Origin of the sequence: Calothrix sp. NIES-2098 (assembly GCF_963875125.1) — a bacterium.
In the GTDB taxonomy this organism is placed as follows: Bacteria; Cyanobacteriota; Cyanobacteriia; order Cyanobacteriales; family Nostocaceae; genus Aulosira.
The window spans coordinates 230,687-288,357 of sequence record NZ_CAWNKJ010000001.1 but is presented as its reverse complement, the minus strand read 5'-3'; the positions used below and the strand labels follow the sequence as shown (position 1 = coordinate 288,357).

General features: G+C 40.6%; 45 protein-coding genes and 1 pseudogene (2 of these 46 running past the window's edge). 27 read left to right on the top strand and 19 right to left on the bottom strand.

All coding sequences use genetic code 11. The features are described 5' to 3' along the window. Positions 1 to 629, bottom strand: the 5' portion of a protein-coding gene (locus AACU33_RS01120) for a succinate--CoA ligase subunit alpha (protein ID WP_096586656.1). It extends 253 nt beyond the left edge of the window; the window shows 629 of its 882 coding nt (coding positions 1–629); the start codon lies at positions 627 to 629; its stop codon lies beyond the left edge, outside the window. A gap of 315 nt (positions 630 to 944) precedes the next feature. Further along, entirely contained in the window at positions 945 to 2,171 is a 1,227-nt protein-coding gene (locus AACU33_RS01115) for a succinate--CoA ligase subunit beta (RefSeq protein ID WP_096586655.1), read from the bottom strand. A 761-nt stretch (positions 2,172 to 2,932) separates the two neighbouring features. On the opposite strand from AACU33_RS01115, the gene AACU33_RS01110 reads away from it, so the two are divergent. Next, on the top strand, positions 2,933 to 4,969 hold the full coding sequence (locus AACU33_RS01110) for a hypothetical protein (RefSeq protein WP_096586654.1): 2,037 nt from the start codon (positions 2,933 to 2,935) through the stop codon (positions 4,967 to 4,969). 155 nt (positions 4,970 to 5,124) lie between these two features. Next, a complete protein-coding gene (locus AACU33_RS01105) occupies positions 5,125 to 5,364 on the top strand; it encodes a hypothetical protein (protein WP_096586653.1) in 240 nt (79 codons plus the stop codon). Positions 5,365 to 5,379: 15 nt separating this feature from the next. On the opposite strand, the gene AACU33_RS01100 is transcribed toward AACU33_RS01105, so the two are convergent. From AACU33_RS01100 to AACU33_RS01090, 3 genes and pseudogenes are all read right to left on the bottom strand, one after another. Then, positions 5,380 to 7,713, bottom strand: a complete 2,334-nt coding sequence (locus AACU33_RS01100; RefSeq protein ID WP_096586652.1) for a WD40 repeat domain-containing protein — start codon at positions 7,711 to 7,713, stop codon at positions 5,380 to 5,382. Positions 7,714 to 7,957: 244 nt separating this feature from the next. Continuing rightward, a complete protein-coding gene (locus AACU33_RS01095; protein WP_096586651.1) occupies positions 7,958 to 8,347 on the bottom strand; it encodes a hypothetical protein in 390 nt (129 codons plus the stop codon). A gap of 233 nt (positions 8,348 to 8,580) precedes the next feature. Then, positions 8,581 to 8,916: pseudogene (locus tag AACU33_RS01090) on the bottom strand (response regulator transcription factor); the annotation flags it as partial. Positions 8,917 to 9,279: 363 nt separating this feature from the next. Between AACU33_RS01090 and AACU33_RS01085 the strand changes: the two are divergent. The 4 genes from AACU33_RS01085 (at position 9,280) to AACU33_RS01070 (ending at position 13,803) form a co-directional block, all read left to right on the top strand. Beyond that, a complete protein-coding gene (locus tag AACU33_RS01085) occupies positions 9,280 to 9,486 on the top strand; it encodes a hypothetical protein (RefSeq protein ID WP_096586649.1) in 207 nt (68 codons plus the stop codon). 500 nt (positions 9,487 to 9,986) lie between these two features. Then, on the top strand, positions 9,987 to 11,054 hold the full coding sequence (gene namA, locus AACU33_RS01080) for an NADPH dehydrogenase NamA (RefSeq protein WP_096586648.1): 1,068 nt from the start codon (positions 9,987 to 9,989) through the stop codon (positions 11,052 to 11,054). Between the two features lie 470 nt (positions 11,055 to 11,524). Continuing rightward, on the top strand, positions 11,525 to 11,908 hold the full coding sequence (locus AACU33_RS01075; protein ID WP_096586647.1) for a hypothetical protein: 384 nt from the start codon (positions 11,525 to 11,527) through the stop codon (positions 11,906 to 11,908). A gap of 395 nt (positions 11,909 to 12,303) precedes the next feature. Next, entirely contained in the window at positions 12,304 to 13,803 is a 1,500-nt protein-coding gene (locus AACU33_RS01070; protein WP_096586646.1) for a site-2 protease family protein, read from the top strand. 231 nt (positions 13,804 to 14,034) lie between these two features. Here the strand turns inward: AACU33_RS01070 and AACU33_RS01065 are convergent, their stop codons facing one another. Then, positions 14,035 to 15,204 carry a family 10 glycosylhydrolase gene (locus AACU33_RS01065; RefSeq protein ID WP_096586645.1) on the bottom strand — a complete coding sequence of 390 codons (1,170 nt, stop codon included), beginning with the start codon at positions 15,202 to 15,204 and terminating at the stop codon, positions 14,035 to 14,037. Between the two features lie 628 nt (positions 15,205 to 15,832). Here AACU33_RS01065 and AACU33_RS01060 point away from each other — a divergent pair. Both AACU33_RS01060 and AACU33_RS01055 read left to right on the top strand, forming a co-directional pair. Next, a complete protein-coding gene (locus tag AACU33_RS01060; protein WP_339375682.1) occupies positions 15,833 to 16,330 on the top strand; it encodes a hypothetical protein in 498 nt (165 codons plus the stop codon). Positions 16,331 to 16,723: 393 nt separating this feature from the next. Next, positions 16,724 to 18,301, top strand: coding sequence for a hypothetical protein (locus tag AACU33_RS01055; RefSeq protein WP_096586644.1), 1,578 nt, complete (start codon positions 16,724 to 16,726; stop codon positions 18,299 to 18,301). 63 nt (positions 18,302 to 18,364) lie between these two features. On the opposite strand, the gene AACU33_RS01050 is transcribed toward AACU33_RS01055, so the two are convergent. After that, positions 18,365 to 19,798, bottom strand: coding sequence for a CAP domain-containing protein (locus AACU33_RS01050; protein WP_339375681.1), 1,434 nt, complete (start codon positions 19,796 to 19,798; stop codon positions 18,365 to 18,367). A 784-nt stretch (positions 19,799 to 20,582) separates the two neighbouring features. On the opposite strand from AACU33_RS01050, the gene AACU33_RS01045 reads away from it, so the two are divergent. The 3 genes from AACU33_RS01045 to AACU33_RS01035 all read left to right on the top strand — a co-directional run bounded on the left by AACU33_RS01045 (position 20,583) and on the right by AACU33_RS01035 (position 26,266). Next, positions 20,583 to 21,335, top strand: coding sequence for a peptidylprolyl isomerase (locus tag AACU33_RS01045; RefSeq protein ID WP_096586643.1), 753 nt, complete (start codon positions 20,583 to 20,585; stop codon positions 21,333 to 21,335). After that, positions 21,332 to 24,253, top strand: a complete 2,922-nt coding sequence (locus AACU33_RS01040; protein ID WP_096586642.1) for a peptidase domain-containing ABC transporter — start codon at positions 21,332 to 21,334, stop codon at positions 24,251 to 24,253. The genes AACU33_RS01045 and AACU33_RS01040 overlap by 4 nt, the downstream gene beginning before the upstream one ends. A 102-nt stretch (positions 24,254 to 24,355) precedes the next feature. Continuing rightward, entirely contained in the window at positions 24,356 to 26,266 is a 1,911-nt protein-coding gene (locus tag AACU33_RS01035) for an HlyD family efflux transporter periplasmic adaptor subunit (RefSeq protein WP_096586641.1), read from the top strand. Positions 26,267 to 26,668: 402 nt separating this feature from the next. Here AACU33_RS01035 and AACU33_RS01030 read toward each other — a convergent pair whose 3' ends face one another. Further along, positions 26,669 to 28,090, bottom strand: a complete 1,422-nt coding sequence (locus AACU33_RS01030; RefSeq protein WP_096586640.1) for a WGR domain-containing protein — start codon at positions 28,088 to 28,090, stop codon at positions 26,669 to 26,671. 309 nt (positions 28,091 to 28,399) lie between these two features. Between AACU33_RS01030 and AACU33_RS01025 the strand changes: the two genes are divergently transcribed. From AACU33_RS01025 to AACU33_RS01015, 3 genes are all read left to right on the top strand, one after another. Next, positions 28,400 to 28,774 (top strand): transposase, encoded by a 375-nt coding sequence (locus tag AACU33_RS01025; RefSeq protein ID WP_096586639.1) that lies wholly within the window; start codon positions 28,400 to 28,402, stop codon positions 28,772 to 28,774. Positions 28,775 to 28,943: 169 nt separating this feature from the next. Next, positions 28,944 to 29,816 (top strand): hypothetical protein, encoded by an 873-nt coding sequence (locus AACU33_RS01020; RefSeq protein WP_096586638.1) that lies wholly within the window; start codon positions 28,944 to 28,946, stop codon positions 29,814 to 29,816. A 180-nt stretch (positions 29,817 to 29,996) separates the two neighbouring features. Then, positions 29,997 to 30,578 carry a hypothetical protein gene (locus tag AACU33_RS01015; protein WP_096586637.1) on the top strand — a complete coding sequence of 194 codons (582 nt, stop codon included), beginning with the start codon at positions 29,997 to 29,999 and terminating at the stop codon, positions 30,576 to 30,578. Between the two features lie 161 nt (positions 30,579 to 30,739). On the opposite strand, the gene AACU33_RS01010 is transcribed toward AACU33_RS01015, so the two are convergent. Further along, the gene (locus tag AACU33_RS01010) at positions 30,740 to 31,282 is read right to left on the bottom strand and encodes a hypothetical protein (RefSeq protein WP_096586636.1); all 543 of its coding nucleotides are present in this window, start codon (positions 31,280 to 31,282) and stop codon (positions 30,740 to 30,742) included. Positions 31,283 to 31,531: 249 nt separating this feature from the next. Continuing rightward, complete coding sequence (glsA, locus tag AACU33_RS01005; protein ID WP_096595076.1) at positions 31,532 to 32,539, bottom strand: glutaminase A; 1,008 nt, start codon at positions 32,537 to 32,539, stop codon at positions 31,532 to 31,534. An 805-nt stretch (positions 32,540 to 33,344) separates the two neighbouring features. On the opposite strand from glsA, the gene AACU33_RS01000 reads away from it, so the two are divergent. The 6 genes from AACU33_RS01000 to AACU33_RS00975 all read left to right on the top strand — a co-directional run bounded on the left by AACU33_RS01000 (position 33,345) and on the right by AACU33_RS00975 (position 40,969). Next, a complete protein-coding gene (locus tag AACU33_RS01000; protein ID WP_096586635.1) occupies positions 33,345 to 34,448 on the top strand; it encodes a septal ring lytic transglycosylase RlpA family protein in 1,104 nt (367 codons plus the stop codon). Positions 34,449 to 34,662: 214 nt separating this feature from the next. Further along, positions 34,663 to 36,267 (top strand): bifunctional pantoate--beta-alanine ligase/(d)CMP kinase, encoded by a 1,605-nt coding sequence (locus AACU33_RS00995; protein ID WP_096586634.1) that lies wholly within the window; start codon positions 34,663 to 34,665, stop codon positions 36,265 to 36,267. A 712-nt stretch (positions 36,268 to 36,979) separates the two neighbouring features. Beyond that, on the top strand, positions 36,980 to 37,582 hold the full coding sequence (locus AACU33_RS00990) for a superoxide dismutase (protein ID WP_096586633.1): 603 nt from the start codon (positions 36,980 to 36,982) through the stop codon (positions 37,580 to 37,582). 193 nt (positions 37,583 to 37,775) lie between these two features. Next, the gene (locus tag AACU33_RS00985) at positions 37,776 to 37,982 is read left to right on the top strand and encodes a hypothetical protein (protein WP_096586632.1); all 207 of its coding nucleotides are present in this window, start codon (positions 37,776 to 37,778) and stop codon (positions 37,980 to 37,982) included. 324 nt (positions 37,983 to 38,306) lie between these two features. Beyond that, a complete protein-coding gene (locus AACU33_RS00980) occupies positions 38,307 to 39,938 on the top strand; it encodes a tetratricopeptide repeat protein (protein ID WP_096586631.1) in 1,632 nt (543 codons plus the stop codon). A 272-nt stretch (positions 39,939 to 40,210) separates the two neighbouring features. Beyond that, positions 40,211 to 40,969, top strand: a complete 759-nt coding sequence (locus tag AACU33_RS00975) for a hypothetical protein (protein ID WP_096586630.1) — start codon at positions 40,211 to 40,213, stop codon at positions 40,967 to 40,969. Between the two features lie 121 nt (positions 40,970 to 41,090). On the opposite strand, the gene AACU33_RS00970 is transcribed toward AACU33_RS00975, so the two are convergent. Both AACU33_RS00970 and smc read right to left on the bottom strand, forming a co-directional pair. Further along, on the bottom strand, positions 41,091 to 42,077 hold the full coding sequence (locus tag AACU33_RS00970; RefSeq protein WP_096586629.1) for a PRC-barrel domain-containing protein: 987 nt from the start codon (positions 42,075 to 42,077) through the stop codon (positions 41,091 to 41,093). Between the two features lie 58 nt (positions 42,078 to 42,135). Further along, positions 42,136 to 45,798 carry a chromosome segregation protein SMC gene (smc, locus tag AACU33_RS00965; protein ID WP_096586628.1) on the bottom strand — a complete coding sequence of 1,221 codons (3,663 nt, stop codon included), beginning with the start codon at positions 45,796 to 45,798 and terminating at the stop codon, positions 42,136 to 42,138. A 340-nt stretch (positions 45,799 to 46,138) separates the two neighbouring features. On the opposite strand from smc, the gene AACU33_RS00960 reads away from it, so the two are divergent. Beyond that, positions 46,139 to 46,489: a DUF433 domain-containing protein gene (locus AACU33_RS00960; RefSeq protein ID WP_096586627.1), complete on the top strand. Its 351-nt coding sequence runs from the start codon at positions 46,139 to 46,141 to the stop codon at positions 46,487 to 46,489. 74 nt (positions 46,490 to 46,563) lie between these two features. On the opposite strand, the gene AACU33_RS00955 is transcribed toward AACU33_RS00960, so the two are convergent. Further along, entirely contained in the window at positions 46,564 to 47,403 is an 840-nt protein-coding gene (locus tag AACU33_RS00955; RefSeq protein ID WP_339375680.1) for a HEAT repeat domain-containing protein, read from the bottom strand. A 16-nt stretch (positions 47,404 to 47,419) separates the two neighbouring features. Between AACU33_RS00955 and AACU33_RS00950 the strand changes: the two genes are divergently transcribed. From AACU33_RS00950 to AACU33_RS00925, 6 genes are all read left to right on the top strand, one after another. Then, complete coding sequence (locus tag AACU33_RS00950) at positions 47,420 to 48,529, top strand: WD40 repeat domain-containing protein (RefSeq protein WP_096586626.1); 1,110 nt, start codon at positions 47,420 to 47,422, stop codon at positions 48,527 to 48,529. 217 nt (positions 48,530 to 48,746) lie between these two features. Beyond that, positions 48,747 to 50,921, top strand: a complete 2,175-nt coding sequence (locus AACU33_RS00945) for a glycoside hydrolase family 10 protein (protein ID WP_096586625.1) — start codon at positions 48,747 to 48,749, stop codon at positions 50,919 to 50,921. 157 nt (positions 50,922 to 51,078) lie between these two features. Continuing rightward, on the top strand, positions 51,079 to 51,579 hold the full coding sequence (locus AACU33_RS00940; RefSeq protein ID WP_096586566.1) for a helix-turn-helix domain-containing protein: 501 nt from the start codon (positions 51,079 to 51,081) through the stop codon (positions 51,577 to 51,579). Continuing rightward, positions 51,564 to 52,151 carry an IS630 family transposase gene (locus tag AACU33_RS00935; RefSeq protein WP_339376485.1) on the top strand — a complete coding sequence of 196 codons (588 nt, stop codon included), beginning with the start codon at positions 51,564 to 51,566 and terminating at the stop codon, positions 52,149 to 52,151. The genes AACU33_RS00940 and AACU33_RS00935 overlap by 16 nt, the downstream gene beginning before the upstream one ends. A 227-nt stretch (positions 52,152 to 52,378) precedes the next feature. Continuing rightward, entirely contained in the window at positions 52,379 to 52,876 is a 498-nt protein-coding gene (locus AACU33_RS00930) for a cupin domain-containing protein (protein WP_096586624.1), read from the top strand. 23 nt (positions 52,877 to 52,899) lie between these two features. Continuing rightward, positions 52,900 to 53,049 carry a hypothetical protein gene (locus tag AACU33_RS00925; protein WP_339375679.1) on the top strand — a complete coding sequence of 50 codons (150 nt, stop codon included), beginning with the start codon at positions 52,900 to 52,902 and terminating at the stop codon, positions 53,047 to 53,049. A 96-nt stretch (positions 53,050 to 53,145) separates the two neighbouring features. Here AACU33_RS00925 and AACU33_RS00920 read toward each other — a convergent pair whose 3' ends face one another. From AACU33_RS00920 to AACU33_RS00895, 6 genes are all read right to left on the bottom strand, one after another. Then, positions 53,146 to 53,844: a glutathione binding-like protein gene (locus AACU33_RS00920; protein WP_096586623.1), complete on the bottom strand. Its 699-nt coding sequence runs from the start codon at positions 53,842 to 53,844 to the stop codon at positions 53,146 to 53,148. Between the two features lie 124 nt (positions 53,845 to 53,968). Further along, positions 53,969 to 54,739, bottom strand: a complete 771-nt coding sequence (locus tag AACU33_RS00915; RefSeq protein WP_096586622.1) for a class I SAM-dependent methyltransferase — start codon at positions 54,737 to 54,739, stop codon at positions 53,969 to 53,971. A 34-nt stretch (positions 54,740 to 54,773) separates the two neighbouring features. Then, positions 54,774 to 55,463, bottom strand: coding sequence for an SDR family NAD(P)-dependent oxidoreductase (locus AACU33_RS00910; protein ID WP_096586621.1), 690 nt, complete (start codon positions 55,461 to 55,463; stop codon positions 54,774 to 54,776). Between the two features lie 22 nt (positions 55,464 to 55,485). Then, the gene (locus tag AACU33_RS00905; protein WP_096586620.1) at positions 55,486 to 56,784 is read right to left on the bottom strand and encodes an MFS transporter; all 1,299 of its coding nucleotides are present in this window, start codon (positions 56,782 to 56,784) and stop codon (positions 55,486 to 55,488) included. Positions 56,785 to 56,869: 85 nt separating this feature from the next. Continuing rightward, positions 56,870 to 57,535, bottom strand: a complete 666-nt coding sequence (locus AACU33_RS00900) for a nitroreductase family protein (RefSeq protein ID WP_096586619.1) — start codon at positions 57,533 to 57,535, stop codon at positions 56,870 to 56,872. A 105-nt stretch (positions 57,536 to 57,640) separates the two neighbouring features. Further along, on the bottom strand, positions 57,641 to 57,671 hold the 3' portion of the coding sequence (locus tag AACU33_RS00895) for an alkene reductase (RefSeq protein WP_096586618.1). It continues 1,082 nt past the right edge of the window; only the last 31 of its 1,113 coding nucleotides appear in the window; its start codon lies beyond the right edge, outside the window — the gene reads right to left on this strand; it ends in the stop codon at positions 57,641 to 57,643.

Here is a 57,671-nt window from a genome sequence, read left to right as displayed (position 1 = left end):
CCAGGTTGACCTACTAAGACGATCGCTTGTGTAGTATCGTCTTCATCGAGGATTTGTAACCATTGCAGAAATGAGGAACCAACGATCGCATCGCTACCAATACTGACACTAATTGACTGCCCTAAACCTGCTTTAGTTAATTCCCAAGCAACTTCGTAGGTGAGGGTACTGCTGCGGCTGACAATTCCTACGGGGCCAGGGGTATAAAATTCGCTGGGGTGAGTACCTAAAAGAATTTTTCCCGGTACAATGATTCCCGGACTATTGGGGCCTACTACCAGAGTTTCTACTGATTCGGCTTTACGCAGTAATTGCACCATATCTAAAGGAGGTACGCCAGCAGAGATAATGATGATCTGGTGAATATTAGAGGCGATCGCTTCCAAGGCTGCATCTAATACTTGATAAGGATTGACACAAATAATAGTCGTGTCAATTGGCCCAAATTGTCCGACGACTTCCTCAACCAGATCGAAAACTGGCAGATCGTAGAGTTTTTGTCCGCCAAATCCAGGATTTACGCCAGCAACCAAATTAGTACCATAAGCTTTCATTTGAGTAATATGAGTTGCTGAGATAAATTCACTGAACCCTTGGATTAATACTTTACTGTCTGGCGTTAAATTCATAAAAAATTACGGTAAATTTGATATCCCAGCACCAGAAGTTACAGGGAGGAGATTGACATCCACAATGGTGTCACATAATGTCATTTTGACTAAAAATTCACAACTATTGTCTTTAAATACTGATTAAATTCGACTCATTCTCAAAGGATGTTAAAAAAGTATTGAATAACACATTAACTAATAGTCTATTGCCCGTAATTACCCTATGAGTGGCGAGACTGTATATCTTTGTTTGATACAAGAGTTAATCTGTTGAGCAAAATACTTCTTCAACATCCTGATTGCAGCCCTTTTTACACAGGGGGTAAAATTTGACTACCTTTTATAACTAGTTGACTTGGCTAGACGAACTGATTCTGCTACTGCCTCATCTAAATTTTCCACTAAGATCAGGATATCGCCTTGAGTTTTCAGTGTGGCTAAATATTTTCTCGCTGCATTGAAATCAGAACCGCCAAGGCGGACAACTAAGCGGGGCAAATTGCTTTCACGGCGATGTTTGCTGCCATTAGTACGTCCCGTTGGGGATTTAACTTCACTTTTGTCTTGTTGCAAAAATTTACTAATCACTTCAGCAAATACTTCAGATTGCGGAATGCTACCTAAGAGATTGACTAGGATGACTTGAATACTTTTATCAGCTGCGAGAATTTTCAAACTTGTATCTAAGCGATCGCAGAATGTAGTTTCTGTTGTATCTGTGACAAAAGCATGACGCAGATTTAAGCACACTCCAGGTTTACCACCAGCATTCACCACCAAATCTAAGGTTGCCAATACAGAACCCGTACCATTACCGAGAATGCCGATTTTACCGTGCATTTCTATCCCATCCCACTTACTCAAATGGCCGTTAGTCTCGTTATGGTGATGAGTTTTGACTACTTTTGCTGCCATTGGGGCAATGTCGGGATGACGTCCAATTGCCCGTTCGTTAACTCTCACCTTACCATTGAGGGCCATTACTTGCCCGGAAGCATTAACTGCCAAGGGATTAATTTCTACTAAATCTAAGTCTTTTTGGATAAACAGCTGGTACATCTTCTCGATTACATGACTAATCGATTGCATCAGCGTGCCTTCTAAACCGAGTTTTAAGGCCAGTCTGCGGGCATAAAATGGCGAAAATTCTTGTTCGACAACAACATACTCCATTTTCTCCCCTGCCGATTCCCAATCAATATCTGCTTCTTTGCAACCTAAAAGTACTGGTCGGCAGACTGCGGTATCTAAAACCACAGCTAAATATAATTCTTGTCTGGCATCGTATTTTGATTCTGCCAGCAATACTTCCGGTAACTCGCCCCAAATCGGTAAATTGAAGATAGTTTGAGCAGCAGCGATCGCATCGATTGTTGTTTCCACAATCCTGACTCCACCAGCTTTCGCCCGTTCTGCTGCATGGACTTGAGATTTTAGTACAACTGGGTAGCGAATTTTTAATCGTTTTAAATCCGTAGGATGGTCAATTCTTTGGGAGGGCAATACAGGAATGCCGATTTCTCCAAACCATTCTTTAACTTGGTACTCCAATAAATCCATCGATCCGCACCTGGTAGCGACACTTGCACAGAATTTTTTTGAAAATTATCTTTAATCTTTCACCGCACTCTCAGTAGACAATTTCGCTTTAGATACTTATTAACAGTTATTCTTTCAACGATCAATTTTATCGAATTCAGTAAATTTGGTAAATTAAATTGCTTACCAAAAATTGCCAGCATTGCCACAAGACGTTATTAATCTCCTCAGTAAATTTTCTAGGATGTCAGGAAACCACCATACTCATAAATAACCCCTAAGTAATGTGGATTTATTTTTCTCCAATTCCTAGTGTAGAGTGTGAGGCGCGATCGCGCTCAATTATTGCTACGTTAGATTAGCCCTCAAGCAACTGAAAAGATTCAAGATTAAAGATTTTAATTCTATTATTAACACAATCTTATTGGCTTTACTTGGGGATAATTGCGACACTACTACAACGAAAAAGCTATACATTTCCAGTTAGATATAAAGCCGTGGAAATACCCAAAAACTTTATTATTCCCATTTTGTAGCTGTAATTTATACTTTCAGCGAGATTGTTAAATATGATTTTTACCACTAGCAAACTAGGGAGTTCGGAAAAATCTCTGCTTTTTTGATTTTTGGTGAAAACTCAGAATTTGTGTTAGAAAGTTGGTCAATCTGATTATCTGGCTCTGGTTGGTTAAACTGTGCATCTGCATTCAACAAACGAAAGTCCTACCTTTCCCAGTCTCGAAGATAAGAAAAACAATATAGAAGAACAGCGGGAACGCTCTATGACAGTAGCAGTTCAGCAGGAAGACTTACAGCTGTTAACCAAAACTTTGCAGGAAATATTCCTGGCCGAAGTTCCATCTGGCGGAGTCTTCCAAGTGAAGTGTGCCGTCAATAATGACGGACTAATGGTACTAATTCAACATCCAGTAGGTTTAACAGTTGACACACAAATAGTCTTTCAAGTAATTGAAGACACAATCCGGTCGCTGTCAACTCAAGGAGAGCAAACTGTAGAATGCTTTCTAAGAGTATTGGGTGAAAAACGTCCTTATACCAAACGTTCCCTCTATATTAGTCAGAGGGTAGAAATCGATGAAATTAATCTCTACCCGACTTTACAAGCGCCTGACTTAGAAGAATCTACCGATAAATCCTCTGGTAAAAAATTAATTTTTCCTCCCTTCTCTCTCCCTACCTCAGCAGCATCAAGCAACGAGGCTGAGTCAGCATTTGCACAAAGCATCCCAGCAACTCCATCAAGCAATGAGCTTGATTCGCCATTCGCGCGTCCTTTCTCAGAAGTATCAATCGATGAGGCTGAATCACCATTCGCATCTTCTAAATCAGCTACTTCGTTCATGGATGAGGCTGAGTCACCATTCGCATCTTCTAAATCAGCTACTTCTTTTATGGATGAAGCTGAGTCACCCTTCGCATCTTCTAAATCAGCTGCTTCATCTGATGAAACTGAGCATGAAGAACCGTTCGATCCCTTTGCTGGCTCACCAGATTTATTAACTACTAAACCAGCAAAACCAATCAAAGCAATGTTGATTGGTGCAGCTTGTGTCGGAATTGTCGTGTTAGCTGGCGGAGCTTACCTTTTGGCTACTCCTTGTGTCCTCTCAGAGTGTAAAGCAATCCAAACTGCCGAGCAATTAAAAACGGAATCTAGACAATTGATGCGCAAGGCTAAATCTGAAAAAGAATTAGTAACAGTGCAACAGCAATTAGAAGCGTCTAGCTTAGACTTAGAACAGATTCCTTCTTGGTCTCCTCAATACCAAAAAGCCGAGGAACTAAAAGCAAGTTTATCTGGGTCATCAGAAAAAATCGATCGAGTGGTAAAAGCTTTACAAGCAGCATCCTTGGCGATGAGTAAAGGTAAAACCCCTAGCAACAGCCTAGAGGAATTACAAGCTAGACAAAAACTTTGGCGACAAGCGATTACACCATTAGAAGCTATTGGTACTAATAGCGAATTATACAATTTGGCTCAAGTAAGATTACTTGGCTATCGTGCTGAGTTAAACGCTGTGAACCAGCAATTGCTAGGGGCAGAAAAATGGTTAAAAAAACTGAATGCTTCTAAAGCTGTAGCTAATGCAGCTAGCCAGCAAGAAGCCAATATAAAATCCTTGCGTGATTTACAAAAGTTGCAGGCTACTTGGCAGGTAGCGGTTAATGCATTGAATATTATTCCCCGTACCAGTTCAGCATACCAAGAAGCACAAGCTCTATTAGGAGAATATAAACCAAAATTAGCAGCAGCACGCGATCGCGCTACAAAAGAACAATTAGCTTTTAAAACTTACCAACAAGCTATTAACGCTGCCAAGCAAGCTAAGGCTTACGAGCAAAAGCAACAATGGCAACCAGCTGTACTTCAATGGGAACAAGCTGTGCAGTCTGCTAAACAAATTTCTGAAGATAGCTTTCAATATCGTTTGACTCAACCTCTAATCGAACCCTACTCTGCTGCCCTGAAACAAGCACAAGCAAAATTAGAAACTGTCAATAGTTTGCAGCAAACCCGCACCGATCTCAATAAACTTTGTACTAATGGAATGCGGATTTGTACTTTTACTATAGATAATCGCGGAATTACTGTGCAGTTAACTCGTGAATATGACCTAGCACGACAAAGTACTTCAGCTAATGCTAATCCTCCAAAATCAAATGTAATTGCTGATGGTAATCAACACCTACAAATGTTACAGCAAGCGCTGGGAGTAATTAGTGATAATGCTCAACTATCTTTGTTTGTCTACGATTCTCAAGGTAAACCAGTATATTCGCGAACGCTTGAAGGGTAAGCATCGTCAGCAGTAGGGTAGGTATTGCCTTACCCTACAAATTAATATAGATATGGATGTTTGCAATTAACTACTGAGTTTTATTTTTAGCCAAAAATTATCATATTTATGAATATTTTTCAGCCAAAACAAGAGTTATTAATTTTGCCTTGTTTATGAGTTATAGAATTTATGCGATCGCTAACATCGGTCGTTTTAAACTCTTTGTTGGCGATTTACACATTCTTAAAGTAGTATGGCCGCCAATGCTAGAAATGCTCAATGCTGGTACGTATCCTCATGCAGAATTGCAACAAGAGTGGCAACAATTACAACAGCAACGACATTTCACTTTTCACACTCGCAACGAGATTTCAGGCGATCGCGAGATTATTGGCATTGAAAATCTACAATAATATTAATTTATTGCTTCACGCAGTTATCTGCCAGATTTTAATTGTGCGATCGGCACTACCACTAGCTAGAAATTTACCATTTGCACTTAAAGCAATAGAATTGACTTCTTGTGAATGTCCGGTAAGTGTATACAGCAGTTCGCCTGTGGAAAGTCGCCACATTTTAATAGTTGTATCTGCACTACTACTCCAAAGTATTTCTCCATCAGAACTAACAGCGATGGATTTTACCTCATCGGAGTGTCCAGCCAAGGTATCTAATAATTTCCCGGTAATCAAATGCCAAATTTTGATGGTTGTATCCACACTACCGCTAAAGAGCATTGTACCATCAGGGCTGATAGCTAAAGATTTTATCCCACCACTGTGACCGATGAGCGTGCGTAATGGATCGCCAGTACGTGGATTCCATAGCCTGATTTTACTATCAGAACTGCCACTCGCAAGGATAGTACCATCAGGGCTGATAGCAGCAGCATCAACTGCGGATGAATGCCAAAGAGTACAAATGCGATCGCCTTTATGCAAATGCCAAATCTTGATTTTATGACTGCCACTAGCAAGCAGCTGGCCATCTGGGCTAATGACTACAACTTTAACAGGTTTTTGATGCCCTAAAAGCGTATGCAGTAGTTTACCTGTTTTTAAATGCCATACTTTGACATTACTTTTAGGATGTTGACAGCTACCGACAGCCAAGTAATTACCATCACAACTCACAGCTACAGAGGAAATTTCTCCTAAATTCTCTGTGAGAGTGCGAATAAGTTCGCCTTTCTGAAGATTCCATACCTTGATAGTTTTATCTGCACCACCACTGACTAACATTTCTCCATCTGGAGCGATGGCAATTGATGATATATCCCCTGTATGTCCGGTGAGGGTATGAAGAAGAGTTGCAGATTCTAGGCTAGGTTGGGAATTGAGATTAGCGATCGCTTGTAACATCTTTTCAACTTCCAGAAGACTTTGGCGATCGTCAACAGCTGTAAAATATTCTTTTAACTTGGTCAAATATTCCCGATCTTCGATTCTCAGTGCAGATTGCATTACCTCTAAGGGATGTTTTCCCTCTGGTAGTGAAACTTGGCGCAGTTGCAACCATGTCTCGATCGAATACTCAACCTGTTCCTTTGCCCAAGAGCGATCGCTTAAGTAAGATAAACTTACAGCTAATTGCAAAGCTAACTCTGGAATCCAGTAACGTCGCTCCTGCTCTAGTGCTTGGTAAACTTGTTGATAGCCTGTAGCTATTGTTGCTACCGATTGTAAATCCAAAGTATCGTCAACCAAATTCATCAGTAATCCTGGTAGTAGGGGAGGTACATCGTGATGAATTAGATGATAAATATCCGCCACCCAGCTAGCAATCAAACAATGACATTTGATTAATACTTGGCAAAGTCTTTCAAAATCCTGATGATTGATTTCATATTCCAGCGATAATTTATTAATATCAATACCTTGTTTTTGCCATTTTTCTGCTTTTTCTAAAATTGCTAAATTTCTGACGTTATCTCTACCAATATTATTGATTTCCTCTAAATCTTCTCCAAGCAATAACAATTCATCTCTAATTTTCTGCCATTCTAAAGCTCGGCTTTTCGCAGAATCTTCTAAAATTTGCTTATAAGGCAATCTTGAAATAGTTTTATAGTAATAATTGCCTTGTCCTAATCCCCAATAAGCAATCCGACAATTCAGATAATCTCCATCATGCTCTGATTCTAATATTAAAATAGGCTCTGTTTTCAACATACTAAACAGAGCCTTAATACTGGACTCACTATGAAAACGTTTACTATCCCATGCACCTGCTAAAAATTCTGTTGGTCTAACTGAATTGTGGAGCGAGTAATGCTTGGTAATAAAGTCTCTTAAACCTTCAGCTAACATTAACTCAACTTCTGGAATTACTTCATTTTTTTTAGCAAATCTGTCATATTCCAGTTGTGGAGGAGCAATAAAAATTTTTAACGGGACACGTCCATAATTACTGTAAGATTCTAAAATCTGAGAAGGATATAACCTTAAAGGCCAGCTTTCTAGAATTTTGTGAACTTCTGGTAACTTAAGTGCAGTTTCTCGCTCTTTTTGAGTTATTTCTAATAAAGTTTGATGTTGATAAACAGCTAATTGATGTTGCAGACGTTTTCCTTGCGCCAATCCTACTTCATAGTTAAAATTTGACGCGACTATATTTAAGGATGGATCTGATTCAGAAATTGTCAGGGGAATTTCGTAATTAGTAGCATTTACACTGGTCTCCATCCGCTTTTGGATGAAAGATACAATAACGGGTGCAAACTCTATGACTAACTGTATAAGTAATCGGATTCCTTGCTCCATAAGGAGTTTCCTGTTCAACCCATAATAGTAAAAGCTAATTTAATTCTTTCACTATTGCTGCCATTAATTAAGTTAAAATAAGTAGCTGGCGATTCCAGAGTGCAGCTATACAAACAGAAAGCACCTACACAAGGTTGTACAATACATCAAAATTCCAGGCTATTCAATATTTATATATACCAAATTACTTACACCAACTAGCCGTGTTGATTGTTATTCCTAAATTTGAATTGCAGAATCACAATTAAAATCTTACTCCCAGTTGCCCATTAAAGCCGCGAACAGAGTTGTAACCAGCACCTACAAAAATGTGGTCTGTAGCACCTACCTGAACGCCTCCAGAGACCGCAACACCCTTATCTTCTGAATAATATCCCAGTCCTACATAAGGTGAAATTACTGGTAGACTGAAAAATTTTAAAACATCAACTCCAGTAGATCCGTCCGGGCCTGCTCCGAGTTCAACGCCCAAATTCAAAGCTCTAGCTCCCACAGCATAGGTGACATCACCATCATTTCCACCCACCGACACCCAAGGTTGGGGTACTAGCTGCGCTGAAGCCTGATTTGGGCTAAACAAAGTTAAAAATCCCAGTGATGCTATGAGTGTTTTAGCAATTACAGATGTTTTCACGTTATTCTCCTAAAATTACTTGTCACATTTTAATTAGTTTGATAGAAAATTTAGATTTATCTATCATGTGTCATGATGACGTATTTAACTTTGCTGAAGTGCCCACTCAAATTACTTAAGATTAAGTTTATTCTGCTGATGCGTGCTTAAATCAAATATTTTAGCGTTAGATCTGTCTAGAGTAACGAAATACTCTAAATATCATCTTAACCCCAGTTATTATCATTTCTGCCCTGCAAAATCTTTGTTACTTTAGCTTCCAGTTGTCCTAAATCAAATGGCTTGGCGAGATAGTCATCAGCCTTTATACCTGCATCTAAATTTTTAGTTAGCAGAAGTACAAAGGCTTCACCGATAACTTGTATTTCTTCGCAGATATCGGAGATATTCTCGTTTGGTAAAGTTACATCTAAAATCACTAGATCTGGATGAAAATTTTGGAATATAGCTCTTGCCGTTTTTCCATCGGCGGCAGCTTCTACTTGATAATTTAGTTTAGTTAAAAACCGTTGGATTAGGTTCCTTACTGGCGGATCGTCGTCAACTACAAGAATTTTCTTACCAATCATAAATAACTATTTCTCTGAAGATATATTGCTACTGGCTTAGATGTAATAAAGTTTGCGAGAAAACCCTATAAAAGGATTGTAATTTAAATGCGATCGCTTCCTTGGTGAATTTGTATTTTTTCATACTGCAAGCATACTGATATCATTACATATCCAAATACTTATTTTTTTAATAATTTCAAACTTCCAAAAGTTTTAAGTTAATTCAAAAATTATAGCAATTATAAATAAGTTATGAACAGATTACGAATATGCAAGACTTGAATTCTTGGTATTCATCCATGTCTTGAGCTATGAAACTTGGACAAATTCTACTTACAAAACTAGTAGGAAGAAATGCTAAGACTAAGGAAGGGTCAGCAAATGATTTTTGGGAAAATTGAGAGAGAATTACTAGATATAGAACTTTGGTCGCTAGATTACAGGGCTAGATTACCAGAGAAATTACAGTTATTGGTGAATCGAGAGATGGAACAAGGCGATATTTGGGAAGAACAAAATAATTATAATTGTAGTAAAAAACCCAGCTATCGAAAAGCTAGCGATCGCTGGATTTATTCTAGTCAGTAATAGCTTATAATTTATAGTAATATTTAGAGCAATTACTATTGCCTTGCCTCTCAGGAATCACCCCTACAAAAGGTGGGTATTCCAGTTACATACTCTATTTCTCTCTGACTCTCAGCTTTTATCATACTTTGATGATATGGGACTCATTTCATGAGTTAGTAGCTGGAGTGCTGATTATTGATTTAGAGATGCATACAGCTGAACTCTGAAACTAAATCCACATTTTCAGATGGGTATCAAATGTCAAAAGCTGATTGGCTAAGTCTTGGATAACGGCTAACTTCATCTGTGGCGAACTTAACTGTTTTACTGATACTTATAGATGTGGAGTGTAGCTGTGTATTCATGTTTATGCTTTCAAATTATTCCTGGTGATTGTTGCTTTCCTGCCTAAATTAAGTGTGTTTAGGAAAACATCTACAAATGTTTCAGTAACCGAAGTCTACTGCGTAACTTTTTGACTTATTTCTTTCACCTAGCAAGAGAAGGAATCAATACCAATGGCACACCTGTTTGAACCATATAGTATTCGTGAAGTCAGCTTTCGCAACCGCATTGCCGTTTCACCAATGTGTCAATATTCCAGTACCGATGGTTATGCTAATGACTGGCACAAGGTTCATCTAGCTTCGCGTGCAGTTGGTGGTTCTGGTTTAGTGTTAACAGAAGCAGCAGCCGTAGAGCCGCGGGGACGCATTAGCCCCCAAGATTTAGGAATTTGGTTAGACGAACACGTTGAGAATTTAGCCCAGATTGTGGAATTAATTCATAACTTTGGTGCGGTTGCTGGTATTCAACTCGCTCACGCAGGAAGAAAAGCCAGCACAGCCAAACCAAGCAAGGGCGGAAAGTTCTTAGATGAATCTCAAGAAGGTTGGCGTCCTCTAGTTTCCAGTAGTGCGATCGCTTTTAGCAAAGATAGCCCCATACCAGAAGCCCTCACCATTGAAGGTATTCAACAAGTTACCGATGCTTTTGTCCAAGCTGCTCAACGTTCTTTAAAAGCTGGATTCAAAGTAATTGAAATCCATGCTGCTCACGGTTATCTGCTGCACCAGTTCCTCTCACCGCTAGCTAACACTCGTACAGATGATTATGGTGGTAGCTTTGAAAACCGTACTCGGCTGCTGAGGGAAGTCGTTCAAGGCGTGCGAGAAGTTTGGCCACAAACACATCCATTATTTGTACGCCTCTCTGCTACAGATTGGGTAGACAAGGGTTGGGATATTGAGCAAAGTATCGCTTTAAGTGACAAACTTAAGTCTTTAGGTGTAGATTTGATTGACTGCTCTTCCGGTGGCATTATCCCAGGCATTAACATACCACTCAAGCCAGGTTATCAAACTCAGTTTGCCGAACGCATCCGTCGTGAAGCGAATATTGACACAGGAGCCGTAGGCTTAATTACCTCTCCCGAACAAGCAGACCAAATTATTAGTTCAGGAAGCGCTGACATAGTATTGTTGGGACGTGAGTTGCTTCGCAATCCTTACTGGCCGCACATGGCAGCTAAACAGTTAGGATACGAGAAACTCTGGCCAGTTCAATATGACCGCGCTTGGCTGTAATATCAAATCCAACCCACCTCAACTCTTACTACCAAATAGCAAGAGATTAGGGGTGGATAATACCGATTCTCCAAAATAAGGCTACACATAGGGGGCAGGGAGCAGGGCGGAGAATTATCTGGACTCAGAATTTAGAGAAATGGGATAATTTCTCAGATTTTGAAATTTAACTTATTAAAGTCATTATTTAATGAGAACTGTATGTTTTCCCAAACCCAATAACCCTACCTGAATTCATTGTTTTAACTATGTGTCATGAGCGACACACAAATGACATACCAATTTCATATAGATAATACTTCCACAGATATATATTTGATAAATTGCTTCTGGTAAAATCCTTCTTAAATCTTTTAGGTTTAACTGCCAAGTGTTAAAAAGTCTTGGATAAAAACCTAAAAGATTTATCAAAAATGATGCTACAAACTTACTCGTTTAGTTTTACTTAATTGAAAAAGGCTCTCGATAATATGAACAAAAAATTTCTGTTGCATTTGCTCTCCACCCCAACAGTATTTACATCTATGCTGTCTATGGTGATGCTGACACAGCCTGCTCATGCATCTCTGCGCTCAACTGAAGTAATTTATACTCCAGATGGTCGTGCTTGCGTACATTCTCCACACGGCGCGTATCCCACACCTTTAGTCTGTATTCGGCGGAGCAAGAGTACTCCTATTGCTTCTAATTCAACACAAGTTGTTGCCTCAAATCAAGGCACACCCAGCGATCCTGCCAAACTAGAATTTACTGATGAAGAAAGTAATGCTGCCATCCAATTATTTGGTTGCGATTGCCCGGCTTGCGTTAGCGCTTTACGCAATTTGCGAGGACTACCAGGATTACCAGTCTAGATTTGTATAAAGAATATTTTTAGATTAACTAACACATCTATTACCTAAAAATAGAAGGCAAAATCAAAATAATATCTTTTGATTTTTGCCTTTTTTTGTATTTTAGTTTTTCTTAAATTTACATTTTTTGCTATTATTGCCACACCATTAGGGTGTGTTCCTCGTAACCCAATTTACTTAAGATCTTAGTCAGCAAAGAACGCAAAGTTTCAATAGTCGTAACGATAGGTTGCGTAAAACGTCAAGTCTGGTAGTTGATAATTTTATCCCGATTTTCTGCCACTCCAGAAATTATGACTAAAATTTGGGTAAGCTACAGGCGACGTTATAGATTAAATAATGTATCTGCAATGCCGGACTTGTACTAGCTCGGCCTCAAAAGCAAAGGTTTGGAGATGTTTACTCTATCGGAAACTTCTATCGTTGCAACAATTGTGCTGGTAGCTTTTGCCATTTTGGGCTGGGGCTTTTATCGCGCCAGACCTTTTGGTAAACTGGGAGTCTTGGCCTGGTTACAGTCGGTGGTGTTGATGGCTCCTTGGCTGTTGTTCTTTGGTTTGTTTGCAGCCGGAATTTACATCAACATAGTGGGTATATTGTTTTTAGTAGTAGCATCCGCTGGCTTATATATATTCTTAGGCAAGCAGCTACGCTCCGCTGGACAAGATGCGCTACTCAAGCAAAAAGCAACCCAAAGGCTGGCTGCTAATGCTTCAACTGAACTAAATACCGCACCAGATGCTAATGCTTCCACAGGAGTGGCAGAGCAAAAAATTGCGGTAATGTCGATTCCAGAAGATGATTTGAATGCCATTAAAGGTATTTTTGGAATTGACACATTTTTTACTACAGAAACGATACCCTACCAAGAAGGCGTAATTTTTAAAGGCAATCTGCGGGGAGAAGCGCAGGAAGTTCACACTCGTTTGAGTGCAAGTTTACAGGAACGTCTGAGCGATCGCTATCGTTTATTCTTAGTAGAGAATACAGACGGTAAACCTGTAGTAATTGTCCTACCGAGTCGCAATGACCCGCGCCCCATGTCGTTACCCCAAAAAGCATTTGCGGGTATCCTACTCATCGCCACGATTGCTACGAGTTTAGAAGCTGCGGGGTTACTGCTGAGTTTTGATTTATTTGCCCAACCACAAAGGTTGGCAGAAACTTTGCCTATCGGTTTGGGGATATTGACGATTTTGGTAGCACATGAAATCGGTCATTGGTTACTGGCTAAACGTCACCAAGTTCGTCTGAGCTGGCCTTTCTTCCTACCTGCTGTGCAAATTGGTTCTTTTGGTGCTATTACTCGCTTTGAGTCATTATTGCCTAACCGCACCGTACTATTTGATATAGCTTTGGCAGGGCCGGCGGCTGGCGGTATAGTTTCTTTATTGATGCTGATTGTGGGTTTGTTGCTTTCTCATCCAGGCAGTTTATTTCAAATCCCAAATCAGTTTTTCCAAGGATCGATTTTGGTCGGTAGCTTGGCGCGAGTTGTTCTCGGTTCCGCCTTACAGTCACCTTTAGTCAATGTTCATCCCCTAGTAGTGATTGGTTGGCTGGGGTTAGTAATTACTGCCTTGAATTTAATGCCAGCCGGACAATTAGATGGTGGTCGGATTGTGCAAGCGATTTATGGACGCAAAACCGCAGGCAGAGCAACCTTTGCCACTTTAATTTTGCTGGGTATTGTATCCCTAGCTAATCCTTTAGCTATGTACTGGGCAATTTTGATTCTGTTTTTACAACGGGACTTAGAACGCCCTAGCTTGAATGAAATTACTGAACCGGATGATGCTAGGGCTGGTTTAGGTCTTTTAGCACTCTTTTTAACGATCGCTACTCTCCTACCTTTAACTCCCGCTTTGGCTGGGCGTTTGGGAATCGGCGGGTAAGAGTAAGGGAGTGTGGGGAGTGTGGGAAGTGTGGGGAGAAAGGAGACAAGGAGGAATCATTGTTAATTTGCTCCCCTACCCTACCCTGCGGGAACCCTCTTCGAGGGAACGGGAACAACTTCGTCGAACGAGTTCGCCAGTCCCCCATCGTGACGGAGACCGCTCGCCGAAGGATGCCCGAAGGGCTGTAGACGGGGGCTGGTCTCACCTGCTCCCTGCCCCTCTGCTTCCCTAAGGTTTCCAGCCTGTTAATAAATTTGGATACGCGGTGCGTATGGGGAAGATTTGCTGAAAGCTGGTTTGACGGTCTAAGGGTTTTTCTTTGCTAAGGTTCCATAGAGTTTCGTAGAAAAAGAACGCTACTCCGGCAAAATTGCGATCGCGTACTTTTTGCACTTGTGTTTGAATTTGTTGCATGGGTATAGATTTGCCTTTTAGCCCGGATAAAATGCCAATACTTACAGGAATATGGCTCTTTGCGGCTTTCACTTCTGGGTACTCTAATTCGCTGAGAAAAACGCTCAGGTCATCGCGATAGATCTGCAAAACTAAGTCTTCTACCAGTCCCATACGTTCCCATTTTTGCCAATCTGCTAAAAAGAAATCGTAGGAAAAACGTTGAGGATTAGGTGCAACGGATACAATACAGTCTTTTTTCACAGCTTTGATAGCTGTAAATACCCGCTTCATGTAGTCAGTAATTTTATTTGCTCTCCAAGCCACCCACTCTGGATCTTTAAAGTTAGCAGAAGGTGCACGACCGCCATGTTCTTTTCTATAGAGCGCTACTGTGTAAGGATCGTAGCCTAATTCTGAGGGTAAACCAAAATGGTCATCAAATTGAATACCGTCGATATTATAGTTTTTAACAATTTCAACTATTAAATCTTGGATAAATTTTTGGACATCTGGGCGAAAGGGACTCAGCCACACTCGGTCATGTGTACCTTCTTTGACAATTCGCGTACCGTTACTACGATTAGTTAGCCATTGGGGATGACGTTTAGCTAATTGGGAATCAGCAGGAGCCATAAAGCCAAATTCAAACCAAGGAATAACTGTTAAACCTTTTTTATGCCCTTCGTCGACAACTTCTTTGAGCATATCTCGTCCTTGCAGTCCGGGTGTGGGGTCGAGCGATCGCCCAATTTCTTTGGCTGCAACTTTGCTAGGATACAGAGTATAGCCCCAATTCCAAACTGTGGGATATACAGTATTAAAGTTAAGTTCGCTCAATCGTTGTAAAGATTGTTTAAGACGATTCTGCTCAAATAGCATATCGCTATCAATATTTGTTAACCATACACCTCTTAATTCCGATACAGGCGATCGCAAAGGTGGATTTTGTGCGTTTAAAGGTAATGAAAACATCACAGTAGCTATCAAGCTCAAGGCAACCATCATTGCAAAGAATGCCCGCTTTCTGCTCTGGTAAAAATTCCATCTCAAAAAAGTCACGTCACTTCGCTCCGAATTCAAAACTCAAAATTAATCATCTCCATCAGTGATGCTGTTAGCAAATTAGCAAAGGGTGTGACCCCTCGCTGACCCGAAAGACCGACTAGCTTTTTCATCATTTGTTACAAGCATCGTTAAATATGAATCTTGACTGATATAGCCAGACAGAAGTTGCATTATCGCCTGCTGGCTAAACATTTATACCGATTTTTGTTATTAATTTACGTTGATAATGTTAATTTAGGAATATAGCCTTTCCTTATTCCCAAACTTCCCATCACTTAATAATCAGCAGCTAATCTTCTAAACCTAAATATTAGGTACACGCAACTCAACAAATTTGTAAATTTCACTTGTTTGTTATTTGGATTACACTGCCTACTATCTATATTCTCGGAAATGCGGGGTCAAACACTGCATCCTCAATTATTAAATCATGCGTAAGATTACTGTAGGTCATCAAATAAAGTGTTATCAAATTTTACCCAAAAATACTTTGGATAACGAGTTGATGAACGAATTAAACTGAAAAGGCTAAGGTACTTTTAAAGACCAAAGGCAGGACTCTATAATGATCAGCAGCTTAAACAATTCACAAGACGGTATGGGGAATACCGTTGCAGCCACCAAACGACTCGCAAGAGCGATGATGGTCTCTGCTGGTGCATTTTCATTAATTTTGGCATCTTGTAACTCTGCTAATAGGCAACAGCAGGTACTGAATCTGCTAACAGAATTCTCATCAGTGCATATCCAAGAGATTGTGCTACCCCCTGGGACTGAAACCCTGTATACAACCATCTCAACTACAGTTGGTGTTGACCAACCTGATGTTTTGATGATCAGAGGTTTAGAATCTGTAATCGATATCAACGAACTCATCATTAGTACCAATTTGATGCGCGATGAGTTCCGCAAACAGTTCCATTGCCCTTTAGTATTGTGGGTAAATGATGAAATTCTTCGCAAGCTAGTTTGGCTAGCACCCGATCTAAAAGATTGGGCAGCTAGTACTATTAGATTTGATTTGCCAAATCAGTCGATTGAACAGCAGGCTCTCAGTGCTTGAGACTATTGCCCATAGCGATATAAATGCCTTGTTTGCACCAGTTTTCAAAGGTTGGAAAACTTATACTCCTAGATTTGATGCACCAAACGATCGATAAACATTCAGTGCTTAATACTATTTTGGATTTTCTGTTTTATAGAGGCTGAGGCTAATGGTAGGGTATACCTAAAGCCACTCAGCAAAGCTAATAGGTTGAAGTATTTCATCTTGTATCAATCTAGCTGTAAAGATTCAGGAACAAATAATAAACATATAGGCGTCTATCTTCACATCTGCATCAGAAGATTGACGCTTGTTTAATTTCAAGCTGTTTAACTTTAGGATTTTATACTCTTTGGTATTTATTTGCAGAGTAGCAATTATTTGACTAGTAACTAAACTATTACTATTAATATGAAAGGCTCTTTGGGTAATTATTCTACCAGCAATCAAGGACGGATTTTCACTGCCTTAGTTTTAACTGGCATTTTATCTGTTGGTAGTGGGTTAACATTAATCAAAAGCAGTAGTGCTGCTTCTCTTAGGCCTTCGCCAGAGACAACAAACGAAGTTCTGAAACAAAATTTTAAACAAAACCAATTACCACAATCTTTGAGAAATCGGGTTTTACAAGCTGCGTCTACACGTTTGCAGCAGCCAATTTCTCGGCTAAATATTATTCAAGCTCAACAACAAAATTGGGCAGATGGCTGTTTAGAATTAGGTAATGCTAATGAAAGTTGTCTGAGAGCAATAGTACCAGGTTGGCGAATAGTTGTGGGTGCAGTTGGACAAACCTTGGTTTATCACACCGATCAAACAGGTTCCGCAATCAGATTAAATGAAAGAGCTAACCAAACTAATAGTCAGACATTGCCTCAAAACGTTAGGGATGGAGTTTTACGTCAAGCTTCCCAAGTTTCAGGATTACCAATTAGCACCCTAAATATCGTTGCATTTAAACAGAAAAAATTCGCCAGAGGTTGCGAAAGTTCCACTTTACCCAATGCTTGCGACCAAATATTAGTACAGGGTTGGGAAGTATTTGTGAGAGCGACTAATAGGATTAGTCCTTGGGTTTTTCTCAGTGATGAAAGTGGTTCTCAAATCCAGCTTGCTAATAGTGACAGACCTAATCGTAACCCTAGCAATCTTAGACCAGTTCCAATTCCTAGTAATGAATTACCGCCATCTTTAGATCGAAATGTGGTGTTTCGGCAAATATCTAGTGGTGGCTTGGCTGGGACTACTTATGAAACTGTTCTACTCAATGATGGCAGCTTGATTCGAGTTAAAGTTGGCGATGCTAACGATTCGGAAAGAAGAGTTTGGCAAGTTTCTCCCCAACAAGTCCAACAATTTCAACAATTGTTAGCCAGCACCAGATTTGCACAATTTAAGAATTTAAATTACCCAGCACCTAGGGGAGCAGCTGATTACATTACCTACACTCTCACCAGCCCAGAAGGTACAGTTAAGTACAACAATATTTCTCAAGCTCAACTACCAAGCAATTTGCGAACTGTAGTCAAAGCTTGGAACCGACTGCGTAGTAACCAAGTTTCTGATAGAAATACCACTGGTGCAGTACCCATTCCCGCAAATGAAATGCCATTACCTTTAGATAGAAATGTGGTATTTCGGCAGATTTCTAGTGGTGGCTTTATTGGCAGAACCTATGAAACTGTTTTACTTAATGATGGCACTTTGATTCGGGTGCGAGTTGGCGATGCTAATGATTCGGAACGGAGTGTTCGCCGGATTTCCCGCCAACAAGTGCAACAATTTGAGAGGTTAGTAGAGCGATCGCGATTTGGTGAATTCAAAAATTTGAGTTACCCAGCACCACAAGGCTCGGCTGATTATATTACCTACACTCTGACTAGCAAAGAGGGTACGGTGAGATATAACGATATTTCGCAAAATAAATTGCCGAAAAACTTACAGCAAGTTGTGCAAGCTTGGAATCAGATTGCCAGTACTGCTCAATAATATTTAAGAAAGGGCGCGGCGATCGCGCCCTAATGGCAAAGCGGAGATGGGAAACTCAATTAATTAGACAACAAAGTTGTTAGCGGTTAGGCTAGAGGCCTTGACATTTTCCAACAGCACAAACTTCTCAAAGCCACCAGCTTTTGCTTTTCCGTCGACATCAAGACGAACAACAGTATCGCTACCAAGTTGTTCAAACTTTAGGTAATCAGCGAATTTATTTGTGCCAGTGTAAGAAGGGCCTGCCAAAATCTTTTGCAGGTCGATTTTATCTTGATTAACGGCAAAATCAGTGATGGTATCTCCTCTATCTTGGAGTTTTTCATAAACGAAGGTATCGCTGTTACCACCACCAGTTAACTTATCTTTGCCTAACCCACCAATCAAGCGATCGTTACCATCGCCTCCATTCAGGGTATCTTTACCTCTACCACCCCACAATGTGTCATCACCTGCGCCGCCAGTGAGGATATCATTGCCATTCCTACCTTTGAGTTCTTTACCAGGGATAGGAGTAGTTGAAGGTGGAAGTTCAGAAACTGAACCCTTTACACCGGTTGGTATCTTGGTCGTGGGGTCGGTATCATTGCTGCCAAAGTCTTGAACCCAATATGGTCTATTATTCGGATTCTTGTTATCAAAACCTATACCAATTTGAGTAAATTTGGCATTGAGGATATTAGCTCTATGTCCTGGACTATTCATCCAAGCATCCACAACATCTTTTGGTGTTTTTTGACCAAAAGCGATGTTCTCTCCAATTATTTGAGCATCAAAGCCCACGGCGTTAGCTCTAGTTCTGGGAGTAGAACCATCTTTCCCTGTATGACTAAAATAGCTGTTCTGCGCCATAAATTCTGCATATCGGTCAGCAGCATAATTGAGTTCTGCATTAGCTTTGAGTGGCGCAAGTCCCTTCTCGGCGCGTTTTTGATTAGTGAGTTGCAGAACTTGCTGTTCAAATGTGCCAGTAGGCGTTGGGGTTGGTGTTGGGGTTGGGGTTGGGGTTGGGGTTGGTGTTGGGGTTGGGGTTGGGGTTGGTGTTGGGGTTGGTTGCGAACCTGAAGTGGGAATCTTAGTCGCTGGGTTGGTATCATTGCTGCCAAAGTCTTGAACCCAATACGGTCTATTATTCGGATTCTTGTTATCAAAACCTATACCAATTTGAGTATATTTGGCATTGAGGATATTAGCTCTATGTCCTGGGCTTTTCATCCAAGCATCCACAACATCTTTTGGTGTTTGTTGACCAAAAGCGATGTTCTCTCCAACTATTTGAGCATCAAAGCCCACGGCATTAACTCTAGTTCTGGGAGTAGAACCATCTTTTCCTGTATGGCTAAAATAGTTGTTCTGCGCCATAAATTCTGCATAGCTGTCAGCAGCATAATTGAGTTCTGCATTTGCTTGCAGTGGTTGAAGACCATTCTTAATTCGTTGTTGATTGGTTAAATCTAGAACCTGTTGTTCAAATGTCGGGGTAGTAGTTGTTGCCATCGATCCGTCCTCTTAAAGATTTCTTCACATGAACTCAGCAGCAAGAAAAATTCTGCTGCAACTTATTGGTAGAAGCAAACCTGGAGAGGGGTAAATAAAGAGTAGTTAGAGTAAAGCTGTCACAAGCTTATAAGTACTGTGAAGTCTTATGTTCGATACATCAAAGTTACGTATGAGAGAAATATTTCTCCTGATGATGCGACTTCCAGATTTAGGGGTTTTTATCTGCCTGAGCTTCTGGCAGTTGAATGACGACCCCGTAGATTAAAAGGAAAACGATGTAAGTAGTAATACATCAATCGCTTCCCCTCAGGATAAAAGATTCAGTAGCTTTTTTCACCCTTGCCTTGTGGCGGTCGATAAACCGTCACATAGCAGCCAAAATACAATTTATACCAAAATTATAAATTCTAATTTTCTGTATATATTGCCTCTTTATACTAATAAAAGTCTCTATTTATATGCAAAACAGAACTAATGATTTAATTTTTTAAAGTGTAAAATAATACTAAAATTTTATACAAAAATCAGTATTATCAATATTAACTAGTAACAAATTACTCTAAAAACCGGATATAATGTAAAGTTTTCGCGAAGTTGGCAAAAATTGAGGCGAAAAAATTTTACAAAGGCTTATTGAAAAAAATCCGGATACGCTAGAAAATGCCTGAACAGAAAATAGAGATAGGCTTTTTATTCCCTAGTCTCTTTCAACACTCTCACGGCGTGAGATGTACAGATTTCTGCCCAAATCTTAGAATGCCAAACGTGCTAGTCAGGAATTATGACGACACAAACATTACAAGTGGGTAACGAAATTCTTCAGGCAGAAAAATTACTGTCTTTGCTAAATCGTTATCAGTTGTTACCACAGGTATTACGTGCTAAAGCGATCGAAGAGGCGATCGCATCTTTTTCATGCACGGAAGCAGAACATCAAACAGCGATCGCCAAGTTTCGCGAACGTCACCAACTGACTTCACCAGAGTTAGAACAAGCATGGTTGCAAAAGAATCAGCTAACTCAAGAAACTATGCAGGAAATAGCCATCCGTCCTCTATTAATCCGAAAATTTCAGCTTGCAATCTGGGGCAATAAACTAGAGTCTTACTTTCTGCACCGCAAAGCAGATTTAGACCGGGTAATATATTCCATGATTCGTACCCAAGATGAAGGGTTAGCCCAAGAGCTATATTTTCGGATTGTAGAGGGAGAACATCCTTTTGCAACCATAGCGCAGCAATATTCCCAAGGTGGCGAAGCACAGACAGGTGGGGTAATTGGGCCTGTTCCTCTATCTCAACCACATCCGATAATTCAGCAAATTCTATATGTCAGTCAACCAGGTCAAATCTGGAAACCGCATTTAATAGCCGATTGGTATGTAATTATTCGCTTAGAGCAATTACTACCTGCTCAGTTAGATGAAAATATGCAGCAGTACTTGCTAGACGAACTTTTTGAAGCTTGGATACAAACACAAATTCAAACTCATTTACCATCTGCTAACCATTGTGTGGAGTATCTCTTGGCATGAAGCCAGCTATCACCCAGACCGAAATTTTAGCCTTCCTTATTGACACTCCCCCGTTTAATACACTGCCATTTAATACCTTAAAAAACATCGCCTTTAACTGCCAACTATTGCAATATCGCACCGGACAATGGATGTTGGTTAAAGAAAGAATGCCAGCACAAGTCATGGTGATTTATCAAGGACAGGCGCGGGTATTAGGTTACGACCAATGGACAAACTCACAAATTAGTTTGGCTGTAGTAGAAGAAGGAGAGTTTCTTGGTTGGTTGGGATTGTTGCGGGGATTCAGTTGCGAGGCTGTTATGGCCTCCACAGATGCGATCGCGATAACTCTAGAAGCCGCAGAATTTCTACAATTGATGGATACAGAACCAGAGTTTGCCGAAGCAGTGCGATCGCGTCCCCACATTAGCGAAGTTTTTGAACTCTTAAGTCTGGAAATTCAGCGTCATGCAGATGCAACCACCGATATTAAAGATTTAGCACGTGAAGTTTGGCAACAAACGCAGGTAGTAAATTTAGTTCCGGGGCCAGTTAATTCCCAGCAGTTTAACAAACGGCATTTGTGGCTAGTTAGTGCTGGCAGTATAGAGGGTATGACTGTTGGCTATAGATTAGCGTTGGATGGCTCTCAAGAGATTTGGGAAAATACAGCCGCAGTCCGATTAATTGGTATTCCCTGGCAGTCTCCTAATGAATATGGTGCTAGTTTAACTATTACTCCGGCTCCAGAATATCCCCCAGACCCCATTGTCGAAAATCTAGCACCAGCACAAACGATATTTGTATCGGGAAACGGAGTTATTGATGCTCCTTTAGCCTGTTTCCAGATGTTGAATCAGATATTGGGGGGTTCTTTCCGCCGCGATTTAATTCGCAAAGTCTTAACCAATCAACTAAAAACGCACAAGCAGATTTCCTTACCAGTGGCTGGTGCAGTTATCGAAATGATGGGTTTGCAAGCCCAGTTAGTTACAGTTCCGGCTCATGTAATTAATCGGTTGACTGCGCCAGCCTTGATTTATTGGCGAGACAATCTTGCTTTGCTATACAAAATTACCGAACGGGAATTGGTTGTTGCGGCTCCTGAAACAGGAGTATGCCAATATTCTCCTGCGGAATTTGCCCAAATTTGGGGAGAGTCTGGACAAGTATTGACGGTGGAAAAGGCAGAAGGCGATCGCCCCGAAAAATTTAGTCTGCGTTGGTTCCTACCTTCCATCTATAAATATCGTCTGGTGTTGGTTGAAGTCCTGGTGGCTTCCTTTTTTGTGCAGATATTTGGTTTGGCAAATCCGATCGTTACCCAAATCATCATCGACACTGTATTAATTCAGAAAAGTCTGGATACCCTCGATATTTTGGGCATTTTCTTGTTGGTAATTGGAGTGTTTGAGGCGGCTTTAACGAGCCTGCGGATTTATCTATTTGCCGACACTACCAACCGTATTGATATCCGTTTGGGTTCAGAAGTTATTGAGCATTTACTCAAATTACCTCTGAGTTATTTTGAACGTCGTCGCGTCGGAGAATTAGCAGGACGAATTAACGAACTAGAAAATATTCGTTCTTTTCTCACAGGAACAGCATTGACAGTGGTACTAGATGCTGTGTTCTCTGTGATTTATATCGGCATTATGCTGTTTTACAGCTGGATGCTCACCCTCGTTGCCTTAGCTACTGTGCCATTGTTTGCCATCTTGACAACCTTTGTGGTGCCGATTGTGCAGAGACAGTTACGCACAAAAGCCGAACGCCACGCCGATACTCAATCCTATTTAGTGGAGATTCTCACTGGCATTCAAACAGTCAAGGCACAGAATATTGAATTAAAATCTCGTTGGCAATGGCGCGATCGCTATACTCGTTACATCAGTGCTGGCTTTAAAAATGTCCTAACTTCCAGTACTGCTAATTCTATCAGTGGATTTTTAAATCAATTTTCGAGTTTTGTGTTGTTGTGGGTAGGCGCGCATTTAGTCATCTCCAATCAACTCACTTTAGGACAATTGATTGCCTTTCGGATCATTGCTGGTTATGTTACTAGTCCCTTGCTGCGGTTAATTCAACTATCACAGAATTTCCAAGAAGTAGCATTGTCTATCGAACGCCTTAGTGACATTTTAGATACAGCACCAGAAGTTCAGCCAAGCGATCGCAACAATATTGCACTACCAGAAATTGCAGGTGCAATTAAATACAATGGAGTTTCCTTTGGATTTAACCCAGAAGATAGTTTAAAACTGATCAATATCAATTTAGAAATTGCCCCAGGAACTTTTGTTGGTATTGTCGGTCAAAGCGGCTCTGGTAAAAGCACTTTGACAAAATTATTACCGCGTCTGTACGAACCTGTAGCCGGACACATCCAAATAGATGGTTATGATATAAGGAAAGTAGAGTTAAACTCCTTACGCCGCCAAATTGGGATAGTGTTACAAGATACCCTTTTATTTGAAGGGACAATTCAAGATAATATTGCTTTAATTCGTCCGGATGCCACTACCGAGGAAATCATCGCCGCCGCCAAAGTTGCAGCAGCGCACGATTTCATCATGGCCTTACCCAACGGCTACAACACCATTGTTGGGGAACGAGGTTCTGCCCTTTCTGGAGGACAACGCCAACGCATTGCGATCGCTCGTACCGTTTTGCAAAATCCTAGATTACTGATTCTTGATGAAGCTACTAGTGCTTTAGATTACGAATTAGAACAACAAGTCTGTCGCAATCTGATGGAGTTTTTTCAAGGTCGTACTGTTTTATTTATTACCCACCGACTCAACACTGTTAGAAATGCCGACACCATCATCATTATGGATCGGGGTGTAATTGCCGAGCAAGGAACCCACGCCGAACTCATGGCAATGAAAGGACGCTATTACTGTCTGTTTCAACAACAGGAATCACAGTTATGAATAACTGAGACGCAGAGACGCGGAGGACAACTGACGAAGGACAAAGGACAAATAAATGGCTGACAACTGACAACTGACAAAGGACAACGACCCAGTAGAACTATGCCAGATTTATCTTTGCTGCTAGCTTGCACACAATGTTCCAAAATCTCTCAAACACCTGCTAATTCTTGCCAAGAAATTCGTGCTGATGATAAAACTCCAGTAACATCCGATCCAAGTGCTTGTGTTAGTCAACCAGAAAGCATGGAGTTAGCACTTTCATCACCTATCGCTCGTGAAGATTCGCGAAGCGAGCGTAAAATCGACTCAACGGTGGCGCAAGCCCAATCCCAAAATCAACCGTTTTTACAACAAAAGAGCGATTATCAGAAAAATTATGTTGATGCTGTTGAATATCGCCCTTTTCATCTGGAAATGCTTCTACCTACGGGCGGATTTTTATTCTTGTTTGCCGTTGGAGGAATATTTTTAATCTGGAAGCGGTTCCCACAAGCCCAGCGTCAATGGCAACTGCTTCTACAAGGAGATGTAGGTGTTTTCGGTGGTTCCGGACTGACTTTACCTGAGGAGAAAGAGGAATTCGATCAGCCTGTCATCCTCAAACAATCTCGTGCTTGGTCTCATGCTATTGTCTGGAGCATAGTTGGAGTCACAACTTTTGCAGTCATCTGGGCTTGTAATGCCAAGATTGACGAATCTGTTGCCGTGCAAGGTAAACTCGAACCGAAAGGTTTTGTGAAAGAAGTTCAAGCACCAGTTGGCGGGGTAATTGCCCAAATTCACGTGCAGGAAGGGCAAAGAGTCAAAAAAGGCGATTTGTTAGTTAGCTTCGATCGCACCACCAGTCAGGCGAAATTAGCTTCTTTGCAAGCAGTTCGCGCCAGCTTAATGGCAGAAAATGAGTTTTACAAAACGCAGATGCGATCGCTCACAGCTAATTCTAGTCCCAAGCAGTTACAGAATTTACCCGAATTAGCAGCGCTAACAGAAAATCGTGCAGCATTGGTGCAGGAAAATCAACTGTTTCAGGCAGAATTAAACGAAGGGCAGGGAATACGCGACTTAAATCCAAGATTTCGCCAACGCTTACTAACTAGGCAATTAGAAAGAGAGTCTCGCATTGAGTCAGTCAGGTTGGATAGAGAACAGTTAACTCGGCAGCTAAATCAGGTGCAAGTCCAACTGATTAACGCTAGAAGTAGTCTGAAGACAAATTTAGAGATTGCCAATAACTTAGAAACTCTCGTGCAAAAGGGAGCATTTGCGCGCTTACCTTATCTAGAACGAAGACAAGCAGCAGATGCTAGCCAAGCTGAGGTAAACCGCTTGGTGCAAGAAGAAGAACGTTTAAGATTAGCGATCGCCCAAGGACAAAAGAAATTACAAAATGCGATCGCCCTTTCTAAAGAAGAATTACTTAGCAAAATCGCCGATAACGAAAAGCGCATCACTGAAATAGATAGTCAACTTACCAAAGTTATTGTCGAAAACAATAAAAAAATCCAAGAAATTAACAGTCAAATCAGCGAACTCCAGTTAAATATGAAATACCAAGAACTGCGAGCTGCAAATGATGGTATTGTTTTTGATTTAAAGCCTCGTAGTCCGGGATACGTTTATAACAGCAGCGAATCTATTCTCAAAATTGTGCCTCCAGAAAATTTAGTTGCACAAGTTTTCATCACCAATAATGATATTGGCTTTGTCAAAGCGGGAATGCCTGTTGATGTCAGACTTGATTCTTTTCCTTACACTGAATTTAGCGATATTAAAGGAGAATTAATTCGTGTCGGTTCTGATGCTTTACCACCCGATCAAACCCATCAATACTATCGTTTCCCAGCAGAAATTCGGCTAACAAAGCAATCAATGAATATTAATGGTGCAGAAGTACCACTACAATCTGGAATGTCTTTAAGTGCTAATATTAACGTTCGCAAACGCACTGTTATAAGTATCTTCACAGATAAGTTTTTAGGGAAGATGGAAAGTCTTAAATATACTCGTTAGCATTTTTTGAGCGTAATTTGTCCTGAGAGCAAGTAGGGGTTTCGCATTGCGAAACCCCTAGGAAAAATATAATTTTTTAATCATAGACATACAATATTTCCTCTTAATGCATAATTCCTACAAATAAGAGTCCTATACTAAAATTAGCAAGCATAATACCAATTCTCTATGAAGCTTTATTCTATGCATCTTCATAGAGAATCGGTATAAGTTGGTGCAATAATCATCACTTGTTTGTAGTCACGCTACTCTGCGAGAAGCTGCGTTGCGTTTATAGCGCTAAAGCGCAACTACGAGCAAAATACATAGATTTTACTTTTCCTTACATAGTTTGGTTTTTTCTCACCGACTTAGTTAATTCGTAATTACGAATTACAAATAACTACGAACTTATTCAAATTGCTAGACTAACTTTTTAATATCACCATAAGCGCGGTAAAAACCTCCACTAGCTGATTCGCGTATTTCTTGGACAAGATAACGCTGTCCTTCTTGGCGGATATCTTTAGGAAACTGTACTTTCCAGTTAGGGTTATATCCTAGCGAGACAACCCGCACCCTGAGTTTACTCCCTTCCCGGAAGCACTCAACAATTACTCCTTGGCTGGTATCTGTTGTAGTTTCCACCACTGCGGAAGGTGCTGCACCTTCTCCGGCTGGTGCTTTAATAATAGCTGCTTGCGGAATTGTACCCACTTGGGCGGCTTGGATAGCAGCTTCACTAGTATCTATACAAGCCAGAGAACCATCGGTGGTGACAATATAAATGCGATGCTCAAAAAATTGCATAGATAAAGCAGAACCGCAACCAGTTCCAAGTTTCCAAAGGCGTTCTCCTGATTTGTTGAAGCAGTAAATCGAAGAACTATTGTCACCAGCAAAAACATACTTTCCATCTAAGGCTGTAGCGCAAGAGTAGACAGCAGCATCACATTTGTAAACTGCGCCAGCCTCACCCTTCTTGCTAAAGCAGTAAATCTTTTGATCGCTTGCACCCGCATAAACAGCTGATGCTTCTTGCCAACCAAATAGTACACCGCCAGCAGTCTTTTGATGCCAAAGCATCCGACCTTCTTTGTTATCGTACATAGTCACGCCTTGACTATGACCGTGATAAACACCAACTTCGTCGCAACGTACCATCCAGCCAGAATCACCTTGACTTAAACGAGTCCATTGTGACTCATCATCATGATCGATGGTGGTGACACCACCGTTGGCATCGGAGACTGCTAATAAACCGTTTTTGATATCCAGCCAGAAAATATCAACATTTTCATCAATTTCATAGGCAATACGTGGTAATTTGCCTGTGAGGTCGTAGACGTTGCCGTTATCGCAGCCAGCATAAATCCAAATATCATCAGCAACTAAACATTTAACGCCATCGGGAAGCTTAAACTGATTGATAACTTGACCTTGGTGATTTAGCGCAAAAACTTGACCTGCTTGATTACCCACCCAACAGCGATTACTGTCAACAAAAATGCCAAAGGCGGCAGAATTAGAATTAAATTTCCACAAAATTGGCGCTTGTTGGGCTGTCGATTGGGTACTCGTAACTGCACGTCGGGTAACAGGACGCTTCTGGCGCACGCCCATAACGGCGTGTTCGTAACCTTTCGCCAGTTTTTCTTTGATCTTTTTGTTAGCGTCTGCTTTAGCTTTGTCTGGGGTGGGGTAAGTTTTAGTCTGGGTTTGTCCTGTGTCACCAATGCGACCATAGCGTATGGTCACTTGCGTATCTTTGACGATAACTTCATAAAATTTATGGGAGCCGCCACTAGCTTCTGAAAGCTCTAAGTATGTCTTTTCTTCAGTCATAATATTTTCTCGTTAAAACAAAATTTAAAAGTAACAATTCTTACTTTGTTCTAACTGCTACCTTGGTTAAATGTCGAATAATGGCGATCGCTTTGAATTACAATCCAGAGGTATCAGTATGTATTGCTGTATTAAAAGCGATCGTGGCATTGAGTATTGGTAGCATAAATTAACTGTAGCTTTTTTATAAAAACTTATATTCCTAGGCAAACAGCCTTGAATTTTCGCTGTTATTGGCTAAATTAAGCTTTACGTAACTTATACAGTCAAACTGTGCGTCTTTTTAACTCAGTAACTCTGGGTTTAAAAATGACACGCACTCACGAAGATTGCCTAGCTTACTTAGAAAAAATCCGCTGGAGTGGAACACCAAAATGCCCCTATTGCGAGTCAATTAATTCTACAGCAATCAAGCGAGAACGCAGGTATCATTGCAACACATGCTTTAATTCCTATAGCGTTACAGTTGGAACTCTCTTTCATAAAACTTATGTAGATTTACATAAGTGGTTTTTGGCGATTGAGCTTGTGATAAAGTCACCAAACACAATCACAGTACGCGCTCTAGCTTCCAAAATAGAGGTAAATAGAAATACAGCTTGCTATATGATTAATCGTATCCGTCGCGCCATGATTGAAGAGCAGAAACTATTGCAGAGTATTGTGGAGTGCGATCGCTTGTAAAGCAGAAGTAACTTTAGTTTTCAAAATGGCTTGAGATGTTTGATACTAATGTAAAATGCATCAAGCATCCCAAGTTTATTGTCATAATTTGAACGGCTCTCGGACTGATTTTCAAGTGTTATTGCAATTTCAGACTAATATTTCTGAAGTTTAACAATTACGTAGACTCATGCAAAAACATAATTATCGATTATTTTTTCACAAACATAATCTTATATTAATTTTCTTAATTTGTTTATCTTTATCCATCGGATATTTTTTAGGTACGCAAAGTCTTAATAAACCGCTTTATGCTCAAGAACCTTTAACTGCGATCGCTATCCCATCGACTAACAGTAAAATTAATACCCCACTCCCTCAAAGTTCAAATTCTCCTAAAGAGGATACCCAAGATGCTTTAGAGTTGATGAAAGAGTACAACAAGAGCCTTTTGGATACGATTTTTTTATCACTTGTAGGTACGGTAGTAACTATCTCACTAACTTTTTTTGGATATCAATGGTTCACAAGTGTTTTATCTCGTGAACAAGATAAAGAGGCTATTACAAGAAAATTACAAGATTGGCTAGAAAAAGAAGAATTAGTTAAAATTCAGAATAACTTACAGGAAAATTTGTGGACTGCAACAGAGGAAAAACTATATAGAATTGAGGTAAAGCTTAAATGGCTAGAATATCAAGTTTCTGTTCTATCTGCAGAACAGATAGATATACAACAGCAAGTTCAACAACCTTTTTATTTTAAAGAATACCAGACGTTTAATCAGCCAATTGCTTTGCAAGAACGTCTTAGAGCAATTCGGATTCTGCAAAATTTACAATATGATTATCAAGGAAGTGCAATTCTAGAGTGTTTAGAGGAAGAATTAGGAGCAATTAAATATATTTTTTATAGTTTAAACAATCATAGCTTAAATGCAAATCCAAATTTGAAGATACAATTAGAACAAATGAAAAATATATTACGAGAACTTCATAGTAACTATGATAGCGAACAAATGCAAGAGATTGAAGAGCGAATACATTTGTTAGAAAACTCTTAACAAGTTATGTATAGAGTGATTTAAGATCATGAGATTTAATAATTATAAAGTTTAGAATTATTTATTTAGCAGGTATGCAAGTATCTAGTTGCACATAACTTAAAAGATAGAATGCTGTATATGTTCATGTATTGATCTGTAAATCCCAAAGATATTTTTTAGTATTAAAATAAATAAAATATGATAATTATTAGTCAAGTATTATTTATAGTAATAGCCTTTGTTAGTGGTATTTTTGCTGCTTTGCTTGTGACAAAACATAAAGTTTTTTATTTAGATCAACAAACCTTGAATAAACACACAAATGAAATCACAAAAAATCCAAAACCAGAATTACTTCAAGGGTTAACACAGATTACAGACAGGGAAACAGAGCAATTACATAAAAAGTCACAGGATATTTTGGAAGAAGAAAAACGTATAAAACAAGATATTATTAATAGAAATCTGCCTAGAAAAATTCTCAGGTTTAGTAGAGATATTCACAGATTAGAAAACCAATTAGAACAAAGTAGACATAGAAAAAAACAAATAGAACATGAACTAGTAAATTTGAATTCCCAGAGTACGACATATCAATTACTAAGTGAAGAAATTAACAATCTTAGTAAAGAAATAGAAAAAATTGAATTGTCAACAAAAAAATTAAAAGAAATCCTGGCAAGCATTGAAATTTTTACAGGTGAACAATTTACCAGACCTAACCCTCAACTAGCAAAACGTATGCGTGATAGAAATCGGAAACCCTTAATTTCTCAATAGCTTAGTTTGTCCTTAGTATACTTAGACGAAGTATAGTAATTACGTGTGTTTTTTGATCAAAAATTTTCTTATGATTGAAGCTGAAGTTTAGGTGGGCATTGCCCACCCTACCTATATTTCAAAAATCAAATGGCTTAAACTTTTAGAGCAACTCCCGAAAACTATTTTTCAGGAATATCATCTATTCTTCGGAGTATAACATCATATTTTTCATACAAAAGTACTTTGTCTGAATACTCATTTTCTGCATTTATCTCTTTTTGTTTATCATTTTTTAATTCCTGAATAACTTGTTTGTGCTTTTCCGGATATTTAGATAGATGAGATTTTAATTCAAAAGCAAAATTTTCTAGTTTAGAATTATATTCACCGCCGAATTCTATTGAGGCAATAATTTCTTCTCGACATTGCTGAATGATTGCTTCACAATCTTCTGACATCCAACCCAAACTCCTGTTGCTATGTATGTATTCTGCTACAGCAGCATGACAGCTTTGCTGATCGTTGATTAGTTGAGATATCCAATCCTTAGAATCATTCAAATCGTCAAGCAGAGAGTTTACATCAAAACCATATTTTTTGAGGATTATCTGCGTTTCATAATCTTCAAAATGCTCTATGGCTTCATCAATAGAACTAAGTAAATTGTTCCTAGAAGCCTTGATTACTCCCTGCTGAACTAATACTTCTGTTTGCTGGGGCATAATTTTAAAACTGCTACAAAGAAAATGTATTGGGGAATAAAATTCAAAAAATTCCTACTAAATAGAATCTATAAATTTATACATAAACAATCACTTCCACTGTCTATGACAAATTTAAAAATATGTAAATTATGTGACATATAAAAAATAAAGTCTGAAGTAGGCGGATCACTACTAGCCTCTGCCCACTCAAAAAGTAAATAATATAGTTAGTTGTGTGAGTCCTAAACTGTGCGAGCGCCCCATCCTTTAAATAATTTTCAAATTCCCCTCAGTTTCCTGACATCCAAACTTTGACCCTTTCCCAGAACACTCAAATAGATGTAAACCAAGCTGCTGGGAAAGTTCTTCGCATACTTTAACCCCCCGCACGCTGTTACCCCGTTTATCCAAGGGTGGCGAAAATACAGCAATTCCCATCTGATGGGGGACAACAGCCATAATTCCGCCACAAACACCGCTTTTCGCAGGAATACCGACTTTATAAGCCCATTCGCCAGCAAAGTTATACATCCCGCAAGTGTACATTACGCTCAAAATGTCTTTAATGTAACTTTTCTTTACCGCTTGTTCCTGAGTAATAGGATTGATACCTTTGTTGGCTAAAGTCGCCGCCATGACTGCTAAGTCACGACAATTGACCATGACCGCACACTGCTGAAAGTATAGATCTAAGGACTCCTCAATGTTCTGGTCAATCATGCCAAAGTTGAGCATGAGATGCGCCATTGCACGGTTGCGATGTCCCGTGCTGCGTTCTGAGGTGAATACAGAAATATCAACGAATACATCATGACCGATGTATCGTTTAAACATATCCAGCATCCGGTTGAGGCGTTCGGTTGCACCCGCACCTTTGATTAAACTAGTGGTAGCGATCGCCCCGGCATTTACCATTGGGTTTAATGGTCGATTTGATTGTTCATCAAGGATAATGGCATTGAATGCATCTCCTGTCGGTTCTACGCCAACTCTGGTCAAAACATAATCTCTTCCATGATCCTCAAGTGCCAGTCCGTAGGCAAATACTTTAGAAATCGACTGAATGGTAAATAGTTGCTCAAAATCCCCAACTTCATAAATCTGACCATCTACAGTGACAATGCAGATGCTAAACAAGTCGGGATTTACCTTTGCCAATTCTGGAATGTAGTTTGCTACTGCACCATCTCTAAGTGACTTGTACCTGGAATGCAAGTCCTTGAGAACATCTAGATAAGGCAATGGAACTGTTTCTAAATCTCCTTGAGTGACCATGAGGCTTACAGCTTGCTCTAAAAAATCATACTCGTTCAATTACTGTAAGCAGAAATGTGATTCTATTTTCTCAGTTGGCAAATTAATCTACATATACTGATGACTTTTGTGCTATTAATCTTGATATATTTTCTCTACTTGTAAAAAATATTACATATTGTTAATTTAATTTTTATTCCTTAGTAATACTGTTGAAATCAGTAACTTATGTAACGCTTACAAGCGCAAGATTCATACAATAAATGTATTATTTTTTACATTATAGCTTTTCAACTAATTTATTTTATATTTCAGGCACTAAAGCTGTAACTCTTGCTACAAAATAGTTAAAATGAAATACAAAGCTTTGATAAAATGAGTCTTTATCAGTATATATTCGCAAGATTTAGTTTAACAAGTTATTATTTTTTTTAAATTTATATAGATAATTATTGGGCATATAAATTTACCAACAGTGTTAATATTAAGGGAAAAATTTGCAGTTGGCTGAGTCAATTTAAGACTGCGAAAATGTTAATTTTTCATAAGAAAAGCCCTACTTCCCAAAAAAAACGTTACACAGTTGAAATCCGCATTTGAGAAAGGTTTGAGGCTTGAAAACCGATTTAAAATTTGCTAAAGTTACCAAGACTTACGCTAAAACCCTGATCCCCAAGCTCAAAGGTTCGTGTTAGTCTGTTGCAGTTATGAACAAAAAGTGAAAGCGGAACGAGTTCAAGTTGTAGGGGTCGTCACTTTATTTCAGTGGTGCAAAATCCCACGAACCGTAAAACTTCTGTTCTACAGTCGCTTTAAAATCGGACGCATGAATCAAAGACATTTGTGGACTATTGTCGCCCTGTTTCTGACTGTTTTAGGGATGCCCTCAGTCGGTCGCACTCAAACTACCAAGGGAACTGCGCTAGCTTCCCAAGCATCACCAGCAGGTGATGTGGTTAAGGTAGGAGAGTATCAATCCCCAGCAGGGAAACCGACCTCTGATGTTGCGATCGCAGAAATTCATTCGCACAGCATTCAAGGTCGTCAGGCGGCAACCCTTTTTATCCGAAATATTCCTGTTCTTACCTTTTTGAGTTCTTTACCATCAGCTAGTGCTGATAGTAAGGTCGGCGTAATTGGAAATTCTGGGGGCGTGCAAATGTACGCCCCTATTGCTAACAACGCTACTAAGGTAGCCAGCATTGGAAATATCTCGGATGTAAGTAACCAAATTACTGCGGCTCAAAACGACCCAGTACAAAAAGCTGGTGTAATAGCAGCAAAAATTAACCAGTTGTATCGGGACAATGTAGACGCCAGCAAGATTAGTGTCAGTTGGAAGGGAGGCGGCGAAGCGAAAGTTGCCAATCAAGACCAAAATAAAGCCGCTTCCACCCAGCAAAAAGGCGATCGCTATACCATCAAGGTAAACGGCGAAGAACTGGTGGAAATCAACGAAAATACACGATTAGCAAATCCCACCAACGATCTGGCACAAGATGCATTGCAAGCCACTAATCGGATGCGCAGACTCATCGGCAATGCAGCCCCTGTTAAGGAGATTGCTAATTTACCAGTTCGTTCCCCATTATCGATACCAAAGTTGCCACAAGAAGTTGCCATTGGCCCGGTAAAAATTACACTCCGTGGTATAGCCTCTTGGTACGGTTATGATGGTTCTGACAGCCGTACTGCTAGCGGTAAGAGATTTCATCCAGAAGGAATGACTGCTGCCCATAGGAGCCTACCTTTTGGTACAAGAGTTCGTGTAACTAACACCCGCAATGGTCGTTCTGTAGTGGTGTCGATTACCGATCGCGGCCCGTACATTCGAGGTCGAATTCTTGACCTTTCTGCTGGCGCAGCTCGAATTTTAGGCATGATGGGTAGTGGCGTTGCACCCGTGAAGATTGAGGTTTTAGGCAGATAAACATAATCTTCATGGCTGACAACTTAAGGCTGAGGTATGAAATTACTTCATAATTCATCCTTAACACTTCTTTAGCCAATTTCCTATCCGCTTTCGACTCCCTACTCTTTAGTTTTCATTAGTTATCACTTAAATTCCCCTAGTTAAACATTTCTTCCCCCTATTTCAGATATAAACTAACGGGGGAGGGATCAAGAAAAACTAGGGGTATTTTGTGCGCCTGCTCACAACAGTCGCAGCTTTAAGCTGCTATTTAACTAAACGCCGCGCGGAAAACAAGTGTGCGGTTCTAGAAGACGTGGTACTAGATGAGATGACTAGCTGGGATCGAACGGCTGTCGGTCTAGTCCCCACAATGGGAGGATTACATGAAGGTCATTTAAGCTTGATTCAACGAGCTAGGCAAGAAAATTCTACGGTTATTGTCAGTATTTTCGTCAATCCGCTACAATTTTCGCCAAATGAAGATTTTCAACGCTACCCCCGGACTTTAGAGCTAGATATGCAACTTTGCGAACAAGCTGGGGTAGACCTAATTTTCGCGCCCACTCCGGAAGAAATGGGAGTTCCGCAGAAGAGTATACAAGAAGCGAAGGTTACACAAGTAATCCCTCCATCTGCTATGATAACAGGCTTGTGTGGTGGGACTCGGCAAGGGCACTTCCAAGGTGTGGCCACGATTGTGACCAAGCTTTTCAACTTGGTACAGCCTGACCGAGCCTACTTCGGGCAAAAGGATGGTCAGCAACTAGCAATTATTAAACGCTTGGTAGCTGATTTGAATTTTCCCGTAGAGATTGTTGCTTGTCCAACGGTGCGGGAAGCGTCTGGTCTAGCCTTAAGTTCTCGCAATCAATATTTGACTGCAACGGAAAAAGAACAGGCCGCGGTGTTATATCGCGGCTTGCAGCAAGCTGAGGCTATTTTCAAGTCAGGGGTTCGCGACAGCAAAGAGCTGATTGCGGCGGTACGGCAAGAAGTAGCAATGGTCAGTACTGTCTTAGTGGAATATATTGAATTGGTTGAGCCGACTACATTAATGTCTTTAGTACAAGTTCAGGAGGAAGGAATGCTCGCGATCGCAGCTCGTCTTGGTTCTACACGTTTGATTGACAATATTCTCTTGAGCGATCGCTTACCAATCATCGCTATTGATGGCCCAGCCGGCGCTGGAAAATCTACAGTAGCTCGTCAAGTAGCAGACAAGCTAGGTCTAGTGTATTTAGACACCGGATCTATGTATCGTGCTGTTACATGGCTGGTGCTGCAAAAGGGTATTGCCATTGATGATGAGTGTGCGATCGCTGAATTAGCCAATTCTTGTGAAATCCAACTAACTCCCAGTCAGGATTTACAATCTCCTGTGCAAGTTTGGATTAATAATACTAATGTCACTCAAGAAATTCGGACTCTTGAAGTCACATCTAACGTATCGGCGATCGCAGCCCAAAGCGCTGTACGTAAAGCTTTGGTAAAACAACAGCAAAGCTGGGGCAAAAGAGGTGGTTTAGTCGCTGAAGGCAGAGACATTGGCACCCATGTATTTCCTGATGCTGAAGTCAAAATCTTCTTAACAGCCTCAGTCAGCGAACGCGCGCGTCGCCGACAGCAAGACTTTAAAAAACAAAATCAACCTGAAGTGAGTCTTGAGCAGCTAGAACGAGATATTGCCGAACGTGACTGGAAAGATAGCACGCGCAAAGTTTCACCCTTACAAAAAGCAACAGATGCGATTGAAATTCAAACTGATGGTCTCAGCGTATCTGAAGTCACAGCCAAAATCGTTAGCTATTGCCAAGAGCAGTTATTGCAATGGTAATTTGAATAGTTTCCTATTAATGACAGACTGGATATACAGAGGTGAGCGATCTACCACTCACTCACCTCTCTGAAAATTTAAAAATTAAATAATTGACTGAAAATAAATTTGCAGCCAGCTTTTATGTATGTGAATAATAACTGATTGTGTAATTAATTCATCTAGCTAAAGACTGATTTTAAATAATTTAATTGCTCCTACCTGGGTTAGAAGTTTTGCAGGTATGGCATTTAGCTATATATATAATCAGAAATAAAATTTAAAATTTAGATAATTGACCAAACTATTCGCCTGCATCCGTCGCCTTCACCTAGGCAACTCATCGCTGCGACTACTATGACTAGCTAAAAAAACCTAAGTTAAGACTAGGTTAAAAGCTGGAGGCATAGATAAAATTTTCATGCTCCAAAATGAGATCGGCATACAGATCTGATGCAAATTAAGAAGGTTTTGAATTTGGCGAAAACTTGCCGAGATGCTTTCCTAAGTTAATAAAATTTTCTAGAGAAATTTTGCAATTCCCATAACGCTACTGGGGATTTAACTAATTTTAAAAATCCTGTGTTTTAATTTTCACTTTGGTAGTAAAATGACGATGTTAAGTTTTATGTTTCACTAAGAAGGTCATAAAACTTGTCAAAACGAAAGCTGTAATTTCCTAAGCTACTGAATAGCTTTAAACTGGAAAACGGTAAAGAGAGGATTTCACACAATGGCATTTCAACAGCCCCCCCTACCCTACGACTTTAATGCTCTAGAGCCGTATGGCATGAAAGGTGAGACTTTCGAGTATCACTATGGCAAGCACCACAAAGCTTATGTAGACAACCTTAACAAGCTAGTCGATGGTACAGAACTTGCTGATAAGTCACTAGAAGAAGTAATCAAAGCTTCTTTTAAAGATGCCTCTAAAGTTGGAATCTTTAACAATGCTGCTCAAGTTTGGAACCACACCTTCTTCTGGAATTCGCTGAAACCAGCAGGTGGCGGTCAACCTTCGGGCGAACTAGCCAATAAAATCGATCAAGCTTTTGGTAGCTTCGATAAATTTAAAGAAGAGTTCTCTAACGCCGCAGCAACTCAGTTTGGCAGTGGATGGGCTTGGCTGATTGATGATGGTGGTACTTTGAAAGTCATCAAGACACCAAATGCAGAGAACCCTCTAGCTCATGGACAAAAGGCATTATTAACCCTAGATGTTTGGGAACACGCCTACTACATTGATTACAGAAATGCCCGTCCTGCATTTATCAAAAACTTCCTCGATCAATTAGTTAACTGGGACTTTGCTGCTGAAAATTTAGCTAAAGCCTAACTGGCTGAAAAATAGCTAGTAAAGCCAGAAAAATTAATTGGGTTTATTAATCTTGCTAGCAGTCACAGATATTGCATCGTGGCTGCTTTTGATTTGCCGGAGAAATTAACACAGTAGTTCTGTTGAAGAAAAGTGGCCACTCGTGGCTGTCTCATGTATCTTAAAAAGTAATGGCATTGAAAATATAAATATTATGAATAGTAAACAGTTGGCTCAATACATGGAAGCAACCAATAGCATCTCGAAACCTTGGCTATTAGTGCAACTACGCCTCAAAAAACTTCAAGAACGTCGCGCCATGCTTTCGGACAATGAATACGACACCGAATTACAAGATATTCACGAAGATTTGATGAAGTTGGGAGAATGGTGGCGCGGTATTGAAGATGAGGTGTTTTAATTACTTAATCGTCAAGATATCCCAGAGTTAGCAGTGAGGCGTACTCTTGAGGGATGAGAGTACACCCTAGCTTAGCGAATTGCCCTTGCGATCGCATTTTGTTGTTTCATCTCTCACAGATCCTCCCTAGCTTACCTTGTTCAGGCTGGCCGGGGAGGATCGATTGTAATTAGGCAAAGGATGAGGGAGTGTGGGAAGTGTGGGAAGTGTGGGGGGTGTGGGGAGAAATGGCTAATAACTAATGAATAATGACCAATGACATTGGTTTACGCCAATTCGATATTTTTATAAAATAATCTCATCAAAAGACTCGCAGAAATATCAATGGATTGGATTACCTTACTGCGATCGCTACAGTCTGATTTTATTAAGAGGTTAACAACTGGTTGTCTGCTTCATTGTGAAACAGAAGGTCAATATAGCGAACTAACTATAATCTCTGGAGAGAGGTTAAAAGCACTCAGAGAATTTTGCTGGCAGATGGCAGAAAAATATAAACGTACTTCGCTAGTTCGTGACGTTTTTATTAGCAACTTAAAAGGCAAACTTGGCGAAGAAGTTGTTAAAGAACGGTTAGCTGATTTTATTACAGAAGTAGATTATGAAAAGCGATTTGGTGGGGATGGAAAAATTGATTTCACCCTAACTTCTGACCCATCAATTGGTGTTGAGGTCAAATCCCGTCATGGCAGTCTTGATAAAGTTAGATGGTCTGTGAGTTCCGAAGAAGTTGAGAAAAATGCAGTTGTAGTCTGTGTTCTCATTCAAGAAGAAGTGCATGAAGCGCAGAGCGAATATCACCTTTTTTTGGCTGGCTTTTTGCCTACAAAAATGATTAAGTTAAAAACTGGAAGAATTTCCTTTGGTATTAATCAATTGCTGTATGGTGGGGGTTTGCAGTGTTATTTGGAACAGTTACTGGCTGCTACACCTAATCAAAAAGAATCTGCAATTTATACTTACGATCGCCAGCAAGTTATACCAAGTAATCAAAATAATAATCAACTAACCAAGCTATTAGAATATCCGGCAAAAGAAGAGATTTTCTTTGAGTATGAACCCGACTTAAATCAGTTTTATGAGAATCTAGGCGATAAATCTTTCGAGCAAGGTGAATCTGATACAGCGATTGTTAACTATAATCAAGCCTTGCAACTGAATCCGCATAATGCTGAGGTATATTACAAACGCGGTATGGTGCGCTATCACCTAGGAGATTACGAAGGTGCGATCGCAGACTATACTCAAGTTATCCAAATTAATCTTAATCACAGCAAAGCTTATAATCAGCGTGGTTTAGCTCGTTATCAGCTTGGAGAATATCAAGCAGCAATTGAAGATTATACGCAAGCTATCAGAATTAATCCCCATGTTGCTGTTACTTATAAAAACCGTGCTGATGCTCGTTCCCATCTAGGAGATGCTCAAGGAGCAATTGAAGATTACACGCAGGCAATCAAAATTAATCCTCATTATGCCATTACTAATAAAAACAGTAATATTTCTCGTTATTTATTATTAGAACAGCAAAAATTTACGCAAGCAATTAAGATAGATCCTCATGATGCTGTTGCTTACTATAACCGCGGTCAAGCGCGTGCAGACTTAGGAGATTATGAAGGAACAATTGCCGATTATACTCAGGCAATCAAAATTAATCCTAACTATGTTGATGCTTATTACAGCCGAGGTAACACTCATTTTGACTTAGGAAATTATCAGGCTGCAATCATAGATTACACTCAGGCAATTAAGCTTAACACTAATTATGTAGATGCTTATTATAACCGCGGTCATGCTCGTTTCAGTTTAGGAGATAAGCAAGGCGCACTTGAGGATTTTCAAAAAGCAGCCGAGATTTATTGGAAAGAAGGCAAGATAGCAGAACACAATGATGCAAGGGAAAGAATTCTAGATTTGGAAATTGAAAAGTCTTTAGACATTTTAAATTTCTAAGAAGTAAAATCTCTATCTTAACAATAGGAAACGGAGAAGAGGGTTGTAGGATTTTTCAGTGAAGAACTAACTTGAAAATACTTTGTGTCTTTTTAGTAAGAAATCTGTAACTAGAAAAATACAAAGAAGCTAGGATTTTAACATTCAACTTGATGCTTAATAACAACACACGCTCAAAAAATCTAACAAAAATTTAGCTTTACTGAAATATTTCTTAAACTTTATGGTATTTTAATTTTTTAAACATCAAGTAATCTAATCAACTCAATTCAATGAGTTATAATCACAAATTGCCAAAAAATTTGGCTTTCCTATCTCTATCAGTGATATTAGGAGCTGATTTAGCGATCGCAGGAATAGCTCCTTTCGCAGTTGCTCAAACTACTGCTGTACAGTCATCTGTTGGTAGTGCAGTGACATTTACTTGTAATGACAGTGAAGCAACAATCAAAGCTAAAAATGGCCCCAAAGTAACTATTGGCTCGACAACAATCTACATAGGTTATCAGCAAGTATCATCTAGTAACAAAGATCCTCGCATCGTCCGTTTTGATAATGGTGTTAAAAGATGGTGTCGTAGCGATTATGAAACAACTGGTGATGATGGTTCAGGCTATGGCTTGCTTTGGGATGGAGGAAGCGTTTTATATGGTGTTTTCTCCTCCACCGGAACCCAATCAGGAAATAATTTTGGGCGCTTTGCTATTGGTCGTTGGCTAACTAGTTATGGTAGTGGTGGCGGGCCCAAAGTAGCAATTATCGCCCGGATCGATCCAACCAATGGTAACGTTAGATATGCCACATTTCTAACTGCTAAAAGACCAAATGATGGTAAAACTAATTCTTTACTAGTCAACAGTTTATTATGGAATGGTGCAAATTTAACTGTAGGGGCAAAATCCTGGTGGACTCCCCGCCGCACTAATACAAGTGCAATGAATTGTTCTGGTTCATCACCTTATCAATACACAGCTGTATTTACTGGCGATTTAACAAAGATGAACTCGGCTTCAGCACCTACCTGTAGTTAATTGAGATGAAGAAGACCGAGAAATAAGGTTTTTGTAGTGTAGTCGGCAAATTTTAAAATCAAGTCAAAATAAAACCCCTCCTTACTCGTGAGCAAGGAGGGGTTTGGAGTTAGGGATAAGTTTAATATCCGCCTTCTTCTTCGTATTCGGGTTGTTTTTCTTTGACTTTCTTCGGAATGTTGACGGGCTTTGGTGCATCGTCCCAAGCATCGCCATCTACATCGTCATAATTGTCGTATTCGTCGGCGTATGGTTTTTTGTAGGGTTGAGCTTCAAATTTAGCAGGTTGTTGATACCTGTCTTTATCTGTCGCCTCACTCCAATTGTCTTCTTCGTCGTCTTCTTCGTATTGAATCGATTCGTATTGACGCGCCTGCATTACTTGGCGCTGGGGTCTTTCTTCTTCCACATAGTCCTCATCCCATTCTTCCCGTGCTACGGGTTCGGGGGTGCGAACTTTGGGCTTGGGTGGTTGTAATGGTACACCGCTGGGTAGTTGATTCGCGGGTGCGACGGTGCGAGGGGCGCTATAGCCGTATTCTTCATCAACATCGCGTTCCCAAGGTGCTTTACCAATACCTAAGCGTTCTAGCAAGCCAACTGTCAACTGGTTGGCGCGTTCTTCGGCTCCTTCAAATACAATTAATCTGCTGGGGCCTGTGCTGACGATTTCTTCAATTGATAGTTCGTAAGTACTCAAGACTTGCTCAGGTATTTGTGGCAATCCCAAAGAAGCGATGACTATGGAATGAAGTTTGCCATTTTCACCATTGAATTTGAAGCCCCGCACTCTACCTAGTACTTCGCCGGTTTCTGTAATTACTTCCCAGTTAATCAGGTTGCTTAAAGTTTCAACTTCAATATCTTCAATTACGTCCTCGTTATCTACCAGGATGACATCACCAATCTGGCTGATACTGCTAAGGTACATATTGCGCGGTATACCAGAAATAGAGATCAGGCTGTCTCTCAAGCCAAGAGCCACAACCTCTCGCTGGTCAATATCCACCCAGACTTGACTGACGATGCCTACTCGCTTACCGTTATCGCGGGTAATCACCTGAGTATTTAATATGTCGGAACGCCTAATTATCTGTTCAGAGGTCATTCTATACCGAGTCCTGATCTCGAATCCGGTTAATCTATACACTATTATTAACAAAAACTCAAGCAGATGTATGGTCGGTTTGCAATTTAATTCCCAAAACTTGGGTATACGCTCCCCGTGCTTGAGTAACGCCAATTGTGCGTTCGGCTGATTCTATCATCGGGCGGCGCAAACTCACAACTATAAATTGTGCTTGCTTTGCCTGTTGTTTAATCATTTTAGCTAATCGCTCTACGTTTGCCCCATCCAAAAACATATCTACTTCGTCAAAGGCATAGAAGGGTGAAGGGCGATAGCGTTGCAGGGAAAAGATAAAGCTTAAAGCTGTCAGAGATTTTTCACCCCCAGACATGGAAGCTAATCGCTGCACTGGTTTACCTTTGGGGTGTGCAACTAAATTCAACCCACTGCTAAAGGGATCTTCGGGATCGTCTAGTTGCAGGTAGCCGTCACCGTCGGAAAGGGTGGCGAAAATTGATTGGAAGTTTTCGTTAACTGCGTCGAAGGCTTCTTTAAAGGCGCGTTGACGTAAGGTAGTAAAGTTTTCAATCCGCAAAAGTAATTCTGTGCGCTCTGCTTCTAGGGTTTCCAGTTTTTGTGTCAGTTCTTGCAGGCGGTTTTGGGTGCGTTCGTATTCTTCCAAAGCCAGCATATTTACTGGTTCCATTGCTTGCAGGCGTTTGGCAAGCGATCGCAATTCTTTCTGCAATTCTTCTAAGTCTACTTGATCTGGGACTTCTGGTAAGGGATCGGGCAGTTCTGGTGCTAAGGTTTGCAGTTGCTCTTTGACGTTAACTAATTCCTCTCGCCGTGCTACGAGAGTTTCTTGGAGTTTTTGCAATTCCCATTCTAATTGTTGCTGACGCAGGAGATGCGATCGCAATTCTTGTTCGGTGCGATCGCGTTTTTGTTTTTCTTCGCCTAAATTAAGTTCCATCTGACTCAACCTTACACGGGTTTCAGCAATTTGCGTGCTGAGTGCTGAGTGCTGAGTGCTGAGTGCTGTTAATTGATTTTGTTGTGTCTCTTGTTCTTGCTGGTATTGAGTAATTCGTTCCTCTGCTTCTTGGATTTTTTCTTGCAAGCGCTGTTGCTGATTTTCGAGATTTTTTAATCTTTGTTCGGCTTCGCGTAATGCTGTTTCTCTTTGTTGTAATTGTTGCTCTTGGTTTTTAATAGTTGCTTGAATTTGTTGCCATTCGCTGGGGGTTTGCGATGCTTCTAATTCTGCTAAAGTTTGTCGCAATTGTTGCAACTGCGTTTCTTGTCCTGGTAATTCCCGAGCCAGAACCTCCAAGCGCGATTGCGCAGTGGCGAATTTTTCACTATTTTGCGCTAATTGCGATCGCGTATTTTCTAACTGCGCTGTCAAAGTTTTAATTTCTTTTTGCAATTGTTCTAATTGCAACTGCTGTTCTCGCCGTGCTTGACGTGCTTCTGTGACTTCTTGCGCCAAGGCTTTGGTTTTGATTGACAGCTTATTGATGGCTTCAGTACAACGTTCTAAAACTCGTTCAATTTCCCCTAAGCGGTTTCTTAAAGCGGCTACTTCCTCCGGTTCTGCGGCTTCCACGTTCCCAAACCGCAACGATGAACGCTGGTTGTTACTACCACCAGTCATTGCGCCACTAGTTTCTAATAATTCCCCGTCGAGAGTGACGATGCGGTATAAGCCTAAGTTTTTCCGCGCCTGTTCGAGGGTGGAAAATACTACGGTGTTACCAAAAACATAGCTAAAGACATCTTTATAACGGCGATCGCATTCAACTAAGTTAACAGCATAGTTAACGAAACCACCAGCTAAACGCAGTGTGGCATCTTGGGTAAATCTGGGAGCGTTAATTTTATTTAAGGGTAAAAAGGTAGCTCTCCCGGCGCGTTTCTGCTTTAAAAGTTCAATTCCCGCAGCGGCGACCCCATCATCTTCCACCACTATATGTCCCAAACGTCCACCCGCAGCAATTTCCAAAGCCAGTTGAAAGCGGGGTTCGACTCTGCCTAACTGTACCACTAAGCCACAAAGTCCCGGCATTCCCGATTGCATGATGACTTTGCTAGCTTGCGTTCCTTGAACTTCTTGCTGTGCTTGCGCTTGCGCTTCTAGTTTATCTAATTGTCGTTGTTTTTCCCGTTGTTCTTGTAAAAGCCGCTTTTGCGTATCTTGTTGAATTTGCAGTTCTTGTTCGGTAGCGGCGAGATTTTGCGCTAAGTTTTGGATTGGTTCGCTAGAGGTGTTAAATTCTGTTTCTAAACGACTACACTCAGCTTGTTTTGTGGCTAATTCTGGTTCTAAAGTGGCAACTAGCTGGGTTTGCTCTTGAATTTGCTGCTGTAGCTGATCGTTACGTTCTCTTAGCTGTGCTTGTTCGGTGCGTTGCGGTTCGAGAGTTTGCAGCAGAGTTTCTATTTGACGGTTTAACGCCGTTTGTTGCTGTACCCAAGCTTCCGAAGCCGAAGCAATTTCTGCTGCTGCTTGGCGAGAAGTTTCTAAAGCTTGTTGTGCTTCATCTCTTTGTTGCTGACAGTAAACAATCGATTGCTTTTCGACAACCTGGGTTTCCGCAATTTGTTCTAAGGAACGTTGGTGCTGTTGAATTTCTTGCTGGTTTTGCGCCTGACGTTTCGCAGTTTCTTGGGTAGCTGTTTCTAATTCGCTGCGCTGACGCTGGAGTTGTTTGTGTTCGGCTTCTTGGGTGGCGAGGTTAGATTGTACGGCTAAAAGTTCTTCTTCCCCTAAAGCTTTCACATGAGCATTGAGTTGATCGAGTTCAACGGTTGTTTGCTCGATTGTAGTGTTAAGAGTTGTCAGTTCCGCCGAAAGTTCTTGAGATTTGCGATCGCCATTTTGAATTTGGTTAGCTAATTTTTCTTGCTGTGCTTGTAGAGAACGCCACGATAACACAGCTTCCCAGGATTGTTTAGATAGATATTCTGCGCGGAGTTTTTGATATTTTTCGGCTTTGGCTCGGTCTTGAGAAAGGCGATCGCGTTGTACAGTTAATTCTGTCTCAATAATCCGACAACTATCTTCCTTCTCCTTCACCTCATCTAAAGTATCCTTGGCTTGGTTAATCTTGCGATCGAACGCTGCTACCCCCGCCAATTCATCAATAATTTCCCGCCGTTCTCTGGCGTTCATCGAGATAATGCTGGTGACATCCCCTTGAAGGACAACGTTGTAGCCTTCGGGATAAATCCGCAGCGACTCCAAGGCTTCATGTAATTCTGTGAGAGTGCAAGATGCGCCATTGATATAGTAATTTGACGTATAAGTTCCCTGGTGCGTCACCCGCAGCTTTCTGGTGACACTCCACTCATTCGACGTTTCGGGATTAGGAAGTTTTGAGTTTGACTTGTCTTCCTCAGTTTCCTCGGTTTCCTCAACTTCTATTACTTCTATTTCTTCCAGGCTGTCTTGAATTTGCGCCTTAGTATCGTTAAGGGAGACTGCATCAGTAATATCAAATGTCACCGTGACGCTAGCTTCCACAGTCGCACGACTTTTAGCTGTTTGAGTATTATTTACCAAATCTGGTAAGCGATCGGCTCGCATTCCCTTAGAACTGGCGAGTCCGAGACAAAACAGCAGCGCATCAAGAATATTCGATTTACCAGAACCATTCGGCCCAGATATGACAGTAAACCCCCCCAGCAAAGGAACTTGGGTAGTACCACCGAAGGACTTAAAATTGGTAAGTTCGACGCGCTTTACATGAACCATAGGCGCTCTTTTGCTGGGCTAATGAAGTAAAAGTGTAGCAAGGAAATATAGATTGTCTACTAGTTCAGCCAGAGAATTTCGGATTTATCCAACAACTCCCAGCGCAGAGAAATCAGGTAAATAGCATGGGTTATGGGGAATTGGTAATTCTTAGCCATTCTCTTGATGCTTGTGCCGAACATTTGTACTAGCGTCAATATAGCAGTCTTACTTATATCATGTTTGAAAAATAAGTGTTAGCAGCAATGAAATTTTATAAACTAATTTTCAACAGAATGTTATAGACACATTTTGCAACTCTGTAAAATTATATTTAGCCCAATAAATAATAAGGTAAATTATGCTTCTAGAAGATTACTTTGATTTTCAGCGTCCTGATGATATTCGACTCAAAGGTACAAGAGTAGGCATTGAAACTATTCTTTATGAATTTATCCATCGCAGTCGTACTCCAGAAGAAATTGCTGAAAGCTATCCCTCGGTGACTTTAGAGCAAGTATATGCAACTATTCTTTATTACCTGCATAACAAAGAAGCTGTCAGCGCCTACCTGACTGATTGGTTAGAGTGGAGTCATAAAGTGCGGGAAGAACAGCGCCGCAACCCCCCGCCAGTTGTTGCCAAGCTGATAAAATTCAAAGCTGAAAGAGAAGCCATGAACAAAACAGATGACTCTCAAATTTATTCTTGATGAAAATGTTGATAAATTATATCTAAGACAATTTCGACAACGTAACCCCAACAACAAATCTTGGCTAGTTCTGGTCACAGTTCTTGTTTAAGTTTGTTATCAATAAAATTTTCTAGCTCTTCTATGGTGTATATAGATAGATTATTCCTCGACATATAATTACAAAATTGAAGACTAATTCCAAAAAAAGTCAGCGAGGGTTTTAATTTATTTAATTCCCTGTATAATTTTTTGTACTCGGATTTAGACATATTTTCTTGATGTTTACGATGATTCAATTCTGAAATTTGATATTTATACTCTGCCTCCGTCTTCACAAATCTATGTGAGTCATGACGTAGCTGTTCATAAAACTTGTACTGCATTAAAAACGTTTCATCCTCTTCATCTGGAACGCGATAAATAAATTCACCTAAAAGTTCTAAGACAGCCCAGCGAGTTGTGTAGTGTTTGCTGGCGATCGCAATCTCAAGTATATCAAAACGATTTTCTACTCCCAGCCAAAATAACTCTCCTACAAGTCGGGGTAATAAAATTGGATCGCGATCGCGTAGTTCATGAAATGCTTGAAGCAGAACAGGTACGCTATCATAACTGCATATTTTTCCTAGGGTATAGATTACTTGTTTACGTATGAAGTGGTTATTTATAAGTACAAGATGCTCTAGTTCCGCAATAATTTTCGACCGTAGCTGAGTTTCCCAGGATTCTTTGCAAATATTGTTCCGAGAACCGCTAAGAACAAAATCTGTAATAAAAAGAGAAGCGTAGCTAACAATTTCTGGATTATCGCTATGAAGTAACTTAATGAGGCTATCAACTGCACCAGGTGATGTAACAATCTCAACCATGTACTCTGAATCGCCTAAGTATGAGAGATAGTTAAGAATTTTAGTTTCTAGTATTTTGCTCATATATATCAGATTCCTTATGACCACAAATTCGTATCAGCCCGGAAACTCCGATGTTTTTATAAGTAATAGTTCTAATCTCCCAGCAAATAATGCAGTTTTGGGAGAGATTGAAAGAGTTAAGCAATTGCTAGCAGATGGAAGGGTTGAACAAAAAATTGATGCCCTTCTAGATGCTTTTGAGTATGGAGAAGCTGGCTTAGACTTGATTATTCAAGCTTTACAGAACTCAGAAGTTGATGTTCAAGAAGCAGCTTATTGGCTACTTCAGGAAAGTACAGAGCCAAAAGCTAAATTGGCATTACAACAATATAACTCCTATTTATTGTTGGAGTATCTTTTTACTATTGAGAGGTACACAGATGAAGTTCGCAAGATAACTTGTGTAGATGTAAGCTCAGACTGGCAAACCTTAGTTACTTGTAACTATAACAACACAATTCAAGTTTGGAATATGCGAACACAACAAGTAATATGCACATTCCAATCAGAAGCAACGAAGAAATTCGATCAAATCGCTATCACACCCGACAATTGTGTTTTAAGGCTTTGGAATTGTAACGATTATGCTGAAGTGTGGAATCTAAAAACAAAGGAAAAAATCTTCACTACCCATCGACGCTCAGATTGGTTTTGCTATGTTGCCTTGAGTTTAGATGGTCAATCATTTTTAAATGCTGTTGACGGAGAAATTTTTGAATTATGGAATATACAAGTACAAGGAGTAATTTCCTATATTTATATGTCGGATCGAGGTCATAATTTTATCTATTCAAATTCCCAAGTTTTAGTAACTGAAGATAAAAATTTTGACCAAAAATATAAAATATGGGATTGGCAAACAGAACAAATAATTTGCACCTTCAGCCTTTCAGGGTATATGCCTGTAATTACGGTCAGCCGCGATCGACAATTTTTACTTAGTGGTAGTCGAGAAAATGGAAGCATTAAAGTGGGGAACGTTCGGACAGGACATGAACTTTGTAGTCTCACCAGTCATTCATCGTTAATTACTGGTCTTGCAATTAGCTCAGATGGGCAGAAACTATTCATTTGGAGTGGAGAAAATACCGTTGAGGTGTGGGGATGCTCTAGTATATCTGGTACTCAAATCTTAAAAGAAAAGTAAACCAGTTAAAAGCATAACTTTTATCAAATCAACTGATATAAATACAAAGGATAGTCATCAACTCCCTTGTTTGACTACTATAAAAGCCTCAAAACTCCTCTCCTCTGTGTGTTTGAGCAACTAGTTTCTAGCTGTGGGCTTATATGTCGGCAGCGATCGCACTTATGTTGCTAAATTAACATAGGACAATCAAAATCACATCTAGGTGCAATCCACAATGGTATCTAGTTCTACACCTTTCTCGGATATTAAAAACCATTGGGCACGCTTATTTATTCAAGCTTTATCAGCGCGTCGCATTATAAATGGATATCCTAACGGGACTTTTCGCCCAGATAACTCAGTAACTCGTGCGGAATTTGCTGCCATTATTGGGGCAGTCTTTACAGTACCTCCAAAGCGGCAATATGTCCCTTTTAGCGATGTACCTGCTAAACACTGGGCTTTTAATGCTATTCAAAAAACTTATGAGACAGGATTTATTAGTGGATATCCCGATCGCACTTTTCGTCCTGACAATAGAATTTCTAGAGGAGATGTTTTTGTTGCGATAGTCAACGGCTTGGATCTTGCTACTAAAATCAAACCTGACTTGGTTAGTAAATTGTCGCAATTCTATCAAGATGCAAATGCGATCGCAGACTATGCTAAAAATCAGGTAGCTATTGCCACAAGTGCAGGTTTAGTCGCTAGCTATCCAAATATTAAATTACTTAACCCAAATATCGCAGCGACTCGTGCTGATGTCGCAGTAATAGTCTATCAAGCTTTGGTGTATCTAGGGCAAGCAGATAAAATTTCCTCTGCCTACTTAGTGATTCCACCGACGCCAGCACCCACTCCAACACCGAGTCCAACACCGACACCTACACCAACGCCGATACCGATTCCAATACCAACCCCAACGCCGACACCCACTCCCATTCCAACACCAACACCTATACCCATTCCAGTACCAACGCCAACACCGACGCCGACGCCAACACCAACCCCAGTACCATCTAATACAGTCAGGGTAAGCCATCAACGGGAGTTTCGCGGGGCTTGGGTAGCATCAGTCTGGAATAGTGACTGGCCTTCCAAAGCTGGACTACCTGCTGCACAGCAGAAATCGGAACTACTGGCAATTATCACCAAATTACAGCAGCTGAACTTTAATGCTTTAATTTTGCAGGTACGGCCAGAAGGCGATGCTTTGTATGCTTCATCATTAGAACCTTGGAGTGCTTGGCTGACAGGAACTCAGGGTAAAGCACCAGAACCATTTTATGACCCCTTAGAGTTTGCGATCGTAGAATGTCACAAGCGCAATATTGAACTTCATGCTTGGTTCAACCCCTATCGCGCTAAAACTTCAATCCAGCAAGGTTCAAATGTCAGCCCCCATATAGCTGTAACTAATCCCGAAGTTGTTTATAAATGGGGTAATCAGCTGTGGATGGACCCAGGATTGAAAGTTGTTCAAGATCGGGCTTACAACGTTATTCTTGATGTTGTGCGCCGTTATGACATCGATGGCGTACACTTAGATGATTATTTTTATCCCTATCCCATATCAGGTCAAACTTTCCCCGATAACAAAACCTACGCAGCTTATAAAAACGCTGGTGGCGGACTCAGCTTGGGTGACTGGCGTAGAGAAAATGTCAATCTCATGGTGGTGCGTCTAGCTGAAGGAATTAAAGCTGCAAAACCCTACGTTAAATTTGGCATTAGTCCCTTTGGTATTTATCGCCCCGGACAACCATCAGGAATTACTGGCTTAGATGCTTACGATGTACTCTACGCTGACTCGAAAAAATGGCTAGAACAAGGTTGGATTGATTACATTGCACCTCAACTTTACTGGCGTACCGACCAAACACAACAAAGTTATTCTGCCTTACTCAAGTGGTGGACACAAGTAAACACAAAACAAAAACACGTTTACGCTGGTAACAATTTAACGGAACCCAGCAACAAGAGTCGGGAGAGTGAAGAGATTGAAAAGCAGGTAATAATTAGTCGTAGCCAAGCTGGACTTTTATCTTTGGGGAATATTTTCTTTAATTTGGGTGTATTGATGGAAAATAGCCAGGGAATTGCTGATAAATTCCAAAGTCTGCTTTATAACAAACCCGCCCTAACTCCTATTTTGCCTTGGCATGATACAACACCACCAGCACCCCCCACAGGATTGCAATATGTTAACGGTAAACTCAATTGGCAACCTGGTGATAACCAACCAGTTCGTTCTTGGGCGCTTTATCGCCAAACTGGGGATAACTGGGTAATTCAACGAGTTTTATCTGCTGGGACAAACTTTGCCACTGTAGGGACGGGAACCTATGCAGTCTCCGCAATTAACAGGTTAGCGAACGAGAGTTTAGCAACTGTGATTACAGTCAGTTAATTTCTGAACTCTACATTTGCAAATTGATGTCGCTTGTCCAACTTCGTGTCATCGAATTGATGACGCGGAGATTTTTTAACATTAGGTTTGATTAAAGTTATACCAATTAACTAAAAGTATGATACAAATAATTAAGGAATAAATATGAACAATAAAAATGGCTGGAGTAACTAAAGTTGAAATAAAAGAGTCAGTCGAAGAGTTACATGAACTGCTGTTAAAACAAAAAACCGCATCAAGCCGTGAAAGAATACAAGCTTTGTATTTGCTGAAAATGGGACAAGTAAAAACAATACAGGATGTAGGTGTTGTTCTGGGCAGAGGAAGAGTAACAGTACAGCGATGGTTAAAGGCTTATACACAATCAGGAATTACAGGTCTGTTAGTAATAAAAAAAAGTACAGGACGACCGCCAATTATTAAGTCAGAAGCAAAAGAGCAACTTTTAAAAGAACTAGAACAACCAGAAGGATTTAAAAGTTATGAAGAAATCCGAACATGGCTAAAAGCAGTGGAGGGAATAGAAGCATCATATAAAGTAGTACATGATACAGTACGTTATCGAATGAAAGCCAAATTAAAAGTGCCAAGAGCAGTAGGGATAAAACATCACGAAGAAGCAGAATCAGAATTTAAAAAAAACTGCCACAATACCTAGAAGTCATTAAAAAACACGTTATAGAGCCAAAGGATAAACACAAAAGAATTAGATACTGGTGTGGTGATGAAAGCCGTGTAGGATTAAAAACAGAATTAGGAAGACTGATTACGCTTTGTGGCATTAAACCTATCGGCATCATGCAATGGAGAAGAGAAAATTTCTATTTATACGGTTTAGTAGAACCATTAACTGGGGAGTATTATATTTGGGAATTTTCTCATCTCAACACAGCTTGTTTCAATATCTTTCTAGAACAATTTGCGGCTACATATCCAGACGATATACATATTCTTCAATTAGATAATGGTGCTTTTCATTTAAGCCAGACACTTCAAATTCCCGAAAATATTATTTTCTTATTTCAACCTCCACATACTCCCCAGGTCAATCCCATTGAAAGGTTATGGGAAGAAGTTAAAAGAAATTTAAGTTGGGAATGCTTTGCCAATTTAGACGAGTTAAGAACAGCTATCTGGCAACGCCTTGAGCAATTAAACAACTTCATTGTTGCTTCTATTACAGGTTGGGGTTTTATTCTGGATGCTTTATTTGTATCAGGCTTTTCGTGAATTGGTATTAGTTTGAAATGAAGTTCTTTAACATCATTGGAGCAGCAGATGAATAATAATTAGAAACATAACTAACGAAATATATTCGTAGCCATCTTGAGTTTTATTTCAAATCTATAAGTTATACAAAAATTTTTCAAGCTCTGTAATAGACAGATGTTTTCACTTGTTTATTAACTTAAATCAAGTCAATATTATGACTATTCAATTCAAGCAATATTATCAACATGACTATCAATCAAAATGGTTTATTAATGCAACCCGGTCAAGGTGATGCTTACTCAGTAGCTGGTGATGTAGTTACTTTTAAAGCAGTCAGCGAAGATACAGATGGGAAATATGCCTTGTTTGAAATTTTTGTAGAGCCACAGATAGGGCCGCCACCACACATTCATACTCAGGAAGACGAAGCTTTTTATATTCAAGAAGGCACGTTTGAATTTCACCTAGACGAAGAAACGATTGTTGCTAATGTTGGCACTTTTCTTCACTCCCCCAAAGGTCAACTTCACTACTTTAAAAATATTGGTTCAACAACCGGGAAATTGTTATGTTGGACAACACCAGCAGGTATTGAAAAATTCTTTGCAGAAGTGGGTACTAAAGTAGCGAGTCCCCTGGCTCCTCCTCCACCTATTACTCCTGAAGCTATTGAGAAAATTATCACAGTTGCTCCTAAGTACGGTATCCAGATTCTTATTCCTACTGGTGATGTTTCTACGTAGTAGCTAAAATTTATAGGTGGGCAATGCCTAGGCTGTTCACTTTGATGGAATTTCGGCGTTTTTGGTTCATGCTATTTTTGTCTACTGTCATTGCGAGCGAAGCGACGCAATCGCAAATATTCTGGGATTGCTTCGTCGTTCCTCCTCGCAATGACGGCACAGATTTTGCATGATTTTTTAACTCCTAAAAAGGCACAGAGTCAACAGCTTAGGCAATGCCCACCCTACACAATTATTAATTGCGAATAATTGGGATTAAGGTATCAGGTTCAACGTTGAATAGTCTGGGCAGATTGATTAAATAATAAATCCTGTGACTTTTCAATATCTAATGCCTGATTTTTAAATGCTTCTGCTTTTTCGTAAGCGCGAATTGTTGCCGGACGTGCTTTTATTGCCTCAAACCAGCGCTTTAAATTAGGAAAATCTTCTAAGTTTTGACGTTGATTTTCATAAGGTACAATCCAGGGATAAGCGGCAATATCAGCAATCGAATATTCGCCAGCCACAAATTCTCTATCTGCTAGTCTCTTATTTAAGACTGCATACAAGCGTCCTGTTTCTTTGACGTAGCGGTTAATAGCATAGTCAATTTTTTCTGGTGCGTATTGGCTAAAGTGGTGGTTCTGTCCCGCCATTGGCCCTAAACCTGCCATCTGCCAGAATAGCCATTGTAAAACCTCTACGCGTTTACGCACATCTTGCGGAATTAACTTCCCGGTTTTTTCTGCTAAATACAGCAGAATTGCACCAGACTCAAAAACCGAGATTGGTTCACCTCCACCAACAGGTTCGTTATCAACAATTGCTGGAATGCGATTGTTAGGCGCAATCTTGAGAAACTCTGGCTTGAATTGATCGCCAGCACCAATATTTACTGGAATAATGTTGTATGGAAGCCCAACTTCTTCTAAGAAAATTGTGATTTTATGACCGTTCGGAGTTGTCCAATAGTAAAGGTCAATCATGCTTATTTCTCCTGAATTTTGTGATTAAGTAAAAGGCAGAAGGCGGAAGGAAAAATTTAATTTTTGAGCAATTTGAATTATCTCTACTTAGTCTGACGTATCTCGTGCTGCCAACTGATGTAGTTTATGAATGTGGTAATTTAGCAATTGCAGCCCAAACTCTATGGTGAACCTGCAAAATTGGTGTAGGATATTTTTCTTGCAATAATGTTGCTAATTCCTGGTCAAATACTTCTACTTGTTCTGTAGTGAGACTGGCTCCTACACCAGCGCTAGCACGTATCCGTCCGCGCCAATCTTCGTGAGTGTAAGGTACAAAGATATCATAGGAGAAGGTTTGAATTTCTTGGAATCCTCCCTCGGCAGTGTCTTGTAACCACTGGGGATGCAAACCACTTCCGCCGCCCATTTTCCATTGGGGATTGTGAGCTTCTATCAGTTTTTCTGTAGCTTCAACTACATTAGCTTTTAAAGGTATCCAATCAAAATGAGCGATCGCAATGTAACCATCAGCTCTCAAAATCCGCTTGACTTCCTGCACAGCGCGGGGACGGTCGAACCAATGCCAGCATTGCCCAGCAGTCACCACATCAACGCTAGCATCTGGTAAGCCAGTATTTTCCGCAGTTGCTATGCGATACTCTACCTGAACCTGGGCGGCTTGGTCTAATTGCTTCGCTTGTTCTACAAGTGATACTGATGGGTCTATGCCAATCACCTTCGCCCCTCTAGTAGCAAAGCCTCGTGCTAAGGTTCCTGTTCCTGTACCGAGGTCAACAATGTTTTGCCCTGGTAAACCAATACCGTATTTAGATAGTCTGTCAAATAAGGAATTAGGAAAACCAGCGCGGTGTTTGGCGTAATCATTGGCAGTTATACCGAAATCTATTTTCATCTTTAGTAGCTCGGTAAAAATCTGGGAAACTTGATTAAAAACGCTCGACCCAAGGGCGCAATTCTACTTCCCAAGTCCAAGCGCTGCGGGGTTGATTTAAGATGTTGAGATAAGTTTGGGCGATCGCATCAGGATCGAGAGTACTATCAGGGTTGTCTTTTGGATCTTGGCGTTCTGTGGAACGAATGGCTCCATCGATTACAAAATGCGCCACATGGATATTCTTGGGTGCTAGTTCCCTGGCGATGCTTTGAGCTAAACCCCTGAGTGCAAATTTTCCCATCGCAAAAGGTGCAGATTGTGCATAACCTTTAACGCTTGCTGAGGCTCCAGTAAAAAAGATAGCACCGCCTCCCTGCTGTAACATCCTTCTAGCGGCAGCTTGGGCAACCAGAAAGCCTCCGTAGGCAGTGATGTCTAAAGTTTTTGCAACTTCATTAGGATCTAAATCAATTAAAGCCCCGCGGACTCGAAAACTAGGATTGTAAACAACAACTGTCGGGGCACTGAGTTTATTTTCGACATCGACAAATAACCGATCTACCTCCTCTGGTTTGGAAGCATCAGCAGCAAAGCTAACCGCTCCAATTTCACTACTCAGCTGAGTCAGTTTCTCAATGCTGCGAGCAGCTAAGGCTATGTTCAGTCCTTCTTTGGCAAATAAACGAGCGATAGAGGCACTTAATCCATTACCTGCTCCAACTATTAAAGCTGTTTTTGGCATAGGTGCGATTTCCTTTTGCTGACTAGGGATTAATGGTGGCTGAAGAAAGCTGAGAATTATTCTTAGTAGGGCTTTGACCAATTCGTAGCACTAAGACTGCGGCTATCAGACACAGAACACCCGAAAAAATAAACGCCTGAAGGTAACTACCCTGCCAGGTTCTCAGCGCTCCGGCTCCGAAGGCGGCTGTAGCTGCGCCGAGTTGATGTCCGGCGACAATCCAGCCGAACATGACGCCGACATTCTCTTTGCCGAAGACGTTAGCTACAAGACGAACTGTGGGCGGTACTGTGGCAATCCAGTCGAGTCCGTAGAAGATTGCAAAGATTGAAAGTCCGTAGAATGAGAAGTGAAAACTGAAGGGTAGAAAAATTAGGGATATACCCCGCAGACCGTAGTACCAGCAAAGCAAGTAGCGATTGTTCCAGCGATCGGACAACCAACCGGAAATAGTTGTGCCGATAAAATCAAAAATTCCCATAATCGCCAACAGTCCCGCAGCCTTAACTTCAGGGATACCATGATCGATACAAGCGGGAATTAGATGAGTACCAATGAGTCCGTTAGTGCTGGCACCACAGATAAAAAAACTGCTACATAACAACCAAAAGTCACGAGATTTGAAGCCCTGCCAAATTTTACTGAGTGTTGAAGTGATGGAATTGACTTTTGGCGGTATTACTTCCACAGTTTCGCTGTAATCGCCAAAAGGCCGCAAGCCAACTTCCGCAGGGCGATCGCGCATGAATAAGGCGATCGCGGGAGTAACTACAAGTGCAATACCAGCTAAAGCTAAGGTAGCTGTTCGCCATCCCAACCTTTCCACGACCGACGCCAATATCGGCAGAAACACTAGTTGTCCGGTAGCTGTGCTGGCCGTCAGAATTCCCAGAACCAAACCCCGCCGTTCCACAAACCAACGATTGACAACAACCGCACCTAATACTAAGGCGATGACTCCGCTACCACTACCGACAATGATTCCCCAAAGCAAGACTAACTGCCAGGAAGCTGACATGAAAGTGGTTAAACCAACACCAAGAGCGATAAAAGCCAGCGCAAATACCATCGTCCGGCGAATACCGATGCGTTCCATAACCGCAGCCGCAAACGGGCCAATCAGTCCATACAGTACTAAATTCAGGGAAATTGCCAAGGAGATAGTAGCTCTGCTCCAGCCAAACTCCTGCTCTAAGGGTACAATCAGAACTCCTGGTGCAGAACGAATTCCGGCTGCTACTAATAACGCTAAGAATGTTAAACCTGCGACAAGCCAGCCATAGTGAAGCGAACGACGTGCTAAAAACGAGGCTAGGGACATGGTTTTAAGGGATTTGGGAAGGGAGCAGATAAACACAGAAATGTTTATCGGTGTTTATCTGTCGTTGAATTTCTACAACTAAGAATTACCCCTGATATGGGTTGCCTATTCTATCTACAGAAACGTTAGCAGATAACGGCAAGCGACCGGGATTGAGGCGTGGTTCTGCGGCATAACCAACAGGTACTACAACTGCGATCGCTAAATCTGGATCGTCTGCTGCACCAATTACCGCCTTCACTTGCTCCTCAATCCAACCATTCATAAAGCAGGTAGATAAACCTAAACTTTCGGCTGCAAGTACCAAATGAGTGGCAGCAATAATTGCATCTTTGATTGCATATTCGCGTTGCTTGTCTCCTAGAGAAGCTTGAAATTGCGGTATGGCATTCTTAAAGTAGTTGATTGTACCTTCATTCCATGCACCAGTTTCCAGCGCCTTTTCATAAATTGGAGTTAAGTCTTGTTCTCCAGCTTTGGGATTGGCAGCAAACACAAATGTTACAGGTGCTTGGATAATTTGTTGTTGATTCCAAGATGCTGCTGATAATGCTGCCTTTTGTCCCTCATCTTGCACGAGGATAATTTGCCAATCTTGGATATTAAAACTGCTGGGTGCGGCTACGGTTAACTCTACTAGTTGCTTGAGTAGTTCTGGGGCTATGGGATCTGATTTGAAAGTTTTAATCGACCGACGCTTGAGAATGGCGGTAGGTACATCTAAGGCTTGAGTTTGTGTAATTACACTCATGAGATTCTCCGAATTGTTTAGGTTCCTACGCTGTTATAGCGCTTTTTGTTCTCGGACTAAATACTTTTTCGGTGTAAAAGGTTGCTTCCCATTACATCGCAGTCATTATAGACTAACTACTTGTTCGCCAGTAGCC

Bases quoted from the DNA above. Each gene is read 5' to 3' on its own strand.
- AACU33_RS01115 (WP_096586655.1), bottom strand. From the start codon at position 2,171: ATGGATTTATTGGAGTACCAAGTTAAAGAATGGTTTGGAGAAATCGGC.
- AACU33_RS01110 (WP_096586654.1), top strand. From the start codon at position 2,933: ATGACAGTAGCAGTTCAGCAGGAAGACTTACAGCTGTTAACCAAAACT.
- AACU33_RS01105 (WP_096586653.1), top strand. From the start codon at position 5,125: ATGAGTTATAGAATTTATGCGATCGCTAACATCGGTCGTTTTAAACTC.
- AACU33_RS01100 (WP_096586652.1), bottom strand. From the start codon at position 7,713: ATGGAGCAAGGAATCCGATTACTTATACAGTTAGTCATAGAGTTTGCA.
- AACU33_RS01085 (WP_096586649.1), top strand. From the start codon at position 9,280: ATGATTTTTGGGAAAATTGAGAGAGAATTACTAGATATAGAACTTTGG.
- namA (WP_096586648.1), top strand. From the start codon at position 9,987: ATGGCACACCTGTTTGAACCATATAGTATTCGTGAAGTCAGCTTTCGC.
- AACU33_RS01075 (WP_096586647.1), top strand. From the start codon at position 11,525: ATGAACAAAAAATTTCTGTTGCATTTGCTCTCCACCCCAACAGTATTT.
- AACU33_RS01070 (WP_096586646.1), top strand. From the start codon at position 12,304: ATGTTTACTCTATCGGAAACTTCTATCGTTGCAACAATTGTGCTGGTA.
- AACU33_RS01065 (WP_096586645.1), bottom strand. From the start codon at position 15,204: ATGGTTGCCTTGAGCTTGATAGCTACTGTGATGTTTTCATTACCTTTA.
- AACU33_RS01060 (WP_339375682.1), top strand. From the start codon at position 15,833: ATGATCAGCAGCTTAAACAATTCACAAGACGGTATGGGGAATACCGTT.
- AACU33_RS01055 (WP_096586644.1), top strand. From the start codon at position 16,724: ATGAAAGGCTCTTTGGGTAATTATTCTACCAGCAATCAAGGACGGATT.
- AACU33_RS01050 (WP_339375681.1), bottom strand. From the start codon at position 19,798: ATGGCAACAACTACTACCCCGACATTTGAACAACAGGTTCTAGATTTA.
- AACU33_RS01045 (WP_096586643.1), top strand. From the start codon at position 20,583: ATGACGACACAAACATTACAAGTGGGTAACGAAATTCTTCAGGCAGAA.
- AACU33_RS01040 (WP_096586642.1), top strand. From the start codon at position 21,332: ATGAAGCCAGCTATCACCCAGACCGAAATTTTAGCCTTCCTTATTGAC.
- AACU33_RS01035 (WP_096586641.1), top strand. From the start codon at position 24,356: ATGCCAGATTTATCTTTGCTGCTAGCTTGCACACAATGTTCCAAAATC.
- AACU33_RS01030 (WP_096586640.1), bottom strand. From the start codon at position 28,090: ATGACTGAAGAAAAGACATACTTAGAGCTTTCAGAAGCTAGTGGCGGC.
- AACU33_RS01025 (WP_096586639.1), top strand. From the start codon at position 28,400: ATGACACGCACTCACGAAGATTGCCTAGCTTACTTAGAAAAAATCCGC.
- AACU33_RS01020 (WP_096586638.1), top strand. From the start codon at position 28,944: ATGCAAAAACATAATTATCGATTATTTTTTCACAAACATAATCTTATA.
- AACU33_RS01015 (WP_096586637.1), top strand. From the start codon at position 29,997: ATGATAATTATTAGTCAAGTATTATTTATAGTAATAGCCTTTGTTAGT.
- AACU33_RS01010 (WP_096586636.1), bottom strand. From the start codon at position 31,282: ATGCCCCAGCAAACAGAAGTATTAGTTCAGCAGGGAGTAATCAAGGCT.
- glsA (WP_096595076.1), bottom strand. From the start codon at position 32,539: ATGGTCACTCAAGGAGATTTAGAAACAGTTCCATTGCCTTATCTAGAT.
- AACU33_RS01000 (WP_096586635.1), top strand. From the start codon at position 33,345: ATGAATCAAAGACATTTGTGGACTATTGTCGCCCTGTTTCTGACTGTT.
- AACU33_RS00990 (WP_096586633.1), top strand. From the start codon at position 36,980: ATGGCATTTCAACAGCCCCCCCTACCCTACGACTTTAATGCTCTAGAG.
- AACU33_RS00985 (WP_096586632.1), top strand. From the start codon at position 37,776: ATGAATAGTAAACAGTTGGCTCAATACATGGAAGCAACCAATAGCATC.
- AACU33_RS00980 (WP_096586631.1), top strand. From the start codon at position 38,307: ATGGATTGGATTACCTTACTGCGATCGCTACAGTCTGATTTTATTAAG.
- AACU33_RS00975 (WP_096586630.1), top strand. From the start codon at position 40,211: ATGAGTTATAATCACAAATTGCCAAAAAATTTGGCTTTCCTATCTCTA.
- AACU33_RS00970 (WP_096586629.1), bottom strand. From the start codon at position 42,077: ATGACCTCTGAACAGATAATTAGGCGTTCCGACATATTAAATACTCAG.
- smc (WP_096586628.1), bottom strand. From the start codon at position 45,798: ATGGTTCATGTAAAGCGCGTCGAACTTACCAATTTTAAGTCCTTCGGT.
- AACU33_RS00960 (WP_096586627.1), top strand. From the start codon at position 46,139: ATGCTTCTAGAAGATTACTTTGATTTTCAGCGTCCTGATGATATTCGA.
- AACU33_RS00955 (WP_339375680.1), bottom strand. From the start codon at position 47,403: ATGAGCAAAATACTAGAAACTAAAATTCTTAACTATCTCTCATACTTA.
- AACU33_RS00950 (WP_096586626.1), top strand. From the start codon at position 47,420: ATGACCACAAATTCGTATCAGCCCGGAAACTCCGATGTTTTTATAAGT.
- AACU33_RS00945 (WP_096586625.1), top strand. From the start codon at position 48,747: ATGGTATCTAGTTCTACACCTTTCTCGGATATTAAAAACCATTGGGCA.
- AACU33_RS00940 (WP_096586566.1), top strand. From the start codon at position 51,079: ATGGCTGGAGTAACTAAAGTTGAAATAAAAGAGTCAGTCGAAGAGTTA.
- AACU33_RS00930 (WP_096586624.1), top strand. From the start codon at position 52,379: ATGACTATCAATCAAAATGGTTTATTAATGCAACCCGGTCAAGGTGAT.
- AACU33_RS00925 (WP_339375679.1), top strand. From the start codon at position 52,900: ATGCCTAGGCTGTTCACTTTGATGGAATTTCGGCGTTTTTGGTTCATG.
- AACU33_RS00920 (WP_096586623.1), bottom strand. From the start codon at position 53,844: ATGATTGACCTTTACTATTGGACAACTCCGAACGGTCATAAAATCACA.
- AACU33_RS00915 (WP_096586622.1), bottom strand. From the start codon at position 54,739: ATGAAAATAGATTTCGGTATAACTGCCAATGATTACGCCAAACACCGC.
- AACU33_RS00910 (WP_096586621.1), bottom strand. From the start codon at position 55,463: ATGCCAAAAACAGCTTTAATAGTTGGAGCAGGTAATGGATTAAGTGCC.
- AACU33_RS00905 (WP_096586620.1), bottom strand. From the start codon at position 56,784: ATGTCCCTAGCCTCGTTTTTAGCACGTCGTTCGCTTCACTATGGCTGG.
- AACU33_RS00900 (WP_096586619.1), bottom strand. From the start codon at position 57,535: ATGAGTGTAATTACACAAACTCAAGCCTTAGATGTACCTACCGCCATT.